The sequence below is a fragment of the Cupriavidus sp. C3SS-1 genome (genome assembly GCF_057073755.1).
In genome coordinates this window covers 281,344-335,746 of the sequence record NZ_CP172700.1, presented here as the reverse complement: position 1 = coordinate 335,746, position 54,403 = coordinate 281,344, and the positions used below count along the sequence as shown (strand labels likewise).

The 54,403-nt window shown below is 68.0% G+C and carries 55 protein-coding genes and 2 pseudogenes (2 of these 57 running past the window's edge); 33 read left to right on the top strand and 24 right to left on the bottom strand.

The features are described from left to right. The 7 genes in view from mdcA to mdcH are tightly spaced (at most 8 nt apart) and all read left to right on the top strand, a layout consistent with a single transcriptional unit that may run on beyond the window. Positions 1-91, top strand: the final stretch of a protein-coding gene (gene mdcA, locus ACIGJC_RS17575; protein WP_483713327.1) for a malonate decarboxylase subunit alpha. Its footprint begins 1,568 nt before the window's first position; only the last 91 of its 1,659 coding nucleotides appear in the window; the start codon falls outside the window, past its left edge; its stop codon occupies positions 89-91. Then, positions 91-999 carry a triphosphoribosyl-dephospho-CoA synthase gene (locus ACIGJC_RS17570; RefSeq protein ID WP_483713325.1) on the top strand — a complete coding sequence of 303 codons (909 nt, stop codon included), beginning with the start codon at positions 91-93 and terminating at the stop codon, positions 997-999. Before mdcA ends, ACIGJC_RS17570 begins: the two co-directional genes overlap by 1 nt. 8 nt (positions 1,000-1,007) lie before the next feature. Further along, on the top strand, positions 1,008-1,325 hold the full coding sequence (locus ACIGJC_RS17565) for a malonate decarboxylase subunit delta (protein WP_483713324.1): 318 nt from the start codon (positions 1,008-1,010) through the stop codon (positions 1,323-1,325). Then, positions 1,322-2,194, top strand: coding sequence for a biotin-independent malonate decarboxylase subunit beta (locus ACIGJC_RS17560; RefSeq protein WP_483713323.1), 873 nt, complete (start codon positions 1,322-1,324; stop codon positions 2,192-2,194). Before ACIGJC_RS17565 ends, ACIGJC_RS17560 begins: the two co-directional genes overlap by 4 nt. Beyond that, on the top strand, positions 2,191-3,027 hold the full coding sequence (gene mdcE, locus ACIGJC_RS17555; RefSeq protein ID WP_483713322.1) for a biotin-independent malonate decarboxylase subunit gamma: 837 nt from the start codon (positions 2,191-2,193) through the stop codon (positions 3,025-3,027). The genes ACIGJC_RS17560 and mdcE overlap by 4 nt, the downstream gene beginning before the upstream one ends. Further along, positions 3,015-3,659, top strand: coding sequence for a malonate decarboxylase holo-ACP synthase (locus ACIGJC_RS17550; RefSeq protein ID WP_483713321.1), 645 nt, complete (start codon positions 3,015-3,017; stop codon positions 3,657-3,659). Before mdcE ends, ACIGJC_RS17550 begins: the two co-directional genes overlap by 13 nt. Then, positions 3,656-4,588 carry a malonate decarboxylase subunit epsilon gene (mdcH, locus tag ACIGJC_RS17545; RefSeq protein ID WP_483713319.1) on the top strand — a complete coding sequence of 311 codons (933 nt, stop codon included), beginning with the start codon at positions 3,656-3,658 and terminating at the stop codon, positions 4,586-4,588. Before ACIGJC_RS17550 ends, mdcH begins: the two co-directional genes overlap by 4 nt. An 8-nt stretch (positions 4,589-4,596) precedes the next feature. On the opposite strand, the gene ACIGJC_RS17540 is transcribed toward mdcH, so the two are convergent. After that, positions 4,597-5,322 carry a Coq4 family protein gene (locus ACIGJC_RS17540; RefSeq protein WP_483713318.1) on the bottom strand — a complete coding sequence of 242 codons (726 nt, stop codon included), beginning with the start codon at positions 5,320-5,322 and terminating at the stop codon, positions 4,597-4,599. A 132-nt stretch (positions 5,323-5,454) separates the two neighbouring features. Between ACIGJC_RS17540 and ACIGJC_RS17535 the strand changes: the two genes are divergently transcribed. Then, the gene (locus ACIGJC_RS17535; RefSeq protein ID WP_483713317.1) at positions 5,455-5,847 is read left to right on the top strand and encodes a hypothetical protein; all 393 of its coding nucleotides are present in this window, start codon (positions 5,455-5,457) and stop codon (positions 5,845-5,847) included. 35 nt (positions 5,848-5,882) lie between these two features. Here the strand turns inward: ACIGJC_RS17535 and ACIGJC_RS17530 are convergent, their stop codons facing one another. Continuing rightward, a complete protein-coding gene (locus ACIGJC_RS17530; protein WP_483713315.1) occupies positions 5,883-6,845 on the bottom strand; it encodes an alpha/beta fold hydrolase in 963 nt (320 codons plus the stop codon). Continuing rightward, positions 6,842-8,371, bottom strand: coding sequence for a flavin-containing monooxygenase (locus ACIGJC_RS17525; RefSeq protein ID WP_483713314.1), 1,530 nt, complete (start codon positions 8,369-8,371; stop codon positions 6,842-6,844). Before ACIGJC_RS17525 ends, ACIGJC_RS17530 begins: the two co-directional genes overlap by 4 nt. Before the next feature lie 81 nt (positions 8,372-8,452). Between ACIGJC_RS17525 and ACIGJC_RS17520 the strand changes: the two genes are divergently transcribed. The 3 genes from ACIGJC_RS17520 (at position 8,453) to ACIGJC_RS17510 (ending at position 10,840) form a co-directional block, all read left to right on the top strand. Then, positions 8,453-9,094 (top strand): TetR/AcrR family transcriptional regulator, encoded by a 642-nt coding sequence (locus ACIGJC_RS17520; RefSeq protein WP_483713312.1) that lies wholly within the window; start codon positions 8,453-8,455, stop codon positions 9,092-9,094. Positions 9,095-9,245: 151 nt separating this feature from the next. After that, positions 9,246-10,250, top strand: a complete 1,005-nt coding sequence (locus tag ACIGJC_RS17515) for an acyl-CoA dehydrogenase family protein (RefSeq protein ID WP_483713311.1) — start codon at positions 9,246-9,248, stop codon at positions 10,248-10,250. Next, positions 10,247-10,840 (top strand): SAM-dependent methyltransferase, encoded by a 594-nt coding sequence (locus tag ACIGJC_RS17510; protein ID WP_483713310.1) that lies wholly within the window; start codon positions 10,247-10,249, stop codon positions 10,838-10,840. The genes ACIGJC_RS17515 and ACIGJC_RS17510 overlap by 4 nt, the downstream gene beginning before the upstream one ends. A 38-nt stretch (positions 10,841-10,878) precedes the next feature. Here the strand turns inward: ACIGJC_RS17510 and ACIGJC_RS17505 are convergent, their stop codons facing one another. The 6 genes and pseudogenes from ACIGJC_RS17505 to pelG all read right to left on the bottom strand — a co-directional run. After that, a complete protein-coding gene (locus ACIGJC_RS17505) occupies positions 10,879-11,874 on the bottom strand; it encodes a Bug family tripartite tricarboxylate transporter substrate binding protein (protein WP_483713308.1) in 996 nt (331 codons plus the stop codon). Between the two features lie 214 nt (positions 11,875-12,088). Next, on the bottom strand, positions 12,089-12,577 hold the full coding sequence (locus ACIGJC_RS17500; RefSeq protein ID WP_483713306.1) for a PaaI family thioesterase: 489 nt from the start codon (positions 12,575-12,577) through the stop codon (positions 12,089-12,091). Positions 12,578-13,544: 967 nt separating this feature from the next. Continuing rightward, positions 13,545-15,923: a CHASE2 domain-containing protein gene (locus ACIGJC_RS17495; RefSeq protein ID WP_483713305.1), complete on the bottom strand. Its 2,379-nt coding sequence runs from the start codon at positions 15,921-15,923 to the stop codon at positions 13,545-13,547. Beyond that, positions 15,898-17,571 carry a FecR domain-containing protein gene (locus ACIGJC_RS17490; protein ID WP_483713304.1) on the bottom strand — a complete coding sequence of 558 codons (1,674 nt, stop codon included), beginning with the start codon at positions 17,569-17,571 and terminating at the stop codon, positions 15,898-15,900. The genes ACIGJC_RS17495 and ACIGJC_RS17490 overlap by 26 nt, the downstream gene beginning before the upstream one ends. Then, positions 17,564-18,274, bottom strand: coding sequence for a response regulator transcription factor (locus ACIGJC_RS17485; protein WP_483713302.1), 711 nt, complete (start codon positions 18,272-18,274; stop codon positions 17,564-17,566). The genes ACIGJC_RS17490 and ACIGJC_RS17485 overlap by 8 nt, the downstream gene beginning before the upstream one ends. Positions 18,275-18,434: 160 nt before the next feature. Further along, positions 18,435-18,587 (bottom strand): annotated as a pseudogene (pelG, locus tag ACIGJC_RS17480) (exopolysaccharide Pel transporter PelG); the annotation flags it as partial. Between the two features lie 1,003 nt (positions 18,588-19,590). On the opposite strand from pelG, the gene ACIGJC_RS17475 reads away from it, so the two are divergent. The 5 genes from ACIGJC_RS17475 to ACIGJC_RS17455 all read left to right on the top strand — a co-directional run bounded on the left by ACIGJC_RS17475 (position 19,591) and on the right by ACIGJC_RS17455 (position 24,197). Then, on the top strand, positions 19,591-19,794 hold the full coding sequence (locus tag ACIGJC_RS17475) for a cold-shock protein (protein WP_483713300.1): 204 nt from the start codon (positions 19,591-19,593) through the stop codon (positions 19,792-19,794). 29 nt (positions 19,795-19,823) lie between these two features. Then, positions 19,824-20,387 (top strand): BON domain-containing protein, encoded by a 564-nt coding sequence (locus tag ACIGJC_RS17470; protein WP_483713299.1) that lies wholly within the window; start codon positions 19,824-19,826, stop codon positions 20,385-20,387. A gap of 133 nt (positions 20,388-20,520) precedes the next feature. Then, positions 20,521-21,387, top strand: a complete 867-nt coding sequence (hpnD, locus tag ACIGJC_RS17465; RefSeq protein WP_483713298.1) for a presqualene diphosphate synthase HpnD — start codon at positions 20,521-20,523, stop codon at positions 21,385-21,387. A gap of 99 nt (positions 21,388-21,486) precedes the next feature. After that, the gene (gene shc, locus ACIGJC_RS17460) at positions 21,487-23,490 is read left to right on the top strand and encodes a squalene--hopene cyclase (protein ID WP_483713297.1); all 2,004 of its coding nucleotides are present in this window, start codon (positions 21,487-21,489) and stop codon (positions 23,488-23,490) included. Between the two features lie 23 nt (positions 23,491-23,513). Then, entirely contained in the window at positions 23,514-24,197 is a 684-nt protein-coding gene (locus tag ACIGJC_RS17455; protein ID WP_483713296.1) for a phosphorylase, read from the top strand. Positions 24,198-24,262: 65 nt separating this feature from the next. Here ACIGJC_RS17455 and ACIGJC_RS17450 read toward each other — a convergent pair whose 3' ends face one another. After that, positions 24,263-25,519, bottom strand: a complete 1,257-nt coding sequence (locus ACIGJC_RS17450; protein WP_483713294.1) for an Hsp70 family protein — start codon at positions 25,517-25,519, stop codon at positions 24,263-24,265. A 195-nt stretch (positions 25,520-25,714) separates the two neighbouring features. Between ACIGJC_RS17450 and ACIGJC_RS17445 the strand changes: the two genes are divergently transcribed. The 3 genes from ACIGJC_RS17445 to ACIGJC_RS17435 are packed head-to-tail and all read left to right on the top strand — an operon-like array spanning position 25,715 to position 28,796. Next, on the top strand, positions 25,715-26,710 hold the full coding sequence (locus tag ACIGJC_RS17445; protein WP_483713293.1) for a Bug family tripartite tricarboxylate transporter substrate binding protein: 996 nt from the start codon (positions 25,715-25,717) through the stop codon (positions 26,708-26,710). 38 nt (positions 26,711-26,748) lie between these two features. Further along, the gene (locus tag ACIGJC_RS17440) at positions 26,749-27,948 is read left to right on the top strand and encodes a CaiB/BaiF CoA transferase family protein (protein ID WP_483713291.1); all 1,200 of its coding nucleotides are present in this window, start codon (positions 26,749-26,751) and stop codon (positions 27,946-27,948) included. Next, positions 27,945-28,796 (top strand): citryl-CoA lyase, encoded by an 852-nt coding sequence (locus tag ACIGJC_RS17435; RefSeq protein ID WP_483713290.1) that lies wholly within the window; start codon positions 27,945-27,947, stop codon positions 28,794-28,796. The genes ACIGJC_RS17440 and ACIGJC_RS17435 overlap by 4 nt, the downstream gene beginning before the upstream one ends. 6 nt (positions 28,797-28,802) lie before the next feature. Here ACIGJC_RS17435 and ACIGJC_RS17430 read toward each other — a convergent pair whose 3' ends face one another. From ACIGJC_RS17430 to ACIGJC_RS17420, 3 genes are all read right to left on the bottom strand, one after another. Beyond that, positions 28,803-30,041, bottom strand: a complete 1,239-nt coding sequence (locus ACIGJC_RS17430) for a GGDEF domain-containing protein (protein WP_483714450.1) — start codon at positions 30,039-30,041, stop codon at positions 28,803-28,805. A gap of 152 nt (positions 30,042-30,193) precedes the next feature. Further along, a complete protein-coding gene (locus ACIGJC_RS17425; RefSeq protein WP_483713288.1) occupies positions 30,194-30,940 on the bottom strand; it encodes an IclR family transcriptional regulator in 747 nt (248 codons plus the stop codon). A 110-nt stretch (positions 30,941-31,050) separates the two neighbouring features. Continuing rightward, a complete protein-coding gene (locus ACIGJC_RS17420) occupies positions 31,051-31,521 on the bottom strand; it encodes a hypothetical protein (protein WP_483713287.1) in 471 nt (156 codons plus the stop codon). Between the two features lie 471 nt (positions 31,522-31,992). Between ACIGJC_RS17420 and ACIGJC_RS17415 the strand changes: the two genes are divergently transcribed. Next, positions 31,993-32,226 (top strand): IclR family transcriptional regulator, encoded by a 234-nt coding sequence (locus ACIGJC_RS17415; protein WP_483713285.1) that lies wholly within the window; start codon positions 31,993-31,995, stop codon positions 32,224-32,226. Between the two features lie 245 nt (positions 32,227-32,471). Next, positions 32,472-32,825 carry a LysR family transcriptional regulator gene (locus ACIGJC_RS17410; protein WP_483713283.1) on the top strand — a complete coding sequence of 118 codons (354 nt, stop codon included), beginning with the start codon at positions 32,472-32,474 and terminating at the stop codon, positions 32,823-32,825. A 13-nt stretch (positions 32,826-32,838) separates the two neighbouring features. Here ACIGJC_RS17410 and ACIGJC_RS17405 read toward each other — a convergent pair whose 3' ends face one another. The 3 genes and pseudogenes from ACIGJC_RS17405 to ACIGJC_RS17395 all read right to left on the bottom strand — a co-directional run bounded on the left by ACIGJC_RS17405 (position 32,839) and on the right by ACIGJC_RS17395 (position 34,836). Beyond that, positions 32,839-33,606, bottom strand: a complete 768-nt coding sequence (locus ACIGJC_RS17405; RefSeq protein ID WP_483713282.1) for a class I SAM-dependent methyltransferase — start codon at positions 33,604-33,606, stop codon at positions 32,839-32,841. An 86-nt stretch (positions 33,607-33,692) separates the two neighbouring features. Then, positions 33,693-33,845: pseudogene (locus ACIGJC_RS17400) on the bottom strand (ABC transporter permease); the annotation flags it as partial. A gap of 91 nt (positions 33,846-33,936) precedes the next feature. After that, complete coding sequence (locus ACIGJC_RS17395; RefSeq protein WP_483713281.1) at positions 33,937-34,836, bottom strand: ketopantoate reductase family protein; 900 nt, start codon at positions 34,834-34,836, stop codon at positions 33,937-33,939. 265 nt (positions 34,837-35,101) lie between these two features. On the opposite strand from ACIGJC_RS17395, the gene ACIGJC_RS17390 reads away from it, so the two are divergent. The 5 genes from ACIGJC_RS17390 to ACIGJC_RS17370 all read left to right on the top strand — a co-directional run bounded on the left by ACIGJC_RS17390 (position 35,102) and on the right by ACIGJC_RS17370 (position 40,858). After that, complete coding sequence (locus ACIGJC_RS17390; protein WP_483713279.1) at positions 35,102-36,376, top strand: O-acetylhomoserine aminocarboxypropyltransferase/cysteine synthase family protein; 1,275 nt, start codon at positions 35,102-35,104, stop codon at positions 36,374-36,376. A 193-nt stretch (positions 36,377-36,569) separates the two neighbouring features. Then, positions 36,570-37,382, top strand: coding sequence for a MetQ/NlpA family ABC transporter substrate-binding protein (locus ACIGJC_RS17385; RefSeq protein WP_483713277.1), 813 nt, complete (start codon positions 36,570-36,572; stop codon positions 37,380-37,382). Between the two features lie 244 nt (positions 37,383-37,626). Then, positions 37,627-38,724: a pyruvate dehydrogenase (acetyl-transferring) E1 component subunit alpha gene (gene pdhA, locus ACIGJC_RS17380; protein ID WP_483713276.1), complete on the top strand. Its 1,098-nt coding sequence runs from the start codon at positions 37,627-37,629 to the stop codon at positions 38,722-38,724. A 12-nt stretch (positions 38,725-38,736) separates the two neighbouring features. Then, the gene (locus tag ACIGJC_RS17375; protein WP_483713275.1) at positions 38,737-39,714 is read left to right on the top strand and encodes an alpha-ketoacid dehydrogenase subunit beta; all 978 of its coding nucleotides are present in this window, start codon (positions 38,737-38,739) and stop codon (positions 39,712-39,714) included. 34 nt (positions 39,715-39,748) lie between these two features. Continuing rightward, the gene (locus tag ACIGJC_RS17370; RefSeq protein WP_483713273.1) at positions 39,749-40,858 is read left to right on the top strand and encodes a dihydrolipoamide acetyltransferase family protein; all 1,110 of its coding nucleotides are present in this window, start codon (positions 39,749-39,751) and stop codon (positions 40,856-40,858) included. Positions 40,859-40,867: 9 nt separating this feature from the next. Here ACIGJC_RS17370 and ACIGJC_RS17365 read toward each other — a convergent pair whose 3' ends face one another. Further along, entirely contained in the window at positions 40,868-41,074 is a 207-nt protein-coding gene (locus tag ACIGJC_RS17365) for a DUF6494 family protein (protein ID WP_483713272.1), read from the bottom strand. 120 nt (positions 41,075-41,194) lie between these two features. On the opposite strand from ACIGJC_RS17365, the gene ACIGJC_RS17360 reads away from it, so the two are divergent. Next, positions 41,195-42,805: a phospholipase D family protein gene (locus tag ACIGJC_RS17360; RefSeq protein ID WP_483713270.1), complete on the top strand. Its 1,611-nt coding sequence runs from the start codon at positions 41,195-41,197 to the stop codon at positions 42,803-42,805. 83 nt (positions 42,806-42,888) lie between these two features. Then, positions 42,889-43,092 (top strand): CopG family transcriptional regulator, encoded by a 204-nt coding sequence (locus ACIGJC_RS17355; protein ID WP_483713268.1) that lies wholly within the window; start codon positions 42,889-42,891, stop codon positions 43,090-43,092. Positions 43,093-43,101: 9 nt separating this feature from the next. Here ACIGJC_RS17355 and ACIGJC_RS17350 read toward each other — a convergent pair whose 3' ends face one another. Then, positions 43,102-44,760, bottom strand: coding sequence for a SulP family inorganic anion transporter (locus tag ACIGJC_RS17350; protein ID WP_483713267.1), 1,659 nt, complete (start codon positions 44,758-44,760; stop codon positions 43,102-43,104). Between the two features lie 229 nt (positions 44,761-44,989). Here ACIGJC_RS17350 and ACIGJC_RS17345 point away from each other — a divergent pair, with 229 nt between their 5' ends. Further along, entirely contained in the window at positions 44,990-45,427 is a 438-nt protein-coding gene (locus ACIGJC_RS17345) for a universal stress protein (RefSeq protein WP_483714449.1), read from the top strand. A gap of 73 nt (positions 45,428-45,500) precedes the next feature. Beyond that, the gene (locus ACIGJC_RS17340; RefSeq protein WP_483713266.1) at positions 45,501-46,154 is read left to right on the top strand and encodes a peroxiredoxin; all 654 of its coding nucleotides are present in this window, start codon (positions 45,501-45,503) and stop codon (positions 46,152-46,154) included. A 252-nt stretch (positions 46,155-46,406) separates the two neighbouring features. Here ACIGJC_RS17340 and ACIGJC_RS17335 read toward each other — a convergent pair whose 3' ends face one another. The 3 genes from ACIGJC_RS17335 to ACIGJC_RS17325 form a co-directional block, all read right to left on the bottom strand. Next, complete coding sequence (locus tag ACIGJC_RS17335; RefSeq protein WP_483713265.1) at positions 46,407-47,363, bottom strand: chemotaxis protein; 957 nt, start codon at positions 47,361-47,363, stop codon at positions 46,407-46,409. Between the two features lie 186 nt (positions 47,364-47,549). Then, the gene (locus ACIGJC_RS17330; RefSeq protein ID WP_483713264.1) at positions 47,550-47,810 is read right to left on the bottom strand and encodes a MoaD/ThiS family protein; all 261 of its coding nucleotides are present in this window, start codon (positions 47,808-47,810) and stop codon (positions 47,550-47,552) included. Positions 47,811-47,824: 14 nt separating this feature from the next. Then, a complete protein-coding gene (locus ACIGJC_RS17325; RefSeq protein WP_483713263.1) occupies positions 47,825-49,006 on the bottom strand; it encodes a WD40/YVTN/BNR-like repeat-containing protein in 1,182 nt (393 codons plus the stop codon). 586 nt (positions 49,007-49,592) lie between these two features. Here ACIGJC_RS17325 and ACIGJC_RS17320 point away from each other — a divergent pair. Continuing rightward, on the top strand, positions 49,593-50,216 hold the full coding sequence (locus ACIGJC_RS17320) for an N-acetyltransferase (RefSeq protein ID WP_483713261.1): 624 nt from the start codon (positions 49,593-49,595) through the stop codon (positions 50,214-50,216). 28 nt (positions 50,217-50,244) lie between these two features. On the opposite strand, the gene ACIGJC_RS17315 is transcribed toward ACIGJC_RS17320, so the two are convergent. Next, positions 50,245-50,451, bottom strand: a complete 207-nt coding sequence (locus ACIGJC_RS17315; RefSeq protein WP_483713260.1) for a hypothetical protein — start codon at positions 50,449-50,451, stop codon at positions 50,245-50,247. Between the two features lie 480 nt (positions 50,452-50,931). Here ACIGJC_RS17315 and ACIGJC_RS17310 point away from each other — a divergent pair, with 480 nt between their 5' ends. Then, positions 50,932-52,314 carry an NCS2 family permease gene (locus tag ACIGJC_RS17310; protein WP_483713258.1) on the top strand — a complete coding sequence of 461 codons (1,383 nt, stop codon included), beginning with the start codon at positions 50,932-50,934 and terminating at the stop codon, positions 52,312-52,314. Between the two features lie 821 nt (positions 52,315-53,135). On the opposite strand, the gene ACIGJC_RS17305 is transcribed toward ACIGJC_RS17310, so the two are convergent. After that, positions 53,136-53,561 (bottom strand): hypothetical protein, encoded by a 426-nt coding sequence (locus tag ACIGJC_RS17305; RefSeq protein ID WP_483713257.1) that lies wholly within the window; start codon positions 53,559-53,561, stop codon positions 53,136-53,138. Positions 53,562-53,593: 32 nt separating this feature from the next. On the opposite strand from ACIGJC_RS17305, the gene ACIGJC_RS17300 reads away from it, so the two are divergent. Further along, positions 53,594-53,908, top strand: coding sequence for an H-NS histone family protein (locus tag ACIGJC_RS17300; protein ID WP_483713255.1), 315 nt, complete (start codon positions 53,594-53,596; stop codon positions 53,906-53,908). Positions 53,909-53,953: 45 nt separating this feature from the next. Here the strand turns inward: ACIGJC_RS17300 and ACIGJC_RS17295 are convergent, their stop codons facing one another. Beyond that, positions 53,954-54,403, bottom strand: partial view of a hypothetical protein gene (locus ACIGJC_RS17295; RefSeq protein WP_483713254.1) — the 3' portion only. The gene runs 123 nt beyond the window's last position; 450 of the gene's 573 nt are visible here — the last part of the coding sequence; its start codon lies beyond the right edge, outside the window — the gene reads right to left on this strand; the stop codon is at positions 53,954-53,956.

The following is a 54,403-nucleotide window of genomic DNA, read 5'->3' as shown; positions in this document are numbered from 1 at the left end:
GCGCAGCCTGCTGGCTGCGAAGAGCATGGCCGACCTGGTCGAATGGTCCGGTGGCCTGTACACGCCGCCGGCACGCTTCCGGAGCTGGTGATGGGCGGCGCAGCGGCAAGAATCCTGCGGGTTGCAGACGCGGCTCCCGCCATCGCTGGCCCATCCGCGCAAGCGCAGAGGCTGGCCGACCTGGCGGTCGACGCCATCATCGAAGAAGCACAACTGTCGCCCAAGCCCGGGCTGGTCGACAGCCGTGGCAATGGCGCGCATGCCGACCTGACGCTGGCGCTGATGCTGCGTTCGGCACAGGCGCTGGGCCCTTCGTTCGCCGCCATGGCCATGGCCGGCCAGCGCGCGGCCCGTGTCGGCTACGGGCTGCGCGAGCGGCTCGGCGCGCTCGGGCGAGAAGCCGAAGCGGCCATGCTGGCTGCCACCGGCGGCGTGAACACACATCGCGGCGCGATCTGGTGCATCGGCTTGCTGGTTGGCGCGGCGGCGCAAGTTGCAACCGCCGGCGAACGATCCGGCGCGCGCGCCGTGAGCCATGCGGCTGGCGCCATTGCACGTCTGTCTGACCGGCATCGCCCAGCAGTTACCGGCAACAAGGGCGAGCTGGCGTGCCTTGCGTATGGCGTAGGCGGTGCCCGGGCCCAGGCGCACGCGGGCTTTCCGCATGTCATGCGGCGTGCGTTGCCGGCCCTGCAGCAAAGCCGTGCACGTGGCGACAGCGAATCGGCTGCCCGGCTCAATGCCTTGCTCGCGCTGATGAGCGGGCTGGACGATACCTGCGTGCTGGCCCGCACGGGCCGCTCCGGGCTCGCCTATATGCAGGCCGGCGCGCAAGCGGTGCTGGCGGCAGGCGGCCCCGGCACGGTCACGGGACGGCGCCTGCTGCGCGAACTCGACGCCGGCATGCTGGCGCGGCGCGCATCGCCGGGCGGCGCGGCGGACTTGCTCGCCGCGACGATCTTCCTCGACCGGCTCGACTCCGGCACCGCGCAAATTTAGGAGCCTCCATGGAACAACTGCGATTTGAATTTCCGGCGGGAGCGCCTGCCGCAACCCGCGCGCTCGTCGGCGTGGTGGGATCGGGCGATCTCGAAGTGCTGGTCGAACCCGGCACTGGCGGCGTCACCACCGTGGAGATCACCACCTCCGTCAACGGCTATGCCCGCGTCTGGGACGCACAGCTCGCACGCGTGTTCGCAGCGCAGCCGCGCGCGTCCATGCAGATCCGCATCCATGACTTCGGCGCGACGCCGGGCGTGGTCGGCATGCGGCTGGCCGAGGCCTTTGAAGCGCTCGATGCGCACGGACAACAGGAGCACCCATGAGCACGCCGACCCGCAGCGCATCGCTGCTGAACCGGGACAGCTTCATCGAACTGGGCGCGCGCGAACGGGCCCGCACGCTGCTGGACGGCGGCACTTTCCGCGAGCTGGCCGGCCCGTTCGACGGCCTGCAGTCGCCGTGGCTGGCGCGCCAGGGCATCGTGCCGCAAAGCGATGACGGCGTGATCGTGGCGAAAGGACAGATCGACGGACAGCCCGTGGTGGTGCTGGCCATCGAGGGCGCGTTCCAGGGCGGCAGCCTTGGCGAAGTCGGCGGGGCCAAGCTTGCCGGCGCGCTGGAACTTGCCGCCGCGGACAACCGCCGTGGCGTGCCGACGCGCGCCGTGCTGCTGCTGGAAACGGGCGGCGTGCGGCTGCAGGAAGCCAATTTGGGACTGGCTGCCATTGCCGACATCCACGCGGCCATTGTCGACCTGCGGCGCTACCAGCCGGTGGTCGGCGTGATTGCCGGACAGGTCGGATGCTTCGGCGGCATGTCGATTGCTGCCGGGCTGTGTACGTCGCTGGTCATGACGCAGGATGGCCGCCTGGGCCTGAACGGCCCGGCCGTGATCGAACAGGAAGCCGGCATCGCGGAATACGACTCGCGCGACCGGCCGTTCATCTGGAGTTTCACGGGCGGCGCCCAACGTGTGGCCACGGGCTTTGCCGACGTGTACGTCGCGGATGACTGCGCCGCAATGCGCGACGCGGTAGCGCGCGAGCTGCGCGTACCGTCAGCCGCCACGCCCCGTAGCGAGCGCCGCCGTGAAGTGCTTGCCGTGCTGCAGGACTACGACTCCGGCATCCAGCCAACGCCGGCCGAAGTACAGCGCCTTTTTGGCCGTTTCCATCGGGAGTCCAACGCATGAACGCCACCGTCCAAACCCTGCCCCAGCAGGACGTCAGCCGCGGCGCGCACTGGTTGCGCGCGCTGGCGCCGGCTGCGTCGTACCGCGAGGGCTTTCCGCACTCCGTGACCGTCGCCGACGGAGAACTGGCTGGTACGCTGGTCCGCTGGATCGCCGTGGTGCCCGATGCGCAAAGCCGTTTTCCGCGCGCGCGCAATGGCGAAGTCGGGCTGGTCGAAGGCTGGTCACTGGCCCAGGCCGTGCATGAAGTGGTGGAAGCGGACCGCGATGCCGCGGTCAAGCGCGCCATCGTCGCGGTCGTGGACACGCCGAGCCAGGCTTATGGCCGGCGCGAGGAAGCACTGGGGATCCACCAGTCGCTGGCCGCCGCCGCTGCGGCGTATGCGCAGGCGCGCCTCGCAGGCCATCCCGTGGTGGCGCTGATCGTCGGCAAGGCTATGTCTGGTGCGTTCCTGGCCCACGGCTACCAGGCCAACCGCATCATCGCGCTGCGCGATAGCGGCGTACTTGTGCACGCGATGGGCAAGGACGCCGCGGCACGCATCACCATGCGTACGGTCGAGGACCTGGAAGCGCTGGCCGCCACCGTGCCGCCGATGGCGTATGACATCGGCAACTTCGCCACGCTGGGCATCCTGTGGCGGCTGATCAACGTGGCCTCGGCCGATGCACCGGAGCCTGCCGACATCCACCTTGCCCGCGACACCATCCTGGCCGCGCTCTCGGATATCCGGCGAGACGGCGCCCCCGACCTTTCCGGCCGGCGCAGCGGGGAGAACCGCCAGGCATCGCGGCAGGTGCGTGACTGCCTGCGCAAGCAATGGCAAGCCTGACGACGTTCCACCCGGCGCCGCACGACCTGCTCTGGCTGGCCGACGCGCGGCGCAGCCTGGCGGGCGTCGCATTGCCGGCCTGGTTATCGCTGGACGCGCTGACCGCCACGCCTGTTGTGGTGCGCCGCGATGCGTGCCGCCCCGATGCCACTCCGGTCGGCCTGCGCGGCGCATCGCGTGCCGAGCGCTTCGGCACCTGGATTGCTCCCGCCGATGTGGCGCACGTGGTCACGCCTGCGGACATCGCGGCGGCGCGCGCGTGGCGGCGCCCTGAACTGATGGCGCTCGCCGCCATCCGCACGCTAGATGCGGCCGCCGATGCGCTCGATGCGCGGCGCATCCGCTGGGGCGTGGGCGGGGGCGCCGGCTTCACGATCGCCAGCGGCATCAACGTCCTGCATGCGGACAGCGATCTCGACCTGCTGGTCTACGCGGACCATCCGCTGCCGAAGGCCGATACTGGCCTGCTGGCCGCGCTGCAGGATGCCGGTCCGGCACGGATCGACATCCAGGTCGACACCCCGCAAGGCGGCTTCTCGTTCCTCGAATGGCGGCGCAACGGCGGCAAGGTCCTGCTGAAGACCGCGCAGGGACCGAGGATGTGTGCCGACCCGTGGCAGCCCGCGCCATGAGCGTGCTGCTGATCTTTCCCGGCCAGGGCTCGCAGCGGGGCGGGATGCTCGCGGACCTACCGGACCACCCGGCCGTCAGCGACGTGCTCGCGGAAGCGGCCGATGTCCTGCAAGTACCCACGGCCGAGATGGACACGCCGGCACGCCTGCGCTCGACGATCTGGGTGCAGCTCTGCCTGCTCACGTCTGGCGTAGCCATGGCGCGATGCCTGGCCGAAGAAGGGGGACACCCGGACGCTGTCGCAGGGCTCTCGATCGGTGCCTATGCAGCGGCCGTCACGGCCGGCGTGCTGTCGTTTGCCGATGCGTTGCGGCTGGTCCGGCTGCGCGGCGAACGCATGGAGCAGGCCTATCCGCATGGATTCGGCATGACGGCAATCCTGGGGATGGAACGCGCGCGGCTCGAACCGCTGGTGGCACAGGTCCACACGACGCAAAGCCCAGTCTATCTCGCGAATTTAAACGCGCCGGCGCAGATCGTGATTGCCGGCAGCATCGCAGCCATGGAAGCCGTATCGGCACTGGCCCTGGCGGACGGCGCACAGGCGGCCAAGCCCGTCGCCATCCACGTGCCGTCGCATTGCGCCTTGCTCGATGACGCCGCCGACGGGCTGGCGAAGGCCATGGCGGCTGTTTCATTGTCGGCGCCCCGCCTGCGCTACTTCAGCGCAAGCCTTGCACGCGAACTGCGCGACCCGCGCCGGATCGCCGACGACCTGGCCCGCAACATGGCCATCCCCGTGCGCTGGCACGAGACCATGCTGCTCGCCTATGCCACCGGCATGCGCGTGGTGGTCGAAGCGCCGCCGGGCGACGTGCTGACGCGGCTGGCGCAACCTGTGTTTGCGGATGGCATCGTCATTGCCGCCGACCGGGCGCGCGTGGATACACTGGCCGCGATCATGCGGCGTGGCCGGCAGAGGGACTGAAGCCCCCCTCAGGCGTGCCAGTCCTGCAGCGGATGGCAGGTCATATACCGCGGCGCCGCGCCGATACCAAGCCGGGCACGCGCGGCATCGAGCGGCTCGTGCAAGAGCGCCTCGTAATCCTCGCCCAGCAGCCACTTCGCCGCGCGGCCCAGGCGATAGCCTTCGAGCACCGCGCGCGCAAAGGCCAGGCTGCGGGTGACGCGCAGGCTCTTCAGCGACGCCGCCACCGCGATAAATGCCCAGCCAAGGCCGCCGGTCTGCGCATAGCTGAATGCCACCAGCGCGGCCTCGCCAAGACTTTCGTCGGCACGGTAGCCGGTCAGCACGTGCCAGATGTCGTGGATATCGCGGGTGCGGCGGGCGAACCACATATAGGCGTCTTCAACCAGCGGCTCGCGGCCCATGTTGGAGACTTCGGCGAGCCCGTCGGCGCTGTAGCCCGTGTGCCGCAGGAAGTCCCGGTACGCCGCGCCGACCGTGCGGGGCGCAAACGTCGCCACGTAGGCCGGGTCGCACAGCCGCTCGGCCAGTTCCGTGCGCTGGTAGACCAGCCGCCGGCCATCGGGCGTGCCCAGCAGGCGCGCGAAGTTCCTGGGCATGGACGGCCCGTTCAGCGCGCGCATGATCAGGAACACCTGCGTGGTGTCGTGCCCGTCCACCAGCAGCTTGCGGATGGCGCTGAATGCGGTGGAGAAATCGCGCTTGTAGGGATCGGGCGCAATCGCGGCAGCCATCGGCGTCTTCCTTGAGAACGTGGTTCAGTGGCACGGGCGGCGGGAGTGGCCCGCCCCCGCATGGTGTCCGGACGGGCCTGCGCCACACATTCTCATGTAGCATGCAGCGTCGCTTTTACAAAGGAAACATGGATGTCCGCAACCCGCCTCCGCCTCCTCCTGCTCGCGGCCGTGGCCGTGCCCTGGCTGGCCGCCTGCGCCAGCGGCGCCAGCGTCGAGTACCTCCAGGCCCAGGAGCCGAAGCAGATCCACTCCGACGCCAGCGTCGGCGACCTGACACTGTGCCTGAAGAGCCGGCTGCGTGAAGAAGCGAATGTGATCGCCTACCCCGAACCGGGCAAGGTGGACGTGCGCATCGGCTCCGCCACGCGCACGGACACGGGCTACTTCTACGTGGTCAGTCTGCGCCAGGCGCGGCAGGGGACGGATGTCGAGATCCGCGGTTCGGGCGAATGGCGCCCAACCATGAGCCCGAGCCGCGTCGCCGGCTGGGTGCAGGACTGCAAGCCCGGCATGGCGCACTGAGGCGCCTTGCCGGACACGGGCGCGAGCGATCGCGCTCATGCCGTCGCCGCCTCGGCAACATGCACGCGCGCGGCGGCTTCCCGCACGAAGCCGTCGCAGGTGTCGGGGGCCGTGATCGGCAACATGTGGCCGCCCGGCACCAGCGTCAGCGTGGCGCCCGGCACCTTTGCGGCCAGCGCCTGGCCATTGGCGGCCGGATCGAGAATGCGGTCTTCGCGGCCGAACAGGATGCTCACCGGCAAGCGCAGCTCTCCGTAGCGCGCGACCAGCGGCGGCAGGCTTGGCGCCCCGGCGACCAGATCCTCCGACGCCGCGACGAAATGGCTCGGGCGCAACGCCAGCATGCCACCCCCGCGCAGGGCAAAGTCCGCCGGCACCGGATCGGGACCGAAGACGATTTCCAATACCGCCTCCCGCCGCAACTCCGACATCGGCACCGCCAGCGTCCACGCCACGAACTGGCGCAACCAGTGCCGCCGCAGTGTCAGCGGCCGGAATACCAGCGGGATCTCTTCGGCCGGGTGCGTCAGCGGCGCCAGCAGCGCCAGCCCGCCGACTCGATCCGGATGACCCGCGGCCAGTGCCAGCGCGATGGCGCCGCCCAACGAGTGGCCGACCACGAGCGGGCGTTCCAGGCCGAGCTTCTCGATCAGCGCCGCCAGCACATCGGCCTGCGCGGCCAGGTCCGCGTGCGCACCGGGCGTGCGCACGGAATAGCCCGAGCCCGGCCGGTCCACCGCCACCACGCGGAAATCGCGCGCCAGCGGTTCGATCATGCCGTAGCCGAAATTGCCGAGCTGGCCCGACAAGCCATGCACCAGCAGCAGCGCCGGACCCTGGCCACGCTCGACCACGTGCAGGCGCGCGCCGGGCACCTCGACAAAGCGCCCGTCGGGCGGCAGCGCGGCCTCGACGCGCCGCACCTTGCGCACGGTGTACAGGAAGAGCCCCGCGAACAGTGCCGCCAGGGCCAGCGCCATGTAGAGCAGGATCATCATGGCTGGACCTCGCCGCCGGACAGGCTTGCGGGCGTTTCGCGCGGCGCCGGTGCGCTGCGCGGCAGGTCGAACTGGAGCACGCCATCGGCAATGCGGCCGTGGCGGAGGGTGAGCATGTCGAGGATGTAGTTCTGGTAGAGGCGCCATGGCCTGCGGTCGCCCTGTCGTGGCAGCACGCCGGCGGCACGCTGCACATAGCCCGACGTGAAATCCAGGAACGGCGCGGGCTGCACGGACGCGTCGCGCCGCGGCATGGCCACGCGGTGCCCATGGCGGTCCATGTACCGCAACAGCCGGCACACGTATTCGGCGGTCAGGTCCGCCTTCAGCGTCCAGGAGGCATTGGTGTAGCCGAAGGCCAGCACCAGGTTCGGCACGTCATCGAGCATCATGCCCTTGTATGTCATCAGCGCTGCCGGCACGCGCGGCTGCCCGTCGACGCTGACGGCGATGTCGCCAAGCATATTGAGCCGAAGGCCGGTGGCCGTCACGATGATGTCCGCCGGCAGGGTCTGGCCCGAAGCCAGCACGATGCCGTCTTCGGCAAAGCGCTCGATGGTATCGGTGACGACCGACGCGCGGCCGTCGCGGATCTCGCGGAACAGGTCGCCATCCGGCACCAGGCAAACGCGCTGGTCCCACGGCTTGTAGCGCGGCGTGAAGTGCTTGCCGACATCGAAGCCGGGGCCGAGCTGCGCGGCGGCCATGCCGACCATGGCCGCGCCGACCCGCTCCGGACGGCGCCGCGCCAACTGGAAGAAATACATGCCGAGCAGCACGTTCTTCCAGCGCGTGGCCGCGTAGGCCAGCCGTTCCGGCAACAGCCGCCGCAGCCGGGCGGCCATGGCGTCCTCGCCGGGACGGGTCACGACGTAGCTGGGTGAGCGCTGCAGCATGGTCACGTGCGCGGCGGTCGCCGCCATGGCCGGCACCAGCGTGACCGCCGTGGCGCCGCTACCGATCACCACCACGCGCTTGCCGGCATAGTCGAGCGACGGATCCCAGAACTGCGGGTGAACGATGCAGCCGCGGAAGCGCTCCTCGCCGGGGAAGGCGGGCCGGTGGCCCTGTGCATAGCTGTAGTAGCCGGCGCACACGTACAGGAAGCGCGCGCGCCACTGCTGGCGGCTGCCGTCCCCGCTACGTTCCGTCGTGACCGTCCAGCAGCCTTCGTGGCCGTGCCAGTCCGCGCTGACCACCTTGTGGCCGAAGCGGATGTGCGGGGTAATGCGCGCTTCGTCAGCGGTCTCGCGGATATAGGACAGGATCGACGGGCCGTCGGCGATGGCCTTCGCACCCTTCCACGGCTTGAAGTGGTAACCCAGCGTGTACATGTCCGAATCGGACCGGATGCCCGGATAGCGGAACAGGTCCCAGGTACCGCCGACCGCATCCCGCGCTTCGAGGATGGCGTAGCGCTTTCCCGGACAGCGCTGCTGCAGGTGCCGCGCGGCGCCGATCCCGGACAGGCCGGCGCCGACGATCAGGACGTCGAGCAACGTGTCTTCGGGTGCGGCAACGGTCATGGCGGGCTCCCGGATGCGGTCACTTCTGACACCATAGGTTGTCAGATGCCATCTGACAATAGGGAATGTCATAATGGCCCGATGATGCGCGATCCGACCGAGCCGACCGAGACCTCCACCGCTCGCCGCTACCGCGGTGCAGCAGCCGACGAGCGCCGCACGCAGCGCCGTTGCCAGCTCATCGCGGCGGCCATCCAGGTCTATGGGGAGCGCGGCTACCAGAACTCCACCGTCAAGGCGGTTTGCGAAGCGGCGGGGCTGACTGAACGCTACTTCTACGAGTCCTTCCCCAACAGCGAAGCTTTGCTTGAGGCGTCGTTCCGCGCCGTGACCGACCTGCTGCTGCAGTCGATCGGCCATGCGGTGCAAGACGCCGGATGCGGGCGCCAGCAGCGCGCGCTGGCCATGCTGCGAGCGTATTTTGGCGCCTTGCAGCGCGAGCCGCGTTCGGCCCGGGTGTTCCTGGTCGAGATTCGCGGGGTGAGCAAGCGCGTGGACGAAGCGCTCGAAGCGTCGCTGCGCGCCTTCGGCGGCCTGCTCGCGCAGGCGCTGCTGCCGCCGGGGCAGACTGGCGATCCATTGCTGCTGGCCGGCATCGCCGGCGGCGTCGTTCATATCGCGCTGCGCTGGATCCGCGACGGCTACGCGCCGGACGTCGACACGGTGGCCGCCACCGCGCTGGAACTGGCGATGGTGCTGACGCGCAAACCGGCCGGATCCTGATTCCCGTTTTCCACGGGCGCCGGGTCGCGGACCGGTAAAGCTTGCACCGGGAAAGGCGTAGCGAAGCCGGAAGCGCGGCAACGCCGTCGCCGGGGCGCTGGCAGGGAACTTGCGGGCGGCCCATGCATGGGCGACTGCACTTCGGCGCACCATGAACCTCCGCGATACGATTCACGCGCTGATCACTACACATGCCCCCGAGGGCGACATCCCGCTGCCTGGCTACGGCAACACGGCCGCGCGCTGGCGGCTGTTCTCCATCGTCGCGGCCACGCATGGGACTGTCGCCATCAAGCTCTTCGAAGCCCACGCCGACGCGCTGGCGATCCTGTCCGAGCTCGCCCGGGCCCGTCCCGAGCCGGGCACCCGGTGGGCGGTGTGGGCGGCCGAGCCGCCCGACGCGCGCGTGTGCGCCAGCCCAGCGCCGGACGCGGACACACAGGACCTGGCAACGCGCGCGGGCATGACGCATGGCAGGCCGGTGTTGCTCAGTGGCAGCAAGGCCTGTTGCGCGGGCGCCGCCGGCGTATCCCATGCCTTGCTGACCTGCCTCGACGCCGACGGCGTGCCGTGGCTCGCGGCCATCGACATGCACGGCGCGGGTGTGACAGTCACCTCCTCCGGCTGGCACGGCGTCGGCATGAAAGACACCTGCAGCGGCGGCATACTGCTCCATGATTGTCCCGCGCTCTTGGTCGGCGGCCCGCGCGCCTATCAGGAGCGGCCCGGCTTCTGGCATGCGGGCGCCGGCATGGCCGCGTGCTGGTATGGCGCCGTATTGCCGCTGGCGCTGGCCGTGCGGGACACCGTGCGCCAGGGCAGCGACGCCCATGCCGCCACGGAGCTCGGCGCCATCGACGGCGACCTGCATGCGGCGGCCGCGCTGCTGCGCGAGACCGCCGAATGGATCGACACCCAGCCGGACGATGATGCGTTCATGCCCGCCATGCGCCTGCGCACGGTGGTCGAAGCCACGGTGCGGCGCGTGCTGCATCGCGCCGGCAACGTGCTTGGCGCGGGGCCGGCGTGCCGCGATGCGCGACTGTCCGCGCTCTACGCGGACCTGCCTGTGTTCCTGCAGCAAAGCCATGCCGGACACGACCTGGCGGCACTCGGCACCGCCATCAGCCACGCCGACAACGGCTACGCGCTATGACATCGCCGACCGCCTTCGAGGCGATCTTCGAGCAGGACGACCCGTGGGGCTTCGAATCGCTATGGTATGAGGCGCGCAAGCGCGACTTGCTGATGGCGGTCCTGCCCGAAGCGCGATATGCCCGCGCGCTGGAGGCCGGCTGCGCGACCGGCATGCTGACCGATCGGCTCACGGCCCGGTGCGATGCGCTGCTTGCCGTCGACTGCGCTGCCCGAGCCGTTGCGCGCACGCGCGCGCGCCTGGCGGCCCACGCGCATGTCGAGGCGCGCGTGGCCAGGCTTCCGGCGGAGTGGCCCGCGGGCAGCTTCGACCTGATCGTGCTCAGCGAACTCGGCTATTACTTTGCCCCGCAGGACTGGCGCGATACGGTGACGCGTGCCGTCGGCGCGCTTGCGCCGCATGGCACCATCGTCGCGTGCCACTGGTTGCGACCGTTCGCTGGGCGCCGGATGTCGACCCGCCACCTGCACGCCACCATAGGCCGCCAGCCGGGGCTGCATCGTCATGTGCGGCATGTCGAGCCGGACTTCCTGCTCGACGTCTGGTCGCGCAATGAACAGCCGCTGCGCCTGCGGGAGCCCATGCAGTGATCATCGTGTGGTGCCCGTGCCGAGCCGGCGTGCGTGGGCTACTGCAACGGTACGCCGGTGTCCTTCACCACGCGGGCCCAGCGCTCGCGTTCGCTCTGGACGAAGCCCGCGAAGTGGGCCGGCGTATCGCCGCCCGGAATGCCGCCGAGTTCGGCGAGCTTGCCGCGGGTCCCGGGCTCGGCGAGGATGTTCGCGACGTGCTTTTGCAGCAGGTCGATGATTGCGGGCGGCGTGCCGGCCGGGGCAACCAGCCCGAACCATGCGGTCACCTGGAAATCATCGAGGCCCGCTTCCTTCATTGTCGGCACGTCGGGAAGCTCGGCCACGCGCGTGGCGCTGGTCACGGCGAGCGCGCGCAGCTTGCCGGCCCGGATATGCGGCAGCGAGCTGGGCAGGTTGTCCACCATCATGCTGACCTGGCCGGCAAGCAGATCGGAGACCGCGGGCGCCGCGCCCTTGTACGGCACGTGCACGACATCAATGCCCGTGCGCTTGCGAAACAGCTCGCCCGCAAGATGCGGAGACTGGCCGGTGCCGGACGACGCAAACGACAGTTGTCCAGGCCGGGCCTTGGCAAGCGCCACCAGTTCCGCGACGGAGCGGGCGGGCACGGCAGGGTTGACGACCAGCACATTGGGCACCGACACCACCAGCGTGACTGGTGCAAAGTCCTGCGGCTTGTAGGGCAGGTGCTTGTACAAGCTGTAGTTGATGGCGTTGGGCCCGATGTTGCCCATCATCAGCGTATAGCCGTCAGCGGAAGCATTGGTGAGCGCCTGCGAGCCTATGATGCCGCCCGCCCCCGCGCGGTTCTCGACCACGACCGGCTGGCCCAGCGTCTCGCCCAGGCGCTTGCCGACCAGGCGCGAGGCAATGTCCGTCGTGCCACCGGCGGCGGCCGGAACAATGAGCCGGATCGGCTTGTCCGGATAGGCCGCCATGGCACTGCGGCCGGCCAGCAGCCCGCTTGCCGCGGTGACAACCGAAAGCAGCCCGAAGATAAACCGCAAACCCATCCGTCGTGATGTCAACATGCCTGTCTCCTGATTCTCGTGATGTTCCGGGACGCTCGCGCGAGCCCTGCACTGTTGTGGTTGGGGCAGCATACCTACGAGTCCCGGCGGAGGGATTCAGCACTGAGAAAGGCGGCCTTTGGCGCGACGGAATGGCGCGGGTGAAAGCGGAGATTTCCAATCGATGGAGAGGAAATCCGCGATTATTCTGGGACTCCCGCGAGCGCAGCGAAACTCACCGAGCGGGAGCAGCGGCAGGCGCCAGGACCAGCAGCGTCGACGTGCCGTGTGCCAGGACACGGCCGTCGCCGGCCAGGATCCGTGCCTCGGCCGTGATGATTTGACGGCCCTGGTTGATCACGCGCCCCTCGGCGCGGACCCGGCCGGTGTCGGCCTTGATCGGGCGGGAAAAATTGCCCTTGGTTTCGATCGTCGTGTAGCCGGTGCCAGCCGGCAGCACGGAGTTCGCCGCGCAGCCCGTGGCGCTGTCGATCAGCGTCAGGGCCCAGCCGCCGTGGACCGTTCCCATCGGATTGAACAAGTGTGTGCCGGGGTCGCCTTCAAAGACGGCGAAACCGTCGCCGACCTCCGTCAGCCAGAAGCCGAGCATCTCTGAAATGGGCGGCTGCGGCAAGCGGCCTTCGATGATGGCCTGCAAGATGGCTTTGCCCGTCATGCCTGCGATCTCTGCTGGCGATGCGACGCCGTAGCGGTGGGTGGTCATGGTTGTCTTTGTCTCCCGATTGGAAGGGGGTAGATTACATGGAGATCGGGGGAGGCGTCGGGGGGCAAGAAGAAGGAATGGTTCGCTCTGGCCGTGATGGGGCTGTCGTGCTTGGCATGCGCGGCTGTTTCGCCGGCGTAGCCGGCGGGGCGTCTCTCGCAATGATTGGGTTATCGCTCTTGGCAGGCGCGGCTGTTTCGCCGGCGTAGCCGGCGAGTCACTTTTTGTCCGAGCGACAAAAAGTAACCAAAAAACGCGTTGACTTGTCCTAGCGGACGAATATTGATCGTAGCGTGCCGAGGGTGTTGTACGGGTATTCGCTTCAGAGTCTGCCCGGCTGCCTGCCGCGTGGAGCGCGTCCGCCTGCAGGCTCTCCCGCAATGATTGAACGAGCCCCGAAACTGTCCGTGGCCCGACACTGCCACCGTTATCGCATCATCGCCTTCGGCTGCTGCGCGGCTCACTAGTCGGCAGGCGGAACGACATCAACGGCGCAGAGGCTGGTGCTTCTGTCTCTTCCCTTCTCTTCCCTTCTCTTCCCTCGGTTTTCACTGAGTGCGCGCAGCGCAGCCGTAGGCGTCCTACCGATGGCGCGGTTAGCAGGAGCCACCAAGTAATCCGGGGTCGCTCATCTGACGTGTCTATCCTGATCATCTACGCGGCAGGCAGTGTGGCTATGCCCTGTACCGTCTTCACCACCACGGGCCGTTCGTCGACCACGAAAACGCGTTTTTGGTTACTTTTGTCGCGAGACAAAAGTAACTCGCCGGCTGCGCCGGCGAAACAGCAGCGCCTGCCAAGAACGACACCCGCAATTCCCCGAAGCACCAAAAGAACGCCCGCACCAGGAAACTACCGGGAGGCCTGGGCGGGCGTTGCAAGCCGTACGATGCGGGGCCGCACGGCTCCGACATCGTAAGCAAATACCGCCGGTGCAACTGCCAACAATCGTGTCCGACCCCAAGCGTCAGACACGCGGTCCCGGCAAGTGCAGCGTGAACGTGGCGCCGGCCCCGGCATCGCTTACTACGCCAATGCTGCCACCGTGGCGTTCCACAACGGTCTTCGCCAGGACCAGGCCAAGCCCGCTGCCGGCCGGCGCCGCCACGTCGTGCTCGTGCAGGCGCGCAAACGGCTGGAACAACCTCTGCTGCCGCGCCAGCGCAATACCCGGCCCCCGGTCCGTGACCGATACGGCATAGCCACCCGGCTCCATCCGCAATGCCACCCTTACCTCCGCACCGCGCGGGCTGAACTTGACGGCGTTGCCGACCAGGTTGCCCACGGCGCGCACCAGCAATGCCGGCTCGGCGCGGATCACGGCAGGCTCATCAGGCAGCTCCACGTTCAGCAGCACGCCGCGCGCGCTGGCCGGCGCCCACAGTTCGTCGGTGGCATCGAGCACCAGCCCGGCAAGGTCGACATCGCGCAGGGTGAGTGGCTGCGTCTCCGCGCGCGCCACGCGAATGAAATCGTCGGCCAGCGACATGGTGCGCCGGGCATGCGTGTCGATGCGCGAAAGCAGGTCGGCGGCGCGCTCGTCGCCGACCGCGCCGCGATGCAGGTCGATCAGCGCCAGGATGGACGCCTGCGGCGAACGCATGTCATGCGACAGGAAGCGCAGCATCTGCTCGCGCTGCCGCTCGGCCAGGCGAATGGCCGTGATATCGATGAAGCTGACGATCAGCCCCGCCACCGTGCCTTGCTCCCCATGCAGCGGCGCCCCGTGCATCAGGTAACGACGCTCGTCGCGTGCAGCCAGTTCGATGCCGTCATCGGCCCTCCCTGCCGACGCGCAGCGCGCATGCAGCGCCTGCCAGTACGCCAGCGCGGCTTCGGGCTCGGCGAAAAGTACGGCCATCACGGCACGGATATCGGCGCTGGCGTCGTGCGCATGGCCACCGCTGCCGGCAACGGCGCCCAGCACGCCCGGCACCAGCGCCACGCAGCGGCGGTTCGCAAGCAGCACCCCGCCTTCAAGATTGCAGATCACCGTCGCCTCGGGCAGGCTTTCCAGCCCGTCGGCCAGGAAGCGGCGCAGGTCGTGCAGGCGGGAACTCATGCGATAGACCGCCCGCATGCGGCTGTCGAGCGTGGCGCCTTGCGCCGCAGGCGCGGGAGGCAGGCCGGGCTCGCGCTCGTGCCGGGCCAGTTCGTCCGCCAGGAAGCGCAGCGCCGCCTCCTGCCGGCGCCAGCTCCACAGCGGGTAGAACATCAGGCAGCCAAGCAGCGCGGCGGCAGGCGCGAACCACAGCCGCGCGCCAGCAAGCACAAGCGGCGGCCCGGCCAGCAGCGCGGCAACCACCAGCCCGGTCGCCAGCAGCGCCCCGCGCGGCGTCAGCACCAGCGCGGCCAGCGCGGCCGCCATCACCGCCAGCACGGTGCACGCCCATCCCCAGGCCGGCGGCACCGCGACGATGGCATGATCCTCCTGCAGCGTCTGCAGCGTATTGGCCAGGATTTCCACGCCGCTCATGCCACGCCCGTCGCGCACCACCGGCGTGGGCAATACGTCCCCCATGCCGGTGGCAATGGCGCCGAGCAGCACGGCCTTGCCGCGGAACAGCGCGGGATCGGCGCGCCCCGCCAGCACATCGCCTGCCGAGACCCGCGCAAACGTGCCGGCTGGCCCCGCAAAGGGAATCCGCAGCCGGTATCGGCGCTCCCAGCCGAAGGCATCGACCACGCTGGCCGCCTCATGCCGATACGCGGCGACCGGCCGCGGCGCCCCGGGCCATGACGCCATCACTGCCGCCACGTGTGGCAGCCCGGCCTGCAGCGCGGGCTGCGGCCCTTCCAGCAGGTACACCTGCCGCGCCACGCCGTCCGCGTCAACGGACAGGTTGATGTGCCCCACCCCGGCACCCAGGCCCGCCAGCGGATAGCGCACCATCATGCCGCCCGCCGAGGGCTCGGCCAGCGCGGGCAAGACCACGTTGCCGGCGCTGGCCAGGCTGCGCGCGAGCACGGCATCGTCCTCGGGATAACGCGTGTCGCGCTCGGTCAGGATCACGTCCACGCCGATCACGCGCGGCTGCCCGGCGGCAATGCGGTCCACCAGTTGCGCCAGTACGGTGCGGCGCCAGGGCCAGCGGCCGATCGTCACGATGCTGGCGTCGTCGATGGCCACGATGACGATGTCGTCGCGCGCGGCATGGTGTTGCGCGCCGATGGCAAGATCATAGAGCGCCAGGTCCGCGCGCTCGGCCCAGCCGTAGCGCGCGACCACCGCCACCAGCGCCAGCACGGCGGCCAGCAGCAAGGCCCATTCGGCCAGCGTACGCAGCCCGAAGGCGGCCCCGCGGAGGCGCCGCCAGGGCTTAGCGGAGGCGGACGCCGTCGCCATGGCCACCGTCTTCGCGGGCGCCGTTGCCGATGCGGATCGCGCCGCCCAGTCCATCGCGCAGATAGCCCGCTATGTCGAGGCGCTGCGGCGCGGAGAACGCGGCGGCGGGCTCGCGGCCGTCCGCTGCCGCGCGCGCCACGCGCACATAGTAGGTGCCGACCGGCGGCCGCGGCAGCGCCACTTCGTTGCCGGCGCTGCGCTGGTCCGCCACGATGCGCGTGAAGGCGGCGTCCTCGGCCATCTGCACGCGATAGCCGGCCGCGGCCCGCGCATCGGCGGGCCAGCCGATGCGCAGGCGGTTGCCGTCGTCGTTCAGCGTCGGCACCGGCGGCGCCGGTTCCAGCGTGAATGGCACCGCCGCCGACCACGGCCCGGGCCGCCCGGCCGCATCCAGCGAGCGCACGCGCCATAGCCACGGCCCCGGCGCCAGCTTCTGCGTGGCCTGCTCGGATTTGCCCTGCAGCGTGGCCGCCGTGACGGCAAACCCCGCATCCGCCGACACCGCGAGTTCATACGAGGCCGCGGCGCCCACGGCCGCCCACTCGAACGCGGCTGACTCGCCATAACGCACCGTCCCGGCGGCCGGTTGCAGCGTGAACGGCGCCGGCGGATTGAGGCGCACGGCAAACGGTGCCGAGGCCGGCCGGCCTGCCAGACGCCGCGCGTCCACGGCACTCACCACCAGGTGGAGCAAGCCTTCGGGCAGGCCATCCAGGCCGATTTGCGTGTCCGCCGTGTCGCCTGTCCAGACCAGCTCGGTCAGCGCGGCATCGCGCGCCACCGCAACGTGGTAGGTCGCGGCGCCCGGCACGGCCTGCCAGCTCGCCTCCGTGGCGGGGCCCACGACCGTGTCCGGCAGCGGCTGCAAGGCTGGCGCCGGCAGCAGTGCAACCGGCCGTGACAGGCGATGGCCCGCCGCCACGCCGATCCCGTAGCCAGCCGTCACCGCCGTGGCGGATGCCGCGCCGGCCCGGGCCACGCTGACGCCGACGCGGCCCTCCAGCACCTCGCTGCGGCTGCCGGCAGCGTCGGCGGCGACGCGGTAGCGCGTGCCCCGCACACCGGTCACCATCATCGGCGTATGCAGTTCGAAGCGGCCCACGCCGCCGCCCTCGGGCGCCACGCGCGTTTCGGCCTGGCCGCCTTCGACGCGGATCACGGTATCGGTCAGGCCGGACTTGCGGAACGTGCGCAGCCGCTGCACCGCCACGGTCGTGCCCGGCGGCAGCGTGACGCGCGTGCGGTCGGGCAGTTCCAGCGTGACGGTGCTGCCAGCGGCCGTGACAACGCGCGCGCTTTCGCGCAGCGCCAGGCCGGCGCGCAGCGGCTCGCCATCCGCCTCGGCCGGCCCGCTGACGAACACGACGCGCGCCGCGCCGGGCTGCTCGGGAATCTGGCCAAGCGGGATGCGCAGGCGCGTGCCTGGCGCCAGCCGGTACGGATTCGCCACGCCGTTATGCGCCTGGAGCAGGCGCCAGCCGTCGGCGCCGGCCATGTAGCGCCCGGCCAGCGTGAACAGGTTGTCGCCGGGCTCGACCACGTAGAGGAAGTCGGCGCCTTCGGCACCGGCCGGTCCCGCCTGCGCCGGCCCGGCAGGCCCCAGCCACACGGCCAGCGCCATGCCGGTTATCGCCGCGGTCCTACGCATGGGGCTGGTCCTCGGCGCTGGTCGCTTCGAAGCGGTAGCCGTGCGAATAGACGGACGTCAGCCGCACGCCGTTCTCGGGGCGCAGCGCCAGCTTGATGCGCAGGCGCGACATGTGCGTGTCGACCGTGCGCGACGCGGCGCCGATGGCGCGGCCCCACACGGCCTGCTCCACTACGTCGCGCGACAGCAGCCGGCCCATGTTGCGGAACAGGAACAGCGCAAGCTCGTACTCGCGCGGCGATACCGTGACGGGCTCGCCGCCGAGCGTGATGGTGCGCGCGCGCGGATCCACGCAATAGTTGCCGCGGCGGATGACGTCGGTATCCTGCGTGGCTTCGGGGTAGGCGCGCCGCAGCAGCGAACGCGCGCGTGCCAGCAGTTCGCCGGCCCGGATCGGCTTGAGCATGTAGTCGTCGGCCCCGACGCTCAGGCCGGCAACGATGTCCTCTTCGGCGGTGCGGCTGGTCAGGAACAGGATCGGCGGCATGGCGCCGGAGGTCTGGCGCACCCAGCTCACCAGTTCAAAGCCGCTGGTATCGGGCAACTGCCAGTCCACCACCAGCAAGTCGAACGATTGCTCGCGCAGCGCGCGCAGCAAGGCCGCACCCGTTGCATAGGTTTCGCATTCGAATCCCGACTCTTCCAGTATTTTCCGGACCAGTTCGGCCTGGTCCGGATCGTCCTCCACCGAGGCAATCCTCATCCTCACATCCTTCTGCCTGCTGCGACTGCAAATTGCTTCCTTGGCGACTGCACGCCGGCATCGATTGTTCGTCGTATCCGCCCTGTCGGGCGCGGCCATTCTCGATCTTCGCGCAGCAAGCCAGCCAACGCCCGCTGCGTCCTGCATGTTATCCAATGCTCTTGACGATCTCGTACAGCCCGAGCCGGATGGTCTGGACCATGGTATTGCGCATGTCCTCGATATGCTCGAGCGAACTGCCGCCGCGCACCGCGTTGTAGAAGGCGTCGCAGTACTCGACTACGTCCGTCTCGATGCGCACCAGGAACACGGCCGACAGGGCCGGCGCGAGCCGCAGCACATGGTTCCAGGCCCGCTCGCCGCTTGCACGCGCATGGGCCAGCCGCTCCCGCCAGCATCGCGACAATTTGTGGAGCATGGGACACATCATGGATGCGACTCAGCCTCCGCTATGTCGGGCCGACATTACGGTTCGGAAAAATCCCATTTATCGGACGAAGACGAGATGCTAGGTCAGCAAAGACAAACGTATTGTCAACAATTGTGCCGAGAACGGAACGCAGGCGGCGGGCCGCACGGCGACTCGCCGTGGCAAAAAAGACAATGCGGAATTTGCTGTGGCGGAGCACAGGACATGCGAGGTCCTGACCCGTTCAGGGCAACGTCCGTGTTTGGCGCGCGGACGCCTATTGCGAATGCATCATGTGTTTCCCCGTTCTGCGAATGACATCTGTCTACCCGTGGCGACATTGTTTTCGTCGTGGCCGCCGTCTGGCATCTCCACGCGATTTTGTTTTTTTGTGAGCCTGCGTTTTAACTGCTATCAACTAGTGCCGCATCCCCCGAATGTGGTACGCGCAAGAAGTAAGCAGATGTAAAAGCGATGGCAACACAATGACTTATAAGTCAGACATTATGCCCGACGACATGTCGCGGTGAAACGTGTGCAAAATCCGAAGTTCAGTCAATACCCTTGCGACGCACCGTTACAGTGCCAAGAGGTGCGTATCTCAGGGAATTCACTGAATCGACGGTGATGTAGAAACCGTTAATATCTCGTGTCGGAACGTCTCATCATGATTTGGCGCTTTGCCTGATTGACACGCCGGGAAAATTCGTCAGAATGCTTCCCACATGTGCAACGCCTTTTCGATGTGTCGATCCGCGGTGTTTTTCGTTTGTCATACCAGCGACATAGGGAAGGCATAAACAATGCGCAAAGGAATCGGGCATTCACCAACCCTTGCGCGATTCCTGCATTGAGCACGATGTACAGCGGGCAATTAAGCTCATTTGAAATTCAAGGTTGAAAAGATATGGATACCGGTACCGTTAAGTGGTTCAACGACGCCAAGGGCTTCGGCTTCATCACGCCGGACGCAGGCGGCAACGATCTGTTCGCGCACTTCTCGGCGATTGAAGGCAATGGCTTCAAGTCGTTGAAGGAAGGCCAGAAGGTCCGCTACGTCAAGGCGATGGGCCAGAAGGGCGAACAAGCCACTAAGATCCAGGCGGTCTGATCCGGTTTGGACACCGCAGGCGCGCGCCCATGCACGTGCCTGCCACCAAAGAGCCCCGCGAGCGCGGGGCTCTTTGTATTTGGCGGCGACGCAGCGGCGTCCAGGCACTTGCCATCGCTCTAGCCCTGCCGCTGCAACCGGCCTGCGCCGAAAGCGTTGCCAACTATGGCCACGACCCCTTCATGCAGGTGTCTTCCCGCGTTGCCGATTGCCCCGAGCCGGCCGGCCCGCGCGTCAGCGAGGCCGAATGGCGCCGCGAGGCGCACCATCGCATCGAGCAAGGCAACCACTGCTGGGCCGAGGGCCGCTGCCGCCTGGCCAATGCATTCCAGTACGACCAGGACATCGCCGAAAGCCTGCAACGCCGACTGCAGACGCTGGCCGTCACCATGCCCGCCTGGCAGGACAGCACGCTCTGGATCACGGTACGCGGACGCTGGCTGACCGTGCAGGGATGCGTCCGCCCGGGCTTTGCCGTGGCGCCCTTCCTTGCCGCGCTGCGCGAGGTGGCCGATGTCGAGAAGGTCGTCGACCAGACCACCTCGACCCCCAGCCGTGGCGTGCCCTACGTGCGCTTTTCGCCTGGCCGATAAGGCACTCCGGCCAGGCCGGCCTGTTGCGAGGTTGTTGCTATAATCGGCCGACCCCCAACCACCGTATGCGTGGCTCGGCGCCGTGGTCCGCCGATGCCGCACGACGGAAAAAAAAAGCGCGTCGAGGAGTTACGTGGCCGGTACTCAAATCGCAACGCCAGATGCCCCAATCGCCGGCGCAGCCACGCCGGCCGCATCTTCGGGCAGTTCCTTCCACGCGGCCATGCGCATCCTGCCGGCAGCCCAGCGGCAGGCCATGTTCGAGATCTATGCCTTCTGCCGTGCCGTCGACGATATCGCCGACTGCGACGCGCCGCATGCCGAACGCCTTGCCGGCCTGGATGCCTGGCGCCGCGACATCGGCCTGTGCTACGCGGGCATGGCGCCGGCCGCGCTGCGGTCCCTGGCCCGGCAGATTGACGCCTTCCACCTGCGCCAGCAGGACTTCCTGGACGTGATCGACGGCATGACCATGGATGTGGTCACCGAAATCCGCGCGCCCGACGCCGCCACGCTGGACCTCTACTGCGATCGCGTCGCCAGCGCGGTGGGCCGGCTGGCCGTGCGCGTGTTCGGCATGGACGAGGCCCCCGGCCTGGCGCTGGCCCATCATCTCGGGCGGGCGCTGCAGCTCACCAATATCCTGCGCGATATCGACGAAGACGCCGCCATTGGCCGCCTCTACCTGCCGGCGCCCGCACTGGCCGCCGCGGGCGTGCGGGGATTGGAACACGCCACGCCGCTGGAAGTCGTGGCCCATGCCGGCATCGACGCCGCCTGCGCGGCCGTCGCGCGCGAGGCGCAGGCCCACTACGAACAGGCCGACGCCGTCATGGCGCGCTGCCCGTCGCGCGCGGTGCGATCCCCGCGAATCATGTCCCAGGTCTATCACTGCCTGCTCGTGCGCCTGCGCGCGCGGGGCTGGCGCGCACCGCGCGCACGCGTGCGCGTGCCGCGCGCGCAGATGCTATGGATCGTTCTGCGCCACACCATGGTCTGAAGATGCTGCGCGGGGATGCGCGGCTGGCGTACCACGCCCGGCTGCATCCCGAACACCATCTTCCAGGCACGCATGCGTCGTGCCGAACAAGGAGTTTGCATGTCGATGAATGAGGCCGTCCTTGCCGCACCGCGCGCCGCCATGGCGGCCGCAGCGCCGGCCGCGCCGGACGCCCTGGAAGCCGGTATCGGCCATGCGCTCGAGGCCCTGCTGGCCCAGCAGAAGTCCGACGGGCATTGGGTCTACGAGCTGGAAGCCGACGCCACCATCCCTGCCGAATACCTGCTCATGGTGCACTACCTGGGCGAGACCCCGGACCTGGCGCTGGAGGCACGCATCGCGCGCTACCTGCGGCGCATCCAGAATGCCGAGGGCGGCTGGCCGCTGTTCCATGAAGGCCGCTCCGACGTCAGCGCCAGCGTGAAGGCCTATTTCGCGCTGAAAATGGCCGGCGACGATCCGCAGGCGCCGCACATGGCACGCGCGCGCACGGCCATCGCGGCCATGGGCGGCGCGGAAGCCAGCAACGTCTTCACGCGCACGCTGCTGGCGCTGTTTGGCGTGATGTCCTGGCAGGCAGTGCCGATGATGCCGGTGGAAATCATGCTGTTGCCGCGGTGGTTCCCGTTCCACCTGTCCAAGGTGTCGTACTGGGCCCGCACGGTGATCGTGCCGCTGCTGGTGCTGAACAGCCTGCGGCCGCAGGCGCGCAACCCGCGCAAGATCGGCATCGACGAGTTGTTCACCGCCCCGCGCGACGCCGTGCGGCTGCCATCGAAGGCGCCCCACCAGCATGCCGGCTGGTATTCGCTGTTCCGCGGTGCCGATGCGCTGCTGCGCGCCGCCGAGCCTGTCATGCCGGGCGCGCTGCGCCGTCGCGCCATCGACGCGGCGAAAGCCTTCGTGCGCGAGCGGCTCAACGGCGAAGATGGCCTGGGCGCGATCTTCCCGGCCATGGCGAACTCGGTGATGATGTTCGACGTGCTTGGCATTCCGCCCGACGATCCTGACCGTGCCGTGGCGCGGCGATCGATCGAGAAGCTGCTGGTCATCCACGGCGACGAAGCTTACTGCCAGCCATGCCTGTCGCCGGTCTGGGATACCGCGCTGGCCACGCATGCGCTGCTGGAAGCCGGCGGGCCGCGCGCCACGGCCGCAGTCGGCCGCGCGCTGGACTGGCTGCGCCCGCTGCAAGTACTCGACGTGCGCGGCGACTGGACCGTGCGCCGCCCGCAGGTGCGCCCGGGTGGCTGGGCGTTCCAGTACGCGAACCCGCACTACCCCGACGTGGACGACACCGCGGTCGTCGCCGCGGCGATGCACCGCGCCGCCCAGGACGTCCCGCGAGAACGCCCGGACCCGAACGCCGAAGCGGTCACGCGCGCGGTCGAATGGATCGTCGGCATGCAAAGCGGCAATGGTGGTTGGGGGGCCTTCGAGCCCGAGAATACCCATCTCTACCTGAACAACATCCCGTTCGCGGACCACGGCGCGCTGCTGGACCCGCCCACTGCCGACGTCTCGGCGCGCTGCCTGTCGATGCTGTGCCAGACCGGTGACACGCCGCAGAAGAGCGAACCCGCCGCGCGCGCGCTGCGCTACCTGCTGGCCGAGCAGATGCCTGACGGCAGCTGGTTCGGGCGCTGGGGCACCAACTACATCTATGGCACCTGGAGCGCCCTGTGCGCGCTCAATGCCGCGGGCATGGACCGGGATGCGCCGCCGGTGCGGCGCGCCGCCGACTGGCTGGCCGGCATCCAGAACGCGGATGGCGGCTGGGGCGAGGACGGCGACAGCTACAAGCTCGAATACCGTGGCTACGAACGCGCGCCCAGCGTTGCATCGCAAACGGCCTGGGCGTTGCTGGGCCTGATGGCAGCCGGCGAGGCCGCGCACCCGGCCGTGGCACGCGGCATCGAATACCTGCTGCGCACGCAGCAACCCGACGGCCTGTGGCGCGAGCCGCGCTTCACCGCCGTGGGTTTCCCGCGCGTGTTCTACCTGCGCTATCACGGCTATGCCCGCTACTTTCCGCTGTGGGCGCTGGCGCGCTACCGCAACCTGCAGCGCGGCGCCAAGCGCCAGGTGGCGTGGGGACTGTAAACCGCCCTCCGCAAGCGCCTGCCATGAGCGAGCCGTGCGTGCTGGTGGTCTGCGGCATGGACTTCGAAGCGAATATCGCCGCGGGCCCGGACAGCGAGGTCGTGTACGGCCAGCGCGGCGCGGCATTGGGCGCCGCCATCGAGCGCCGGGCCGGTGCATGCGCCGGCATCCTCAGCTTCGGCGTGGCCGGCGGCCTTGATCCTGCGCTGGCGCCAGGGGCTGTCATCGTTGCAACCAGCGTGCGCGACGAATCGAACGAAATGTCCACGCTTGCTGATCCCGACTGGATGCGCGCGCTGATGCAGTCGCTGCCGCAGGCGTTGTCCGGCGTCCTCGCCGGCTCGGACACCGCCGTGGCGACGCTCGCCGACAAGGCGGCCCTGTACGCCGCCAGCGGTGCGCTGGCCGTCGATATGGAGTCTCACATCGCCGCCCGCATCGCACGCAGCCATGGCTTGCCATTCGCCGCGTGCCGCGTGGTGATCGATCCGGCCACGCGCGCCGTCCCGCCACTGGCGCTGGCCGGCATGGGGAGCGACGGGCGTACCGATGTCGGCGCAGTCATGGCGGGCCTGCTGAAGGCGCCCTGGCAACTGCCGGCGCTGCTGCGACTTGGGCGCGATGCCAGTGCCGCACGTGCGATGTTGGCGGTGGTACGGCGGGCTGTGGGTCAGGGCTTTGCGCTCGGCAAATGCGCTACGTGGTAAGGGATAAGAAGGACTGAACAGCTTTTGCCAGCGCTGAATCCGATACGGTTTCCTTCCTCGTCGCCTTACCCGAACTTGCGCGCCGCATCCAGCGCCAGCCCCGAACCGATCCCCCCGAACAAATCCCCTTCCACCCGCCGCGCCTTCGGCAGCAATTCGCCGAGCCGCTGCCGCAGTAGCGGCACGCTGCTGGAACCGCCCGTGAACAGGATGGTGTCGACCGCATCCGCCGTCACGCCGGCCGTCACCAGCATGTCCTGCACGGTCTTCTCGGTCTTCGCGACAAGCTTGCCGATCGACTCGTCGAATTCGTCGCGCGTGATTGACAGCATCAGTTCCGGCTCGATGCGATGCAGGTCGACGTCGGTGCGGTCCGTGCCCGAGAGCGCGATCTTGGCCGCTTCCATCTGGATGGCCAGCCAGTGGCCCGCGCGCTCGCGGATCAGGCGGATCATCCGGTCGAGCATCGCGGTGTCGGCCGCGTCGCGGTAGTTGTCCATCACGATCGCCCACGCCTTGCGCGTGTAGACCAGGTTGATGGTGTGCCAGCTCGCCAGGTCGAAGTACTGGCCCGACGGCATCTCCTTGCCGTTGCGCAGCTTGCTGCCCAGGCCCAGCAACGGCATGGCGCGCGCCAGGCTCAGCGCGCGGTCGAAGTCGGTCCCGCCGATATGCACGCCGCCATTGGCCAGGATGTCGTCGCGGCGGTCCGTGCGGCTGGCGCGTTCCGGCGACAGCCGCACCAGCGAGAAGTCCGACGTGCCGCCGCCGATGTCGGCGACCAGCACCAGCTCTTCCTGCGCGATCCTGGCTTCGTAGTCGAACGCGGCCGCAATGGGCTCGTACTGGAATTCGATGTCGCGAAAGCCCGCATCGCGCGCAATCTCCGCCAGCGTCTGCTCGGCGAGCCGGTCCGCCTTCGGGTCCTCGTCGATGAAGAACACCGGACGGCCCAGCACCGCGCGCGTGAACGTGGTGCCCGCCGCGCGCTCGGCGCGGCCCTTCAGCTCGCCGATAAAGTGCGCCAGCAGCTTGCGGAAGGGCATGGCCTGGCCCATTACCTCGGTGCTGTCTTCCATCATCGAGGTGCCGAGCAGGCTCTTGAGCGAGCGCATCAGCCGGCCCTCGTAGCCCGCGAGGTAGTCGTCCAGCGCCGCGCGGCCATAGCTGACCAGCGGGTCTTCGGCGTGGAAAAAGATCACCGAGGGCAGCGTTTGCCTGCCGTCTTCCAGCGGCAGGAGTGCGGCCGGATGGCCGGGGCGGGTCCAGCCCACCGTGGAGTTGGACGTGCCGAAGTCCAGGCCGCATGCGTTTGACATCATCGATTCCGTTCTCTGTACCACCACTGCAAGTTCCCCGCGCCAGCCAACGGCCGGCGCGGGCCGGGCGCCATTGTAGTGGCAGATGCCGGCCGCCACGGCCCTTGACACGTTTGGTCTTGCCTCCTATGCTGGCTGCGTTCTTTCTATAAGACTGATGTTCTGTCTTATAGAACTATGACGATATCAGGAGACGACATGACTTTCCCGCACCGCCGCAAGCTTCACTCGTGGGCCCGCACCCTGCTGTGCCTCGCCATCCCCGGATTCATGGCCGCCGCAGTGCCGGTCCGCGCCGACACGTACCCGAGCCAGCCGGTGCGCCTGGTGGTGCCATTCCCGCCGGCCGGTGGCACCGACGTGCTGTCGCGACTGGTATTCAACAAGGTCGGATTGGCCACGCACTGGAACGTGGTGGTGGAAAACCGCGCCGGCGCGGGGGGCAATATCGGTCTGGATGCCGTCGCCAAGTCGAAGCCCGACGGCTACACGCTAGGGATGGGGCAAACCGCCAACCTGGCGATCAACCCGACGCTCTACCCCAAGATGCCCTATGACGCGGTGAAGGATTTCGCGCCGGTGGTGCTGGTCTCGGCCCAGCCAGTGGTGCTGATCGTGCGCGCCGATGCCCCGTACAAGACGGTGGCCGATCTCGTGACCGCGGCCAAGGCCAAATCGCTGTCGATGGCCTCCGCCGGCACCGGCACCGTGGGCCACCTGACCGGCGAGATGTTCGCGCGCCGCGCCGGCATCAAGACGCTGCACGTGCCGTACAAGGGTGCGTCGCCGGCGCTGACCGACCTGCTCGGCGGCCAGACCGACTTCTACTTCGCCACGCCGCCCATCGCGATGCCGATGATCAAGGCCGGCAAGATCCGCGCGCTGGCGGTCACGTCGGCCAGGCGCCTGCCGCTGCTGCCGGCGGTGCCGACCGTGGCCGAATCGGGCTATGCCGGCTTCCAGGCGGAAGACTGGAAGGCACTGGTGGCACCGGCCGGCACCTCGCCCGAAGTGGTCAAGCGGCTCAATGCCGAGGTCAACAAGGCGCTCGCCCAGCCCGACACCATCAACAAGATGCGCGAGGAAGGCAGCGACCCGCGCGGCGGCAGCGCCCAGGACCTGGCCGCCTTCATCAAGGCCGAGAACGCCCGCTGGGGCACGATCGTGAAGGCATCGGGCGCGCGCGTGGAGTAGTCCGCGCCGGCCATCCCAGCATTCCGCAGGAAACCATCATGCAAAAACCGTTGCGCCATGTGCGCGTACTCGACCTGACCAATGTGCTGGCCGGCCCGTTCTGCTGCCACCAGTTGGCGCACATGGGCGCCGAGGTCATCAAGGTGGAAACGCCGGGCACCGGCGACCTGGCGCGCCAGCTCGGCGCCGACGCCGAACTGAACCAGCGCCTGATGGGCGTGTCGTTCCTGGCGCAAAACCCGGGCAAGCAGTCGATCACCCTCAACCTGAAACATGGGCGCGGCAAGGAAGTGTTCCGCAAGCTGGTGCAAAGCGCCGACGTCGTGGTCGAGAACTTCCGCCCCGGCGTGATGACGCGCCTGGGCCTTGGCTTCGAGACGCTGCGGCAGGACAATCCGCGCCTGATCTACTGCGCCATCTCCGGCTTCGGCCAGGACGGGCCGCTGTCGGACCTGCCGGCCTACGACCAGATCATCCAGGGCATGTCGGGCGTGATGAGCATCACTGGCGACGCGCAGACCGCGCCGTACCGGGTCGGCTACCCGGTCTCGGATACCATCGGCGGCATCACGGCGGCGTTCGCCATCGCCGCATCGCTGGCGGACCACCAGCGCACCGAAGGCTATTTCATCGACGTGTCGATGCTCGAAGCCACGCTTGCCACCATGGGCTGGGTGGTGTCGAACCACCTGATCGCCGGCAAGGCCCCGTCCCCGATGGGCAACGAGAACTTCACCGCCAGTCCGTCGGGCACCTTCCGCACCGGCGATGGCCTGCTGAACATTGCCGCCAACAAGCAGGAGCAGTTCGAGGCCGTGTGCCGCGTGGTGGGCCGCCCGGACCTGATTGCCGACGAACGCTTCGCCGCACGCCAGGCCCGCCTGGCAAACCGTGCCGCGCTGACGCAGGCGCTGGAAGCCGAGTTGGCAAAGCAGCCCGCCGAGGCATGGTGGGCGCTACTCAATGAGGCTGGCGTGCCGGCCGGCCCGGTGCTGGGCGTGCCGCAGACCCTGGAGCAGCCGCAGGTGCGCGACCGCGGCATGATCGGCACCTTCGCCGACGTGCCCGGCGTGGGCCGCGATATCCGCGTGGTGCGCACCGGCTTCAAGCTGAACCGCGAAGCACCGTCGGTCGACACGCCGCCGCCGCAACTGGGCGAGCACACGCGGCAGATCCTTGCCGGCCTTGGCTACAGCGAGACCGACATCGACACCCTCACACAGGAGCGCGCCGTATGAGCGAGACCCGACCGACCATGGACCCCGGCCAGCAGATGTCGCAGGACTGGTGGCGCACGGAAATCATCGACATGCGCCCTGGCGAGATCCGCTATCGCGGCTACCCGATCGAGCAGCTGATCGGCCAGGTTTCGTTCGCGCAGATGATCTGGCTGATGCTGCGTGGCGATTTGCCCGGGCCGGGACAGGGCGAGCTGCTCGATGCGGCGCTGATGGCGGCCGTCGATCACGGGCCGCAGGCGCCCAGCATTGCGATTGCCCGCATGGCCGCCACGTGCGGCGTCGGGCTGAACAATGCGATGGCCTCGGCGGTCAACGTGCTCGGCGACGTGCATGGCGGCGCGGGCGAGCAGGCGGTGCAGCTGTACCAGGACATCGCGCGGCGCATCGACGCCGGCGCTGCGCTGGACCAGGCCGTCAGCGCGGGCCTGCAGCACTATCGCGATCTGCACGGCAAGTTCGTGTCGGGCTTTGGCCATCGCTTCCATCCGCTGGACCCGCGCGCGCCACGCCTGCTGGCGCTGGTGGACCAGGCCGCGGAGAACGGTGTGGTGAATGGCCGCTACGCCGCGATTGCGCGCGCCGTGGAACGCGCGCTCGGTGAAGGCCGCAGCAAGCCCGTGCCGATGAATATCGACGGCGCCACGGCGGTGATCTACGCGGAACTGGGCTTCCCGGCGCCGCTGGCGCGCGGGCTGTTCTGCCTGTCGCGCTCGGTGGGCATCCTGGCGCATGCCTGGGAGCAGACGCAGCAGGGCGGCCGCAACAAGGGACCGATCCCGCGCCAGTTCCTGTGGACGTACGACGGCGTGCCGCAGCGCGATGTGCCGGACGGCACCCGGTCCTGACGCCGCTCAGGCCGCCGGCATGGGTCGGGTGGTCACGCGCACGAGCGACGGCACCGGTGCCTCGTCCTGCGTCGCAGACCCCACCACGTAGCGGTCGCGGCCGTGCGTCTTGGCCAGGTAGAGCGCACGGTCGGCGTCCGCGAACAGCTTGCGCCACAGCAGTTCCTTGCTGCCTGTCTCGCCGCGCAACTGCGCCACGCCGATGCTGACCGAGGCAAAACACTCCTGCCCTGGCAGCGCGATCGCGCGGACCTTGCGCAGGATACGGTTGGCCAGCGCGGTGGCTTGTTGTTCGTCGGTGTGCGGACAGAGAATGCAGAACTCCTCGCCACCATAGCGCCCGGCCACGTCGGAGGCGCGGCGCGAGTTGTCGAGCGCCTGGGCGACTTCACGCAGCACCGCGTCGCCGGCGTGGTGGCCGAAGGTGTCGTTGACCTGCTTGAAGTGGTCGATATCGATGACCAGGCACGACAGCGGCTGGCCGTCGCGCTGCCAGCGCGCCACCAGGCCGAGCGCCGACAGGTCCAGCGCGCCACGGTTGAGCAGGCCGGTCAGCGCATCGACGCGCGCGCCGCTTTCGTTGTTGGCGATGATCTGCTCCATCGCCATTACGGTGAAGCCGAACAGCCCGAGCAGCCCCGCGATCAGCGGCGCCAGCGCCCAGGCCGAGCCCGCCGGGCCGGCGAAGAACAGCGTGAGGTCATGCCGGTCGACGCCGGCCTGCGTGATCGTATGGCTGGCGCAGACAAGCTGGGTCGACAGCTGCACGAGGCTGGACACCAGCACCAGCGGCGCGCCGATGCTGCGCCGCCCACGCCCGGTACGCACCAGGGTCGCGATCGTCGCCAGCGAAATCGCGGCAAGGATGCCGTAGACCGCGGCCAGCAACACCCGGGGCCCGTCGGGCAGCCCGGAGGACGTGGCGATCAGCCCCAGCACGACCAGCCCGGCCGCCGCCAGCGGGCCGGCGTGCGCGTGCAGGCCGTAATAGACGCGCACGCCGCGGTAGATCAGCAGCCAGCCCACCACGAAAGCGCCGGCGCCCGCCATGCCCAGGTTCGGCTCGCCGCCGGCCGCGCTGACCGCCAGCGCCAGTCCGGCGCCGGACACGATCACGTGGCCGAACGCCCACAGCCGCCCCGCCTCGATCGCGCGCAGCGCAAAGACCAGCCCAGCCGCAATGACCAGCGTGCTGGAAAAGAACACGATCATCACAACCGCAATGGTTTGCTGGTCCAGGTGCACGGACATCCCTTGACAAAGCCATGAGGCGCGCCGTCGACCGATACGAGGGCACGGGTGAAGGGGGCGACCGCGAATGATATCCCGCCGCGGCTGCCAAGGGGCACCCCCGACAAGCCGGGTCACCCCGCCACAACGCCGCCCGGGCAACGGCATCAGGCCGCCGCCGGCAGCTCCGGGAAATCGGGGAAATTGCCGCCCAGGCCTTGGGTCAGCGCGCGCGCCGCGCCCAGGACATCGTCACGGAAATCTTCGCGGAACCGGCTGGCCGGGCAGGTCAGCGTCAGCGCACCGGCCAGGGCGCCGTCCGGGCCGAACACCGGCGCCGAAACGCCCGCGATCTCGGGGCTGCGGTCGCCGACCAGCGCAATCACCCCCTGGCGGCGGATGCGCTCGTAGAGTTCGCCGGCCTCGCCGGCAAACGCGCGCAGCACGCGGCCGCCGGCGCCGCGGTCGCGCGGCAGCAGTTCGCCCGCGCGGATGTGGTCACGCACAGGCTGCGGCGAATCGACCCGGTACAGGCACAGCCGGTGTTCGCCCTGCTCGACATGGAACGCGGCGCTTTCGCGCGTGGCCTGTACCAGCGCGCGCAGCACCGGCATGACAACGGCCTCGAGCGAAAACGACGCGGCATAGACCGCGTTGAGCCGCGCCACCTCGGGCCCCAGGCTGTAGCGTCCGTCAGGCAGCCGTTGCACCAGCGCGGCATGCTCCAGCGACGCCAGCAGCCGCAACAGCGTGCTTTTATAGAGGCCGGAACGCTGTGCGAGTTCGGCCAGCCCGAGCGAGGTATCGCCAAGCCGGAACGCCGACAGCACGAACAGCGCACGGTCCACGGCAACGGCACCGCCTTCGGCGGCGTGCTTGTCGGCTTCGGAGACCTGGGCGGCTTTGCGTGGCATGGACTGGCGCGGAAAGGAAAACCGGCGTGCATGGCACGCCGGCATGACGGAACGAGCAGCCACCGTATAGAACAGGCCTGTCCTTGTCAATGGGATGCCCGGTCAGGCCATCAGCGGTGCCCGCCGCCGCGGCCGCCCCCCATGGCGCCGCCCATTCCGCGGGCCGCTCCGCCGCCCATGCCACCGCGCGGCATGACACGCACGCCGCGCGCGCCCCAGCCCGCGCCGCCCATGCGGCGGAAGTACACGTGTTGCATCGGATGCACGTGGTGATGGCGATCCACAAAGACGAATGCGCCATAGGCGACCGCTACGGGAGCCCAATACCCGGGATAGCTGTCGTCGTAGTAGTAGGGCGTCTGGTAGTAATCGCCGCCGCCATCGACCAGTTGCCAGCTGCCGTCAGCTTGCAGGCAGGCCAGTCCGCCCACCTGCTGCCACTGGCCGTTGACCACCGCCTGGCCCACGACTGGCTGGCAGGGCGGTCCCGTGCTCCATTCCTCGTCGGCCAGCGCGGGCGTCCCGGCACCAAGGCCGAAAACGAACACCCCTGCCGCCGCCCATCTCGCTGCACCGTTCATGGCTAACCTCCTGTGCAGTCATCGGGGCCGTTGCGAGCAACCCCCATTGCGACCTCGCCTGATAGCTGTTGTATAGGCTATACGCGCGCGGCCGCAGAAATATTCCGGCCAGAACAGAAGGCGCCAACCCTGGCGGAACACGAGTGCCTCGTGCAGCGCACCCGTTCAGCGTTCACTCCATGGGGAGCCGTTGCGCGTCGGCGCGCGGGTTGTCGTTGAAGCGCTCCTCGATCACGCACAGCGCGAACGATGGCGTTTTTCCGCAACAACATTTTCCGTGTTCGCGTTCGCAGGGCAACGGCAAAGGCGGCTTAAGCCACATCACGTGGCATGGCGCGCCACGTATGCGGCGCCTGTGCGTTCCCTGCCCGAATTAGAAGGGTTATTGCCTGCTTTTGGTGAAGCCGTTAATGCATGGCATGGATAGAATCATGCGTTACCTTCCGCCGCAGCTTTACTTTTCGCATTGGTATGACCCCTCCCAACATTTCGCTTTGCGACATCCTGGATGACTTGCGCAGCGCACCGCGACCGCTGACGCCGTCCGAGCACACTTATCTCGCCTACCTCAGGCAGCGGATCGTCACCGGCGATGCCGACCTCTGGACCACACTGGAAACCGCGGGCGTGCAGTGCAGCGAGCGTCGCCTGTCACCCGAAGTCGTGCTGGCGCTGACCGCCCTGGGCCAGTTGCCCATGCACTGAAACCACGCGGGGCGCGCTGCCGCCCCGCTGCGCCATTTGCCCCGCTTCTCCTCTCCCCTTTCCCAGTCCCGCCAGGGAAACTGCCCAAGCAGATCCGCCAAAGCTTCCGACGAATCGCAATATCGTTGCGGAAGCTTCTGACTCAAGGTCGCCACCCCGGTGGCTACGATCAGCGCTTTACCTGCGCCACGCCGCGCGAACGCCAGCCTGCGGCAGGCTGGCGTTCGCGCGGCCTGGCTCCCTGCATGGCACACCACCTGAAGAACCGGCGCGTCAGCCTGCTGTCCTTGCGCGCGTTCGTCGCGCTCATGCGTCACCAGGACCTCGGCCGTGCGGCCGCCGAGCTGGGCATCCAGCCGCAACGGCTGCACTATCAACTACGCAGCCTGGAGTCCGCGCTCGATACGGCGCTGTTCAGCGTGGGCAGTCCACATTGGTTGCCCACGCCGGCCGGCATCCGCGCGCTGCCCCGGGCGCAACGCGTATTGGCGATGTGGCGCGATATTCTCGATAGCGTGGCACGCGAGCCCGGGGCAACGGATGCCGCGATGCCACCCGATGGCCCCGTGCAGTTCTGGGTACGGCAAGCCACCATGTAGGCCGCCGAAGCCGCTACAGGCGCGTGCAGCTGTAAGCCTCGGTCCGGTACGGAAACGCCACCTGCGCGTGGCCGGCCAGCGCCGGCTCCTGGTCGATCACGGCCTGCAACTGCGCACGCACGGTGGCCTGCTGCCCGGGCGGCAGCGACGCAATGAAGCTGACCGACATCACGCGATCGACAATAACCTGCTGCGGCGGGCCTTCATGCACGTAAGGCAGGCTTTCCAGCGCCAGCGGGCCGAACCCCGGCGCGGGGAACACCCGCTTCCAGTCGCCCTTGTAGAAGCGCGGCGCATCGCCCTCCAGCGGCATCATGATCGCGGTAAGCCTGGCGACCCACGGCACGCTCTCGTCGCGCACGTTCCACACCAGGCCGAGCTTGCCGCCCGGGCGCAGCACGCGGCGGATCTCGGCCATGGCGCGGTCGTTGGCGAACCAGTGGAAGGCCTGCGCGCAGGCGATGGCATCGACGCTCGCGTCGGGTAGCGGAATCGCCTCGGCCGTACCCGCCACGGCCTGCACCGCGGGCAACGCCGCGGACAACTGCGCGCGCATCTCGTCGACGGGCTCGACCGCGATGACGGCCGCGTCCGTCGCAGCCAGACGGCGCGTGAACTTGCCCGTGCCGGCGCCAAGGTCGATGACCGCTTTTCCAGGGCCGAGACCGAGCGTCCCGCGCAGCCAGTCGTCAATGCCTTCCGGATAATCGGGGCGGCCGCGCGCGTAGGTGGCGGCCTGGGCGGAAAATCCTTCGGCGGCGGCGTGGTGAATCCCTGTCATGGCGTCTCCGGTCTCGCTGTGTCGCGTTGGATATAACGGGAGCCGTACACTACTCCCGCCCGAGGTGAGGGGCAAGCGACTCAGTGCTGCATGCCCCAGAGGATCGCAGGCAGCGCCGCCGGCACCAGGATCAGCACCACATAGCGCACGCCACGCAGCCCGTAGTTGCGCCCGGCCATGCGCAGCGTCTCGGGCACGCCGCGAAAGCCCGCATAGGCGTTCAGTGGGAGCGGCCACAGCGTAGGACCGGCGGCTCGGCTGACCGCCATGGAGGGTTGCAGTCATGGCAGGCTCTGTGAGCGGCTACGAGCCTTGCACTGCAGGGAACGATCAGCCGGCCTGCTGCTTGTCCTCGATCAGCCGCACCAGCGCGTGCAGCAAGCGGTTGGCCGGCACGGCAATGCCGAGTGCATCGCCGCGGCGCACGATCAGGCCATTGAGATGGTCGATCTCGCTGCGCTTGCGGCGCGCGAGATCCTGCGCGGTCGATGACGTCTGCGCGGGCATGGTCTGCGCGATGCGGCTCACCGCCAGCGCAGTATCCGGGGGCAGGATCACGCCGTCGGCCTGCGCGACCGCGAGGCATTCCGCGACGATATCGCGCATCACGGCCTCCACGCCTTCGCCGCGCACCAGCCGGCCATACGGCAACTGCGTGATCGCCGACAGCGCGTTGTACACGCAGTTGAGGATCAGCTTGGCCCACAGTGCGCCGCGCACATTGCCGGAAGTCTCGACCGGCACGCCGGCCGCGGCCAGCGTGCTGGCGAGGCGCTCGCCCTGGCTGGTCGGCTCGATCACCAGTTCACCGCGCCCGTTGTGCCTGACGTGTCCCGGGCCCGCCATCTCGGTGGCGACATAGACCACCGCCGCAGCCACCTCCTGCTCCAGCAGGCCACGCAGCGTCTCGGCATTCTCGACGCCGTTCTGCAGCGACAGCACCAGCGCGTCCGGCGCGAGCGCCGGCTTCATGGCCAGTGCCGCGCCCTGCGTGTCGGTGGATTTCACGCAGAACAGCACGAGATCCGCGCCCTGCACCGCGCTCGCCTCGGTGCTCGCCGACACCCTGACCTGCTCGTCGAACGATTGCGTTTCCAGGCGCAGGCCGCGCGCCTCGATGGCCCGCACGTGTTGCGGCCGGGCGATCAGCACCACCTCGTGGCCGGCCCGCGCCAGCATCCCGCCGTAGTAGCAACCGACTGCCCCGGCACCCATCACTGCGACTTTCATGATTTGCACGCTCCCTGCTGTGAACCCCGATGGTGCGCGACGCGGGCGCCATACCCCAGCCCGCCGTCGCCTGCATGAAGACGATTATGACAGGGCAGCTGCGCAGGGCCGCGCATATGCAAATGCAATTTGGTTCTTTGCCGCGCATCGCCTCGGACATCCTGTGCTGCTACCATGCGCAAGCCCGGCGCAACGTACGCCGCGGCTTCATCCGGCATCTTCCTCGCGCATGCCGCTCCAGCACCCGACCAAGAACGACCCGATCATGAGACTTGAAACCATTGCCGTCCACGGCGGCTATTCGTCCGACCCCACCACGCGCGCCGTCGCGGTGCCGATCTACCAGACCGTCGCGTACTCGTTCGACAGCGCGCAACACGGCGCCGACCTGTTCGACCTGAAGGTGCCCGGCAACATCTACAGCCGCATCATGAACCCGACCAACGACGTGCTGGAGCAGCGCCTGGCCGCGCTGGAAGGCGGCGTGGGCGCGCTGGCGCTGGCCTCGGGCATGGCGGCCATCACCTACGCGATCCAGACCATCGCGGAGGCCGGCGACAACATCGTCTCGTCGAGCCAGCTCTACGGCGGCACCTATAACCTGCTCGCGCACACGCTGCCGCAGTCGGGCATCGAAACGCGCTTCGCCGATGGCCGCAACCCGGCGGCTTTCGGCGACCTGATCGACGAGCGCACCAAGGCCGTGTTCGTCGAATCGGTCGGCAACCCGCTCGGCAATGTGGTCGACATCGAAGCCATTGCGCGCGTGGCGCACAGCCACGGCGTGCCGCTGATCGTCGACAACACCGTGCCCTCACCATACCTGTGCCGGCCCTTCGAGCACGGCGCGGACATCGTCGTGCATTCGCTGACCAAGTACCTCGGCGGCCATGGCACCAGCGTGGGCGGCGCCATCGTCGACAGCGGCAAGTTCCCGTGGGCCGAGCACAAGGCGCGCTTCAAGCGCCTGAATGAACCGGATGTGTCCTACCACGGCGTGGTCTATACCGAAGCGCTGGGCCCGGCGGCCTACATCGGCCGCGCACGCGTGGTGCCGCTGCGCAATACCGGCGCGGCGCTGTCGCCGTTCAACGCGTTCCTGATCCTGCAGGGCATTGAAACGCTGGCGCTGCGCCTGGACCGCATCACCGAAAACACGCTGGCCATCGCCAGGCACCTGCAGAAGCACCCCAAGGTGGACTGGGTCAACTTCGCCGGCCTGCCCGATCACGCCGACCACGCGCTGGTGCAGAAGTACCTCGGCGGCCGCGGCCCCGGCATCCTGTCGTTCGGCCTGAAGGCCGGCGGGCGCGAAGGCGGCGCACGCTTCCTCGACGCGCTGCAGCTGTTCACGCGCCTGGTCAATATCGGCGACGCCAAGTCGCTGGCCACGCACCCGGCGTCCACCACGCACCGCCAGCTCAACGCCGATGAACTAAAGGCCGCGGGCGTGAGCGAAGACATGGTGCGCCTGTCGATCGGCATCGAGCATATCGACGACCTGCTCGAGGACCTCGACCGCGCGCTGAACGCTGCCTGAGCGGGATGACGCAACCGCGTGTACCCGCATGGGGCGCGCGGTCCTGCTGCCTGCGGCGTTCTTCGCCGCCGCCCATATGCGCTTTCAGCATATGGGCATGACGAAACACTCGTTCCTTCCTTGTCTGCTCCTTCCTACAATGGCCCGACCATGCAGCCCGATGGCTGCGCTATTCCAAAATACGGGAGCTTTGATGAAGATCGGCAAGGGGATCCGGCTGTTCGCAGCCGTGCTGGCAATTGGCGTGATGCAGGCAGCAGGCGCTGCCGAGCCGGACAAGAAGGAAATCCGCTTTGGCGCAACGGCCGGCCCGTACGCGGACCAGATCCGCTATGGCGTGAAGCCCGTGCTGGAAAAGCGCGGCTACAAGGTCACCATCGTCGAGTTCAGCGACTACGTGCAGCCGAACCTGGCGCTGGCCGATGGCGCGATCGACGCCAACGCGTTCCAGCACGTGGCCTACCTGAAGAAGTTCTCGGCCGACCGCAAGCTGCAGCTCTCCGAAGTGGTCCAGGTGCCGACGGCGCCGATCGGCATCTACAGCAACAAGCACAAGGCCCTCACCGAAGTGAAGCCCGGCGCCACGGTATCGCTGCCCAATGACCCGAGCAACCTCGCGCGCGCCATCACCATCCTGCAGCAGATCGGCTGGGTCACGCTCAAGCCGGGCACGGACATGATCCGCGCCTCGGAGCGCGACATCGACAGCAACCCGCACAAGCTCAAGCTGATCCAGCTCGAAGCCGCGCAGCTGCCGCGCTCGCTCGACGACGTCGACTATGGCTTCGTCAACGGCAACTTCGCGCTGGCCTCCGGCCTGAAGCTGGCCTCGGCGCTGGCGCTCGAGAAGATTCCCGACTACTACATGAACCTGGTGGCGGTGAAGACGGCGGACCTGAACAAGCCGTTCGTGAAGGACATCCGCGACGCCTACCAGTCGGCCGAGTTCAAGGCCGTGGCGCAGCAGCGCTTCGCGGGCTTCGTGCCGCCGGCTTACCAGAAGTAAGCCAACGGCTGAACGCAGCCAGCATGGAAAGGCTCCCATCGGGAGCCTTTCTTGTTTTAAGGGCTCCGCTTGCTGCAGCACGGCATGGGCGACCCCATTACGCTTCTGCGCCCGGAGTAACACAAGCGCCGCTTTCCGTCCCCCACGCCCGTGCCGATGCCCTAAACTCAAAGCAACCCGACGCGGTCCCGCTATCCCACAAGGTAGCGCGGGATCCCTGACACGCACATCGGAGGCCTCCCACATGGGCACGGTTGCGAGCTTTGACATCGGCTACACACGATACCTGGACCCGCCGGGCGCATCCCCGGTTTCTTCTTCCCCTCTCCCGCCATTCGCCACCGATCCGGACGCGCTGCTGCCGCTGTACCGCGCCATGGTGCTGACCCGCCAGTTCGACCTCAAGGCCATTGCGTTGCAGCGCACGGGCAAGATCGGCACGTTCGCGTCGGCGCTCGGACAGGAAGCCGTCGGCGTCGGCGTGGCCAGCGCCATGCGCCGCGAGGACGTGCTGGTGCCGTCCTATCGCGAGCATGCCGCGCAGTTCGTGCGCGGCGTCAGCATGACCGAGAGCCTGCTGTACTGGGGCGGCGACGAACGCGGCAGCGGCTTTGCGGCGGCGCCGCATGACTTCGGCAACAACGTGCCGATCGGCACGCAGGTTGGCCATGCCGCGGGCGTGGCCTATGCCTTCTTGCTGCGCAACGAACCGCGCGTAGCGGTCTGCATGCTCGGCGATGGCGGCACCTCGAAGGGCGATTTCTACGAGGGCATGAACATGGCCGGCGCGTGGCATGCACCGCTGGTCATCGTCGTGAGCAACAACCAATGGGCCATCTCGATGCCGCGCAGCCGCCAGACGGCCGCGCATACGCTGGCGCAGAAGGCGATCGCGGCGGGCATTCCGGGCGAGCAGATCGATGGCAACGACGTGGTCGCCGTGCGGCACCGCGTGGGCGAGGCGATCGAGCGCGCGCGGGCCGGCGACGGACCCACGCTGATCGAGGCCGTCACCTACCGGCTGGGCGATCACACCACGGCAGACGATGCGTCGCGCTACCGCGACGAGTCGACCGTCAAGGCGCACTGGCAGGCGGAGCCGCTGCTGCGGCTGCGCGAACACCTGGTCAAGCTCGGTGCCTGGGACGCGGGCCGCGAGGAGGCGCTGGTGCGCGAATGCTCGCAACAGGTGGCGCAGGCCGTGGAAGCGTATCTGTCGCTGCCCCCGCCGGATCCGGCTGCGATGTTCGACTGCCTGTTCGCCACCATGCCGGCGGCGTTGCAGGAACAGCTGGCGACGGCACGGCGCTACGCCGCGCCGCACCAGCCCAACCCGAACTGAGGCGCGCGCATCATGGCTGAAATCACTCTGGTCGAGGCCGTCAACCAGGCCCTGGGCTACGCGCTGGAACACGATCCCGACGTACTGCTGCTGGGCGAGGACATCGGCGTGAACGGCGGCGTGTTCCGCGCCACGGTCGGCCTGCAGGCTCGCTTCGGACCACAGCGCGTGCTGGACACGCCGCTGGCCGAATCCGGCATTGTCGGCGCGGCCATCGGCATGGCGGCGATGGGGCTCAAGCCCGTGGCCGAGATCCAGTTCACCGGCTTTATCTATCCGGCCATCGACAACATCATCAACCACGCCGGGCGCATGCGGCACCGCACGCGCAACCGGCTGGGCTGTCCGCTGGTGGTGCGCTCGCCGTTCGGCGCGGGCATTCATGCGCCCGAGCATCATTCGGAAAGCCCCGAGGCGATGTTCGCCCACATGCCGGGCATCCGCGTGGTCATCCCGTCGTCGCCGGCGCGCGCGTATGGCCTGCTGCTGGCCGCGATCAATGACCCCGACCCGGTGATCTTCCTGGAGCCGACGCGCCTGTACCGGCTGTTCCGCCAGGAGGTCGTCAACGATGGCGCGGCCTTGCCGCTCGATGCCTGTTTCACGCTGCGCGACGGCAGCGATGTCACGCTGGTGAGCTGGGGCGCGATGCTGCAGGAAACGCTGGCCGCGGCGGACCAGCTCGCCGAGGAAGGCGTGTCCGCCGCCGTGATCGACGTGGCCACGCTCAAGCCGCTCGACATGCAGACCATCCTCGAATCGGTGGCGCGCACGAGCCGTTGCGTGATCGTCCACGAGGCGCCGCGCACGGCGGGCTTCGGCGCGGAGATTGCCGCGGGGCTGGCCGATGCCGGCCTGTACTCGCTGGCGGCGCCGGTGCAGCGCGTGACCGGCTTTGACACCGTGGTGCCGCTTTCGCGGCTCGAGCATACCTACCTGCCGAGCGTGGCGCGCATCGTCGATGCCGTGCGCAAGGCGCTGGCTGCCTGACCGAATCTGGGGAAGAAAATCCGGGGACGCAACCATGAGAGTGTTCAAGCTGCCCGACCTGGGCGAAGGCCTGCAGGAGGCCGAGATCGTGACCTGGCATGTGAAGGCCGGCGACACCGTGGCCGTCGACCAGCCACTGCTGTCGGTGGAAACCGCCAAGGCCATCGTCGAGATTCCGTCGCCTTACGCGGGCACGGTCGGCAAGCTGTTTGCGCAGACCGGGGACATCGTCCACCTTGGCGCGCCGCTCGCGGGCTTCGAGGGCGCCGGCGATGATTCCGATGCGGGGACGGTGGTCGGCGCGGTCAAGGTCGGCTCGCACGTGGTGTCGGAATCGGCCACGCCGCTCGCGCCCGGCGCGGGAGGCGCCGGCATCAAGGCGACGCCGGCCGTGCGCGCACTGGCGCGGCGACTGGGCGTGGACCTGGCGATGGCAAACCCGTCCGGTGCGGATGGCGTGGTCACCGCCGCGGATGTAGAGCGCGTGGCTTCGACACTCGCCGAAACGGGGCCGGGCGAGGTCCTGCGCGGCGTGCGCCGCGCGATGGCGCAGAACATGGCGCGCGCGCAGAGCGAGGTCGCCGCCGCAACGGTAATGGACGATGCCGATATCCATGCCTGGCGGGGCGCGCATGACGTCACCATCCGCCTGGTGCGCGCGCTGGTAGCCGGCTGCCGTGCGGAACCTGGCCTGAATGCCTGGTACGAAGGCCAGACCGGCAAGCGCCACGTCATGCAGAAGATCGATGTCGGCATTGCCGCGGACCTGCCGGAGGGCCTGTTCGTGCCAGTGCTGCGCAACGTGGGCAACCGCGACGCGGCCGACCTTCGCCACGGGCTGGATCGCATGCGCGCCGATATACGGGCGCGCACCATCGCGCCGGAAGAGATGCGCGGCAGCACCATCACGCTTTCGAACTTCGGCATGATCGCGGGCCGCTATGCGGCGCCGATCGTGGTGCCGCCGACCGTGGCAATCCTCGGCGCCGGACACATCCGCGACGAGGTGGTGGCCGCCGGCGGCGTGCCGGCAGTGCACCGCGTGATGCCGCTGAGCCTGACCTTCGACCACCGCGTGGTCACCGGCGGCGAGGCGGCGCGCTTCCTCGCCGCAGTGATCGCCGACCTGGCGCTGCCTGAATAGCCGGCGGGGTCAGGCCAGGCGGATCTCGCCGTCGAACGTCGTGCTCAGCTTCAGCTTGCCAAGTTCCAGCGTCATCTTCACTGGCAGGATCTCGTTGCCGGCGAGCTCGCCGCTGTCGAGCGCGGCGGCCACGGCTTGTTCGATCTCTCGCTGAGAACCGACACCCACGGTCTTGAGGAACTTGCGGATGCTCGTGTTGAAGGCTTCCTGGTCCATGTCGATCTCCTGACGGGTGGTTCGCTTGCCGATTACGCCTTGATAGTAGTGCAGGTGCCGCAGGACTGGCGCGCGCGTGCAAAACGCGCTACACAGGAGGCTGGCCGCCCAGGAGATGCGATGCCCGCCATCCATGACCGCACGAGTCCAACGTACCGCTGGCTGTATCGCCTGGCATCGCTGCTGGCGGCCACACTGCTCATGGCGGGCTGCGCCAGCCTGCCGCCGCAGGACGGGCGCGTCGCCTCCCACGCGGTCACCGATACGGCCGGCACGCTGCTGGGCCGCACCATGGCGCCGCTGCTGTCCGCGCACCCGGGCCAGTCGGCCTTCTATCCGCTCGCCAGCGGCCCGGACGCACTGGTGGCGCGACTGGCACTGGCCAGGGCCGCGCGGCGCACGCTGGACGTGCAGTATTACATCTACGACGGCGACCTGACCGGAAAGACGCTGCTGGCCGATATCATCGCCGCAGCCGACCGCGGCGTGCGCGTGCGGCTGCTGCTCGACGACCTGCACCTGTCCGGCCAGGACCGCATCCTGTCCGCGCTCGACGACCATCCGAACATCGAAGTCCGGCTGTTCAACCCGTTCACGGCACGCAGCCTGCGCATGGCCCAGATGGCCTTCGACTACAGCCGGCTGAACCGCCGCATGCACAACAAGTCGATGACGGCCGACAACCAGGCCACCATCGTGGGCGGCCGCAATATCGGCGACGCCTATTTCGCGGCCGACAAGGGTTCGGACTTCACGGATCTCGACCTGTTGCTGGCCGGCCCCGTGGTGCCCGAGGTCTCGGCCGTGTTCGACGACTACTGGAACGGTGCCGCCGCGTACCCCGTGAGTGCGCTGGCCAGGCCGCCAGAGGACGCGGCGGCGCAATTGCAGGACATACGCGAATACCTCCACCAGCATGTCGCCGAAGCGCGCGGCGGCGAGTATTCGCAGGCCCTGCTGGCGTCCGGCCTCGCGCAGGCACTCGAAAGCGGCAAGCTACCGGCGTACTGGGGCCACGCCGCGGTGATCGCCGACAAGGCGGCCAAGGTCACGCTGCCGCCCGAAGACGATTCGAGCCATGCCATCCCCAAGCTGGCGAAGCTGCTCGGCAGCGCGCAACAGGAACTGGCGCTGGTATCGCCTTACTTCGTGCCGGACCGCAAGTCGGTGGACTGGCTCGCGCAGATGACAAGGCGCGGCGTGAAGGTGCGCATCCTGACCAACTCCTTCTCGGCCACCGACGTCAGTGCGGTGCACGCGGGCTATTCGCCCTGGCGCAAGGACCTGCTCGAAGCCGGCGTGGAACTCTATGAACTCAAGCCATCGGCCTACGCCGAGATCGCGCATGAAGGCAAGCACGCGCACCGCAGCATGATCAGCAAAAGCCGCGCCAGCCTGCATGCGAAGAGCTATATGGTGGACCGGCACCTGCTGTTCGTCGGCTCGCTCAACCTGGACCCGCGCTCGGCCCGGCTCAATACCGAGATGGGCGTGGTGGTCGACAGCGCGCCGCTGTGCGAAGCGCTCGGCAAGGACCTGGACCAGGCGCTGCTGGATGTTGCCTACAAGGTCATGCTCGCACCCGGCACCGACGGCAACGCCGCCCACCTGGAATGGGTGACGCGCGAGAACGGCCTGCTGCGCACCTATGACAGCGAGCCGGGCATGGGCGCGCTGCAGCATCTCGGACAGGGACTGCTGCGGATGCTGCCGATCGAAGAAGAACTATAGACTGCCGGACGGCGCATCTGGCCGTGCTTTGGCCCTGTATATAATGCGGTTCCGATCGCCGCCGCGCATCGCGACTGAGCTCCATGGAATCCAAGACCGCCCGCCTCACCATCCTGATCGATCCGGCCAAGAAGAAGGCTTTCGAGACCCTGTGCGCGTCGCAGGACCTGACACCCTCGCAAGTGGTGCGGCAACTCATCCGCGAATATCTCGCCCAGCACGGCGTGGACTACGCCACCAAGCCAAAGGCCGCCGGCCGCAAGAAGGCTCCGGCCGACAAGGCCTGAGCCCGGACGTCATTCCTGCCGCGCGATCCGCGCACAGCGCTCGGTCGCTTCGGCCAGCGTTTCCTGGTAGTTCCCCTCCCCCAGCGCCGCCAATACGCCGGCGCGCGCGAGCTTCTGGCGCACGCGCGCGTTGGCTTCGCACAGCACCACGGCCACGCCGCGATGCCTGAGCTTGCCGATCACCTCCTCCAGCGTCTGCAGGCCGGTCATGTCCATGAACGGCACGCGGCGCAGCCGGATCAGCAGCACACGCGGATCGGTATGGGTCTGGACCAGCGCCCGCTCGAAGTTCTCCACCGCGCCGAAAAAGAACGGCCCGTCGATGCCATACACCAGCACGCCGGCCGGCAGGCCGGACGGCGCCCCGCCGTCGCGCGACAGTTCGTGCTCCAGGTCGGGCGCATCCTGGCGTGACACCTCCACCGACTCCGCCATGCGCCGCAGGAACTGCAGCATGGCCAGGATCACGCCGATATTGACCGCCACCACCAGGTCGGTCAGTACGGTCAGGCAGAACGTGATCAGCAGGATGGCCACGTCCGCCCGCGGCGCGCGGCGCACCATGCGCGCGAAATGCCGCAGCTCGCTCATGTTGTAGGCCACCACGAACAGGATCGCCGCCAGCGCGGCCAGCGGCACATTGGCGGCCAGCGGCGCCAGGAACATCACCACCAGCACCAGCGTCACGGCGTGGGTGATGCCCGCCAGCGGACTGTTGCCGCCATTGCGGATATTGGTCGCGGTACGCGCGATGGCGCCGGTCGCGGCAAAGCCGCCGAACAGCGGCGCGACCACGTTGGCCAGCCCCTGCCCCACCAGCTCCTGGTTGGAGTCATGGCGCGTGCCGGCCATGCCGTCGGCGACCACGGCGGACAGCAGCGATTCGATCGCGCCGAGCATCGCGATGGTGAAGGCCGGCCCGGCCAGTTCCAGCACGCGCGCGAGCGTGACCTCGGGCAGCGACAGCCCCGGCAAGCCGCGCGGCAGGCCACCGAAGGCGCTGCCGATGGTGGCCACGCCATCGAAGTGGAACAGCGCCTGGATAGCGGTGGCCGCCACCAGCGCCACCAGCGGCCCCGGAATGCGCCGCAGCCAGGGTACGCGCGGCGTGCCGACCACCAGCAGCAGGCTCAGCAGCGCGATCCCCGTGGTGGCCGGATGCAGATGCGGCAAGACTTGCAGCAGGTGCCAGAGCTTCTGGTGGAAATGGTCGCCGGCGACCGCGGGCAGGCCGAAGAAGTCGCGCCACTGGCCGACGAAGATGATCACGCCGATGCCTGCGGTGAAGCCAACGATCACCGGCGCCGGGATATAGCGGATCACGCTGCCAAGCCGTGTCAGCCCCATGGCCACCAGGATCAGGCCGGCCATCAGCGTGGCGATCTGCAGGCCGTCGATGCCATGCTTTGCCGTGATGCCCGACAGGATGACGATGAACGCCCCGGTCGGCCCGGCGATCTGCACCCGGCTGCCGCCGGTCGCCGAGACCAGCAGGCCGGCCACGATCGCCGTGTACAGCCCCTGCTCCGGCTTCGCCCCCGAAGCCATCGCAAAGGCCATGGCCAGCGGCAGCGCCACCACGCCGACGATGGCCCCCGCAACGATATTGGAAAGCCAGTTCCCGCGGCGGAACAATCCAGCCTGCCATGCTTCGCGCAACGCAATCATTGGGGCACCTTCGTCGACGGAGAACCGATAAGCACATCGGATGATAACAGTATGTTAATTATCGTCTACACCGGCCAAGCCCGTCCGGCGGCGGCGTACCGATGGCGGAAAGCGCACTGAAGGGCTGTCGCGGCGGGCAGGCAATTCCTATACTGGAGTGGCCCGCGCGAACCCGGGCGTGCAGCCGGGAATGCGCCGGCTTTCAGTGGACTGGCAGGCGGAGGACACGATGTTCAAGCACTTCCTGGTTCCCACGGATGGCTCGCCCCGCGCCGACGCGATGATTGCGCGCGCCATGACCTTTGCCGGCCGGATCGGCGCCCGCGTCACCGGACTGCATGTGATTCCCCAGTACCACCTGATGACCTACCGGCTCACCAGCCTGCAGGACACCCGCGAGACATTCGCTGCGGAAGCGGCGCGCCATGCCGACGAATTCCTGGCCGCGCTCAGCCGGGCGGCCACGCAGGCAGGCGTGCCATGCGATACGGTCACCGCCACGGACGATCATCCGTGGCAGGCCATCGTGCAGACGGCGCAGCAAAGAGATTGCGACCTGATCGTGATGTCGTCGCACGGACGGCGCGGCCTGCAGGCCATGCTGATCGGCAGCGAGACGCACCGGGTCCTTACCCACAGCGCGATTCCCGTGCTGGTATTCCGCTAGGCGCGCGCAGGGGCCTGGCATGCGGGCGACAGCCCGTTTCCCCACCTTCATCACAAGACCAAGGAGTTCGATCATGGCGATTCGCATTGGCGAAGTTGCTCCGGATTTCACCGCCGAAACCACGCAGGGGCCGATCAGTTTCCATGAATGGATCGGCGACGGCTGGGCCATCCTGTTCTCGCACCCGAAGGATTTCACGCCGGTCTGCACCACCGAACTCGGCTATATGGCCGGCCTCAAGCCCGAATTCGAGAAGCGCAATACCAAGATTATCGGCCTGAGCATCGACCCGGTCGGCGATCATTCGCGCTGGGCCAAGGACATCGAAGAGACGCAGGGCCACGCGGTCAACTACCCGATGATTGGCGACGCCGACCTCAAGGTGGCCAAGCTCTACGACATGATCCATCCGGAAGCCAGCGGCGGTCCGCGCACGGCTGTGGATAACGCCACGATCCGCTCCGTGTTCTGGATCGGGCCGGACAAGAAGATCAAGGCGATGCTCGCGTACCCGATGAGCGCCGGCCGCAATTTCGATGAAGTCCTGCGGCTGCTGGACGCCCTGCAGCTCAATGCTAAGCATGCCGTGGCCACGCCGGCCAACTGGAAGCCGGGCGAAGACGTGATCATCCCGACCTCGGTTTCGGATGAGGACGCCCGGAAGAAATACCCGGACGGCTTCAAGACGCTGAAGCCCTACCTACGGGTAGTGTCGCAGCCAAAATAGGCCTGCGGCGGGCGCGCAGCCGTCCGTGCCCCCGGTGGTTACCGGCGCCGCCTCATACTTTTGCATGAGGCGACCGAATCACCGGGAAAACTATCCACAGGAACAGTGGATATCCGGCCTATTGACAACCGCACAAGGCGCGCCGGGACTGGGAAACACTGGAGTGCCTAAATTCTAGGCAGGCCGCCGGTGTGGGGAAATGGTTGCACCGGCAGCGATTCTGTGCCTGATGCGATACAACCCGGGTCCGGTTCAGTGCACCAGGACGCTGCGAAGCGTCTCGGCCAGTTCCTTGGCCACGAACTTGGCCACATAGGCATCGGCGCCGACCTTGCGGACGTGTTCCTCGCTCGCCTCGCCAGAAAGCGATGAATGAATCACCACCGGAAGCGACTTGAGGCGGCTGTCCGCCTTGATCCGGCGGGTCAGCGTAAAGCCATCCATCTCGGGCATTTCCAGATCGGTCAGCACCAGCGCCACCTCGTCGTGGATCGAGCGGCCGTGGCTGGCCGCCTCGGTCGCCATGCTGTCGAGCAGCTCCCAGGCTTCCTTGCCCGACTTGGTCATGACCACCGGCGCGCCGAGCGCCTTCAGGCTCTGCTCGATCAGCCCGCGTGCGAGCGCCGAATCGTCGGCGGCGATCACCTTGGTGCCCGGCGGCAGCGCGAGCTGCGGCCCGACGGATTCCGGAACGACGTCCGGCTGGCGCGACGGCAGCACGTCGCGCAGGATCTGCTCGACGTCGAGCACCTGCACCAGGCGCGCCTGGTCGGTGCCGGCATCGAGCTTGGCGATGCTGGTCACGTGGCCGGTGCGCACGCTGGCCTCGGCCGAATGCACCTGGTTCCATTCCAGCCGGACGATCTCTTCGACCGCTTCCACGGCAAACCCCTGCGTAGACCGCGCATATTCGGTGACCAGCAGGATGCCCAGGCCGTTCGCGGGCTTGCAGCCCACCAGGCGCGGCAGGTCGATCACGGGAATCACCTGGCCGCGGATATCGGCCATGCCGAGGATCGACGGATCCGCGCCGACCACCGTGGTAACCGGCGGCATCACCAGGATTTCGCGGACCTTGAAGACATTGATGCCGAACAGTTCGGACTGGCCTGAATGCTCGGCGTCGCCCAGCCGGAACAACAGCAATTCGAACTGGTTGTTGTTGGTCAGGTTGGTGCGCTCGTCGATGTCCCTCATCGAACTGCTCATGTGATGCTCCCCTTGCATGCCGATTGGCCGATTGGTTTGCCGCTGCGGTAGGTCTGGTCTGCGGCCTGGCGGCAGGCGGACAGCAGACGTTCGATGCTTGGATAACGGCAGGCGGGATGGGGGATTTAAGGCGCGCCCCCGCGCCAGATCAAGGCACAGGGCGCGGCGCACGTGGCGCGGCGGCGTTCAGCCGCCGGCCAGTGCCTGCAGGATGTGGACTTCGTCCTCGTCGTGCAGCGGCGCGTCGAGCCGCATCCACTGCACGCGATTGACGAAGACGCGGATATACGGCCGCAGCTTGTCCTGTTCGTCGACGATACGGAAACGCATGCCGGGGAATTGCCGGTCGAGATCCTCGAGCAGTTGGCCGATGCTGCCGCCATGCGCCTCCACCACCGGCTGCTGGCCGGTGTAGGAAAGCAGCGGCGAGGCAATATGCACGCGCATCGCCCGGGCCTCGCTCAGGCCGGCCGCGCGGACTGCACCGCGTAGATGTGCGGCAAATGGCTGGCGATGCACTGCCAGTGTTCGCCCTCGTCGGCACTGGCCCAGACCTCGCCACCGGTGGTGCCGAAGTACACGCCCACGGGTGCCTGCGCATCGGCCGCCATGGCCTGGCGCTTGACCGTGAGCCAGGCCTGCGCGGGCGGCAGGCCGCGGTCCTGGCGTTGCCAGGTTTCGCCGGCATCGCGCGTGACATAGGCCGCGGGCTTGCCGCCGGGGCTCACGCGCGGCCAGACGTCGCTGCCATCCATCGGGAACACCCACACCGTGCGCGGATCGCGCTGATGCGCGACGATCGGGAAGCCGATGTCCCCCACTTCGCGCGGCATGGCGTCGCCGATGCGCTTCCAGATTCCTTCGCGCCGGTCCATGCGGTAGATGCCGCAATGGTTCTGCTGGTACAGGATGTCGGGCGCGGCCGGATGCTGGAGCACGCAGTGCGGGTCGTGACCGTACTCGACGTCGGGGTCCGGCAGGAAATTGGCGGCGCAGCCGCGGTTCAGCGGCTTCCAGTCGGCGCCGGCATCGGTGCTTTCAAATACGCCGCCGCTCGACATGCCGATGTACAGGTGTTTCCGGTCGCGCGGGTCGACCAGGATCGAATGCAGCTTGGGGCCGTCGGGCGTGCCGTCCTGCTCGCCGCCGGTCCAGCTGCGCCGCATCGGATGATCGTTGAAACCGGTCACGGATTCCCAGCTTGCACCATGGTCTGTACTCCGGAACAGCCCTTGGGGAGACGTGCCGGCGTACCACGTGCCCGGTTCGGACGCGTGTCCCGGCGTCAGCCAGAAGACATGGTCGACGACGCGGCCCGTTTCGCCTTCGGGCGCCTTGGCAAAGGCGGGCGGACGCGTCGCTTCGGTCCAGTTCTCGCCGCCGTCCGTGGAGCGGAATACGGTCGGGCCGAGGTGGCCGGTGCGTGCGGCCATCAGCATGCGCCGGGGCTCGCGCGGGTCCTGCACGATGTGATGAATGGTATGCCCCAGGAATACCGGTCCCCGCAGGGTCCAATTGCGGCGGGCCGCATCACTGGTCAGGAACCACGCGCCCTTGATCGTGGCGACCAGCAGCATGGCCGGGCCGGATTCCGGAGTCGGCATCGAATGGGGCTCGGTATGCGGCGCCTTGGTAGCAGTCATCGTGACTCCCGCGGAATTGCCCCTTCAGGGGCGCGTGCTTTCGAGTCTAGTATATGTAGACAGTGTTCACAATTACGATGTGACGGCAGGATGTTGCCGTTAACTCGTTGCCCACCCACTCGTCCTACGCGCCATATCGATGCTGTTCACCGCAGATCTCGGCACAATGGATAGACATAGACGGAGAATTATGGGATAAGACCCATTGCCCCGGCCGCGCCCCGCCACGCCGGTTCCTCCCCCTCTATTTGCCGATGCTACGCTCTTTCCGCGCCCCCGCCCTGCTTCGCCATGCCCTGCATGGCGCGGCGGCGTGCGCGCCGGCGATGGCCACCCGCATCGGCTTGCCGGCGACCCCGGCCCATCGGGCCGTGCTTTTCCTGGCCGTGCGGACAGCTCGGCGGACCCCCGTCCCGACCTGAGCTTTCCCGCACGGCACTTTGCATGCCGCTGCCCTGTTGGCAGCCGCGATCCATCGTGCATCCAGGAGAAAGCCATGCCACAGATCTACCGCCGCACCCTTTGCGCCATGCTGGCGCTCGTGATCGTGTACGTTGCCCTCAACGCCTGAGCGGAGGGACTCCTCATGACCATGACCTTCGCATTGCGCCGTCCGGCGCAGGCACTGGCACGCGCCTTGGAATTGCGCATCGATGTCAGCCCCGGACGGGACGAAGTGGAAGACGAACTGGGCGCGCTGCATGACCGCATGCGCCGCCCCGGCGACCGGCTCAATGCGATGCCGGAGCAGCCCAGCGGGCTGCCGGGGCTGCGCCTGCGCTTTCGCGAGGCCGACGGCGAGATTTTCGTGTACGTGGAAGACGTGGCCAGCGGCCGGCTTGCGGGCTATACGGTGTTCAACCGGCTGATCGAGGTCGGCCGCCGCGCCGACCCGTGGGTGCGTTCGCCCCACACGAAGTTTGCGCCGGCTTACCAGCGCCACGGCCTGGCGTCGGGCCTTTACCGCTGGGCGCTCGATGGCGGACTGTGCCTGCTGAGCGGCGCCCGGCAGTCCGCGGGGGCTTATGCGCTGTGGCAATCGCTGGGCAACCGGTACACGCTGGGCTATGTCGACCTGCGCCACAAGACGCTCACCTATCTGGGCGAACAGGTCAGCGCAGCCATCATGGATGACCTGCACACACGCATGGTGCTGCTCGGCAATGGCTGGACGCTGGGTCGCTTCAAGGAAGCGACGGGGATGTACTAAGTCCGCTGGGGGCGGCGCTCTGAAGCGTTCAGAGCCAGGTGATGGGCGCTGCCAGGCGGGCATTCTCCACATGCAGCGCCCAGCCGCGCGCAAAGTATTCGCGCACGCGCGCGGCCAGCGAACGGCCGTTGCCCATGCGGGCGTACAGGTCTGTGTCGCGGGTCAGGTCGGTGGCAACAGCAGCCGGACGGCGGCTCGGCGACTGGCGATAAAGCGTATCAGCAAGGACTTGCATAAAAGGGCTCAGGCTAAGGGTAGAGGGAACGTCGATGAGAAGCGTACCGAGCCGCACCTGCGTCGACCTGCAAGGACGCTGACGACCCGATTCGAGGGTTATCCCTAGTATATCGAAGTGGACCCCGACACATACGGGACAACCCCTATAGGCCGTATTTGCGTCAGCTGATATTGCAGGCGTGCCTCCGAGCCACCTTCGGGCCGTTGTCGCCCGCGAAGGCGGCAATCCATCACATTCACTATTCCCCGCCAGGCATACCGCGCATTTTGACGGGGTTATGACGAGTCGGCGCGCGTCGCCTAGCCTTCAGCCTTGCCCGGATCACGCCCATGCAGAAGGCACCGACAAGAGGCAACACCGATAAAACCGGCCGCGCAGCGAGCATGGACGCGGCCGATACCTAGAACCACGTGAGACAAAGCCTGTCCACGGCCCTTCCCTCGGCCGGGGCAGCGCCCTGCAAGGAGACAGATCATCATGATCGAACAGCCCTATCCGTCCGTGACGGAAGTCGATTCCGCGCGCCGCGAAGTCAGGAACAAGCTCGACGCCTATTTCCAGATCACCGAGCGCGGCAGCACGCGGCGCCAGGAAGTCGTGGCCGGCGTAACCACCTTCATGGCCATGGTCTACGCGGTCTTCGTCGTGCCGGGCATGCTCGGCAAGGCCGGCTTCGACACCAGCGCGGTGTTCGTGGCGGTATGCCTGACCACGGCGTTCGGCTCGCTGCTGATGGGGGTGTGGGCCAAGCTGCCGATCGCCATCGGCTGCGCCATTTCACTGACGGCCTTCATGGCCTTCGGCCTGGTGCTGGGGCAGGGACTGTCGCCGGCCGTGGCGCTGGGCGCGGTATTCCTGATGGGCGTGGTGTTCACCGCGATCTCGGTCACCGGCGTGCGCTCCTGGATCCTGCGCAACCTGCCGGCGGGCGTGGCCCATGGCGCGGGAATCGGCATTGGGCTGTTCCTGTTGCTGATCGCTTCCAATGAGGTCGGACTGGTGGTCAAGAACAGCGGCGCGGGCCTGCCTGTCGCGCTGGGCAAGATCACCTCGTTCCCGGTGGTGATGTCGGTGCTGGGCCTGGCCGCCATCTTCGGCCTGGAGCGCCGGCGCGTGCCGGGCGGCATCCTGCTGGTGATCGTCGCCATCTCCGTGCTGGGCCTGATCTTCGACCCGGCCGTGAAGTTCACCGGCGTATTCGCGCTGCCTTCGCTGAGCGCGCCCGGCCACCAGTCGCTGATCGGCGCCATGGATATCCGCGGCGCGCTGTCCACCGCCGTGCTGCCGAGCGTGCTGGCGCTGGTGATGACGGCGGTGTTCGATGCCACCGGCACCATTCGGGCCGTGGCAGGCCAGGCCGGCCAGCTCGACGCCAGCGGCCACATCCGCAACGGTGGCCGTGCGCTGACCGCGGACTCGGTCAGCTCGATCTTCTCCGCCATGTTCGGCGGCGCTCCGGCCGCGGCCTATATCGAATCGACCGTCGGCGTCGCTGCCGGCGCCAAGACCGGCCTGACCGCCGTGGTGGTCGGCCTGCTGTTCCTGGCCGTGATGTTCTTCTCGCCGCTGGCGGCGCTAGTGCCGTCGTATGCCACCGCGCCCGCGCTGATGTATGTCGGCCTGCTGATGCTTTCGAGCGTCTCGCGCCTGCACATGGACGACCTGGTCGATGCGCTGTCGGGCCTGGTGTGCGCCGTGTTCATCGTGCTGACCTGCAATATCGTCACCGGCATCATGCTGGGCTTCTGCACGCTGGTGGTCGGCCGCATCGTCTCCGGCGAATGGCGCAAGCTCAATGTCGGTACGGTGGCGATCGCGATCGCGCTGGCCGCGTTCTATGCCGGGGGCTGGGCAATCTGAAACAGGTACTTCAATCGGATGGCCGCTGCCATTGGCGCGGCTGTACGGAGTGAATTCAACAATGTCTCCTCCACCGCCATACGGTGGATTTATGCCCCGGGATTCCTGCTTTCCCGGGGTATTTTTTTTGGTTCTTCGGGCGAATTGCGGGGCGCCGTGCTTGGCATGCGCGGCTGTTTCGCGGGCGATAGCCGGCGGGGAGTCTGTGGTTATGACTGGGGTCGCTGCCCTTGGCAGGCGCCGCTGTTTCGCCGGCGTAGCCGGCGAGTAACTTCTTGTCCAAGCGACAAGAAGTCACCAAGAAACGCGTTGACTTGCCCTAACGGGCGAATATTGATCGTAGTGTGCCAAGAATTTCGTACGGGTATGAGCTTCAGAGTCTGCCCGGCTGCCTGCCGCGTGGAGCGCGTCCGCCTGCAGGCTCTCCCGCAATGATTGAACGAGCCCCGAAACTGTCCGTGGCCCGACACTGCCACCGTTATCGCATCATCGCCTTCGGCTGCTGCGCGGCTCACTAGTCGGCAGGCGGAACGACATCAACGGCACAGAGGCTGGTGCTTCTGTCTCTTCCCTTCTCTTCCCTTCTCTTCCCTCGGTTTTCACAGAGTGCGCGCAGCGCAGCCGTAGGCGTCCTACCGATGGCGCGGTTAGCAGGAGCCACCAAGTAATCCGGGTTCGCTCATCTGACGTGTCTATCCTGATCATCTACGCGGCAGGCAGTGTGGCTATGCCCTGTACCGTCTTTACCCATTGAGCCGTTCGTCGACCGCGAAGACGCGTTTTTGCCTACTTTTGTCGCTCGGACAAAAGTAGGTCGCCGGCTACGCCGGCGAAACAGCCACGCATGCCAAGAACGACGTCCCCGCAATCAGCGAAGAACCCTTCTTTATTGCACACTGCCCATACGCGCATCGTACCGCTGCAGCCGCCAATATCCATTGAATTCCGTCGCCCGCCGCGGGCGCATAGCGAATTTCCAATCCCCGATTGAAAAGCGGGAATGAAATCGCGCGTGTGCGACCTGCCCACCCATTCCGCATTGCTTTGACCGCAATCCATTCACTGCCATTGGCCAATGCCAAAATCCCGGGAACAAGGCAATGACAGGGACGCGCCAGCGCCGCCATTTCCGGCAACGCGCACCACTCTGTAACAATAGCTCGTGCATTCTGCGTTATATTTTGTAGAATATTTTCGTATCCGCCGCCGCACGACAATGCCATATCGGCAGGAAGTTCCAGTACCATGCAGCGGTCAATTGCAGAAAAGGGGAATATAAATGGCGACCTACAAGCAACTGCTCGCAGAAAAAGAAGCACTCGAAGCCAAGCTCAATGAAGTCAGGCAAACCGAAGTCGCCGGCGTGATCGACCAGATCCGTTCGCTGATGGCCGAATACGGCCTGACCCCGGACGATATCGCCCCGCGCCGTGGCCGCGGCCGGCCGGCAGGTTCGGGCGCCCCCAAGAAGGCGGAGCACGCTCCGCTGCCCGCCAAGTACATGGACCCGAAGACCGGCAAGACCTGGTCGGGTCGCGGCCGTGCACCGGCATGGCTGGGCAAGCGCCCGGAACGCTTCCTGATCGAGTCGTAAGCCGCTGCGGCCGCCCCCGCCTGGGCCTGGCCCGTCCAGGCGTCGTCAGGACGCCTGGCAGACGTATTCTTTTTTCAGCGCGCGAAAGCCCTGCTGCGTCGGCTCTGCCATGGGCCGCGCGGCGCCTGACGAGAGCGGTTGCAAGCGCAAGACCTGGGCCGAGCACTGGCTCGCGGTCTCGTCCCGCTTATAGCGGATTTCATATTGCGCCCCCGCCGCCGGCACGAACGACACGCCCGCCGCGCAGCGCAGTTCCGGCAGCGGCGGTGCGGCTGTCGATATCACGCCCACGTAGATCCGCCGACCCGCCTCCACATGCCGCTCGCGCGTGCGTGCCGGCGACTCCGGCGAACTTCCGGCCATCTCCAGCCCGCGCTCCCGCCCGATCGCCGACAACTGCTTGCCCATTCCGGCCAGGACCAGCGGACGAGCCGGCTCCGGGCACTTGGCGGGATCGACCACCGTGAACGTGGTGTTGTCATCGGTATCCGTCAT

Bases quoted from the DNA above. Each gene is read 5' to 3' on its own strand.
- ACIGJC_RS17535 (WP_483713317.1), top strand. From the start codon at position 5,455: ATGTCCGCAACCCGCCTCCGCCTCCTCCTGCTCGCGGCCGTGGCCGTG.
- ACIGJC_RS17425 (WP_483713288.1), bottom strand. From the start codon at position 30,940: ATGCCACGCAAAGCCGCCCAGGTCTCCGAAGCCGACAAGCACGCCGCC.
- ACIGJC_RS17340 (WP_483713266.1), top strand. From the start codon at position 45,501: ATGGCGATTCGCATTGGCGAAGTTGCTCCGGATTTCACCGCCGAAACC.
- ACIGJC_RS17525 (WP_483713314.1), bottom strand. From the start codon at position 8,371: ATGACCGTTGCCGCACCCGAAGACACGTTGCTCGACGTCCTGATCGTC.
- ACIGJC_RS17505 (WP_483713308.1), bottom strand. From the start codon at position 11,874: ATGTTGACATCACGACGGATGGGTTTGCGGTTTATCTTCGGGCTGCTT.
- ACIGJC_RS17320 (WP_483713261.1), top strand. From the start codon at position 49,593: ATGACCATGACCTTCGCATTGCGCCGTCCGGCGCAGGCACTGGCACGC.
- ACIGJC_RS17450 (WP_483713294.1), bottom strand. From the start codon at position 25,519: ATGATGTCAAACGCATGCGGCCTGGACTTCGGCACGTCCAACTCCACG.
- ACIGJC_RS17305 (WP_483713257.1), bottom strand. From the start codon at position 53,561: ATGGTACTGGAACTTCCTGCCGATATGGCATTGTCGTGCGGCGGCGGA.
- ACIGJC_RS17410 (WP_483713283.1), top strand. From the start codon at position 32,472: ATGGCACACCACCTGAAGAACCGGCGCGTCAGCCTGCTGTCCTTGCGC.
- ACIGJC_RS17445 (WP_483713293.1), top strand. From the start codon at position 25,715: ATGACTTTCCCGCACCGCCGCAAGCTTCACTCGTGGGCCCGCACCCTG.
- ACIGJC_RS17475 (WP_483713300.1), top strand. From the start codon at position 19,591: ATGGATACCGGTACCGTTAAGTGGTTCAACGACGCCAAGGGCTTCGGC.
- shc (WP_483713297.1), top strand. From the start codon at position 21,487: ATGTCGATGAATGAGGCCGTCCTTGCCGCACCGCGCGCCGCCATGGCG.
- ACIGJC_RS17565 (WP_483713324.1), top strand. From the start codon at position 1,008: ATGGAACAACTGCGATTTGAATTTCCGGCGGGAGCGCCTGCCGCAACC.
- ACIGJC_RS17500 (WP_483713306.1), bottom strand. From the start codon at position 12,577: ATGACCACCCACCGCTACGGCGTCGCATCGCCAGCAGAGATCGCAGGC.
- ACIGJC_RS17395 (WP_483713281.1), bottom strand. From the start codon at position 34,836: ATGAAAGTCGCAGTGATGGGTGCCGGGGCAGTCGGTTGCTACTACGGC.
- ACIGJC_RS17405 (WP_483713282.1), bottom strand. From the start codon at position 33,606: ATGACAGGGATTCACCACGCCGCCGCCGAAGGATTTTCCGCCCAGGCC.
- ACIGJC_RS17315 (WP_483713260.1), bottom strand. From the start codon at position 50,451: ATGCAAGTCCTTGCTGATACGCTTTATCGCCAGTCGCCGAGCCGCCGT.
- ACIGJC_RS17415 (WP_483713285.1), top strand. From the start codon at position 31,993: ATGACCCCTCCCAACATTTCGCTTTGCGACATCCTGGATGACTTGCGC.
- ACIGJC_RS17335 (WP_483713265.1), bottom strand. From the start codon at position 47,363: ATGAGCAGTTCGATGAGGGACATCGACGAGCGCACCAACCTGACCAAC.
- ACIGJC_RS17375 (WP_483713275.1), top strand. From the start codon at position 38,737: ATGGCTGAAATCACTCTGGTCGAGGCCGTCAACCAGGCCCTGGGCTAC.
- ACIGJC_RS17435 (WP_483713290.1), top strand. From the start codon at position 27,945: ATGAGCGAGACCCGACCGACCATGGACCCCGGCCAGCAGATGTCGCAG.
- ACIGJC_RS17440 (WP_483713291.1), top strand. From the start codon at position 26,749: ATGCAAAAACCGTTGCGCCATGTGCGCGTACTCGACCTGACCAATGTG.
- ACIGJC_RS17345 (WP_483714449.1), top strand. From the start codon at position 44,990: ATGTTCAAGCACTTCCTGGTTCCCACGGATGGCTCGCCCCGCGCCGAC.
- ACIGJC_RS17470 (WP_483713299.1), top strand. From the start codon at position 19,824: ATGCACGTGCCTGCCACCAAAGAGCCCCGCGAGCGCGGGGCTCTTTGT.
- ACIGJC_RS17300 (WP_483713255.1), top strand. From the start codon at position 53,594: ATGGCGACCTACAAGCAACTGCTCGCAGAAAAAGAAGCACTCGAAGCC.
- pdhA (WP_483713276.1), top strand. From the start codon at position 37,627: ATGGGCACGGTTGCGAGCTTTGACATCGGCTACACACGATACCTGGAC.
- ACIGJC_RS17495 (WP_483713305.1), bottom strand. From the start codon at position 15,923: ATGGCGACGGCGTCCGCCTCCGCTAAGCCCTGGCGGCGCCTCCGCGGG.
- ACIGJC_RS17485 (WP_483713302.1), bottom strand. From the start codon at position 18,274: ATGAGGATTGCCTCGGTGGAGGACGATCCGGACCAGGCCGAACTGGTC.
- ACIGJC_RS17420 (WP_483713287.1), bottom strand. From the start codon at position 31,521: ATGAACGGTGCAGCGAGATGGGCGGCGGCAGGGGTGTTCGTTTTCGGC.
- mdcE (WP_483713322.1), top strand. From the start codon at position 2,191: ATGAACGCCACCGTCCAAACCCTGCCCCAGCAGGACGTCAGCCGCGGC.
- ACIGJC_RS17360 (WP_483713270.1), top strand. From the start codon at position 41,195: ATGCCCGCCATCCATGACCGCACGAGTCCAACGTACCGCTGGCTGTAT.
- ACIGJC_RS17390 (WP_483713279.1), top strand. From the start codon at position 35,102: ATGAGACTTGAAACCATTGCCGTCCACGGCGGCTATTCGTCCGACCCC.
- ACIGJC_RS17520 (WP_483713312.1), top strand. From the start codon at position 8,453: ATGATGCGCGATCCGACCGAGCCGACCGAGACCTCCACCGCTCGCCGC.
- ACIGJC_RS17330 (WP_483713264.1), bottom strand. From the start codon at position 47,810: ATGCGCGTGCATATTGCCTCGCCGCTGCTTTCCTACACCGGCCAGCAG.
- ACIGJC_RS17560 (WP_483713323.1), top strand. From the start codon at position 1,322: ATGAGCACGCCGACCCGCAGCGCATCGCTGCTGAACCGGGACAGCTTC.
- ACIGJC_RS17385 (WP_483713277.1), top strand. From the start codon at position 36,570: ATGAAGATCGGCAAGGGGATCCGGCTGTTCGCAGCCGTGCTGGCAATT.
- ACIGJC_RS17550 (WP_483713321.1), top strand. From the start codon at position 3,015: ATGGCAAGCCTGACGACGTTCCACCCGGCGCCGCACGACCTGCTCTGG.
- ACIGJC_RS17530 (WP_483713315.1), bottom strand. From the start codon at position 6,845: ATGATGATCCTGCTCTACATGGCGCTGGCCCTGGCGGCACTGTTCGCG.
- ACIGJC_RS17510 (WP_483713310.1), top strand. From the start codon at position 10,247: ATGACATCGCCGACCGCCTTCGAGGCGATCTTCGAGCAGGACGACCCG.
- ACIGJC_RS17490 (WP_483713304.1), bottom strand. From the start codon at position 17,571: ATGCGTAGGACCGCGGCGATAACCGGCATGGCGCTGGCCGTGTGGCTG.
- mdcH (WP_483713319.1), top strand. From the start codon at position 3,656: ATGAGCGTGCTGCTGATCTTTCCCGGCCAGGGCTCGCAGCGGGGCGGG.
- ACIGJC_RS17540 (WP_483713318.1), bottom strand. From the start codon at position 5,322: ATGGCTGCCGCGATTGCGCCCGATCCCTACAAGCGCGATTTCTCCACC.
- ACIGJC_RS17455 (WP_483713296.1), top strand. From the start codon at position 23,514: ATGAGCGAGCCGTGCGTGCTGGTGGTCTGCGGCATGGACTTCGAAGCG.
- ACIGJC_RS17365 (WP_483713272.1), bottom strand. From the start codon at position 41,074: ATGGACCAGGAAGCCTTCAACACGAGCATCCGCAAGTTCCTCAAGACC.
- ACIGJC_RS17515 (WP_483713311.1), top strand. From the start codon at position 9,246: ATGAACCTCCGCGATACGATTCACGCGCTGATCACTACACATGCCCCC.
- ACIGJC_RS17570 (WP_483713325.1), top strand. From the start codon at position 91: ATGGGCGGCGCAGCGGCAAGAATCCTGCGGGTTGCAGACGCGGCTCCC.
- ACIGJC_RS17370 (WP_483713273.1), top strand. From the start codon at position 39,749: ATGAGAGTGTTCAAGCTGCCCGACCTGGGCGAAGGCCTGCAGGAGGCC.
- ACIGJC_RS17325 (WP_483713263.1), bottom strand. From the start codon at position 49,006: ATGACTGCTACCAAGGCGCCGCATACCGAGCCCCATTCGATGCCGACT.
- ACIGJC_RS17350 (WP_483713267.1), bottom strand. From the start codon at position 44,760: ATGATTGCGTTGCGCGAAGCATGGCAGGCTGGATTGTTCCGCCGCGGG.
- ACIGJC_RS17355 (WP_483713268.1), top strand. From the start codon at position 42,889: ATGGAATCCAAGACCGCCCGCCTCACCATCCTGATCGATCCGGCCAAG.
- ACIGJC_RS17310 (WP_483713258.1), top strand. From the start codon at position 50,932: ATGATCGAACAGCCCTATCCGTCCGTGACGGAAGTCGATTCCGCGCGC.